Here is a 56,387-nt window from a genome sequence, read left to right on the forward strand (position 1 = left end):
GGCCGCTCTCGATGCGCGCGCGCGCGCCCCGGATGACCAGTTCCCGATCCACCGTCAGCACGATGCGCAGGTCATGGATCGGGGTGCCGGCAGGCACTGTCCTGAAAATCAGGTCGGTGCCGTCGGGGCTGATGTCCTGCAACTGTCCTTCGATATCGAACAGGCCATCGTTGCGCGCAAAGCCGGAGGTCGCGATATGGCGGTGATGCAGCGGCTTTCTCCAGGCTGGAGCCGGAATGGATGGACTCATGGGTATGCCTTGCCCGAAAGAAGTAGGTTCGCGCCGCGCCTTGCCCGTGGCAGAGCCGCAGGGCAAGGGCGACGCGCAGGTTGACGGATCGCGCGCAGGGAATCAGGGCAGCCGGCGCATGATCGATTCCGCCACGCAGACCGGCTTGTCCAGGCCCTGGCATTCGACCGTCATCTCGACCTTCATCTGTGCGCCGCCATGGTCCAGTGCCTCCCACGACAGCAGCCGGAAATGCGCGCGAACCAGGCTGCCGACCCGCACGGGCGCGGGGAAGCGGACCTTGTCGAGCCCGTAGTTGACGCCGGTGCGGGCGTCGAGAATCTTGTAGGCGGTCGCGGTCAGCGCCGGCAACAGGCTTAACGTCAGGAACCCATGTGCGATCGGGCCGCCGAACGGGCCGCTCCTGGCGCGTTCCGGATCGACGTGAATCCATTGGTGATCGCCGGTGACATCCGCGAACAGGTTGACACGCGCCTGGTCGATGGCGAACCAGTCGCTGATCCCGATGCACTCGCCGACATGTCTGGCGAGGTCGGCAATTTTTTCGTAGGTCTTCATGGCAAGTCTTCCCCCGGCGTCAGCGACGCCTGTAGTGTTGCCGCGCAAGCGGCTTCGTGGCGGTCGCTGTTGCCGAACAGGACGTCGGCGACGACAGCGCGCTTCAGGTAGTGGCCCACGGCGTATTCCTCGGTCATGCCGATGCCGCCGTGCAACTGGATCGCCTGGCCGCAGACTTCCTTCGCGGCGCGACCGATCAATGCCTTGGCCTGCGACAGCGTGTGCCCGCGTGCAGCCTCGTCGTCGTTGGCAAGGGAGGCGAGCAAGGCGTACAGCATCGAGCGCGACAGTTCCAGGTCCGCCGCCATGTCGGCCATGCGATGCTGCAAGGCCTGGAAGCTGCCGATCGGCACGCCGAACTGCTTGCGGATCTTCAGGTACTCCGCGGTGAGTTCGATGGCCCGCTCCATTACTCCTACCAGCTCCGCGCACAGGGCCGTGATGGCGTGCTCCAGGCCATGCCGCAGTGCCGCCGCGCCCTGGCCCGGTTCGCCGAGCACGGCGGCAGGTCCGACCTGGACGCCATCGAACACAAGTTCGGCGGCGGCGCTGCCGTCATGCAGGCGCAATGGGTGTACGGTCAGGCCCGGGGTGCCGGCATCCACCAGGAACAGGGTGGTGGAGGACTGCCCGACGGGTTGCGGCACCAGCGTGGCCGACACGATAAAGGTATCGGCCACGGTCCCGCCCAGCACCAGCGTCTTCGTGCCGTGCAGGGCATAGCCGTCGACCGAGGCCTCGGCACGCAGCGCCACGGGCTCGGGGAAGCCGCGCGACTGCGCTTCGCTGTAGGCCAGCGCGAAGCTGCGCGAGCCGTCGGCCAGGTGCGGCACCAGCCGGGCCAGCTGTGCGGGCCTGGCGGCCGCCACCAGCGTCTGGGCGGCCAGCACGGCGCAGCCGAGATAGGGCTCGACCACCAGCCCGCGTCCCAGTTCGTGGCAGATCAGCGCGGTGTCGAGGAGGGTGCCGCCGAGGCCGTCGTGGTCCTCCGGCAGGGCCGCCGCGAGCCAGCCGTTGCTGGCGAAGGTGCGCCAGTGCTCGTTACCGCCGGAGCCGCTCTTGAGCTGGGTGGTACGGCTGTCAAAGCTGTAGCTCCGTTCGACGAAGCGCCGTACGCTGTCCTGCAGGAGCTGCTGCCCGGAATCCAAATTAAAGTTCATGATCGCTCGGCTCTTAGAGTTGGAACAGCGTCTTGGCGATGATTCCGCGCTGGACCTCGCTGGTGCCGCCATAGATGGTCGAGGCACGGCGGAAGAACATCTCGGCGGCGAACCCCCGTCCGGGCCATTCCGTCGGCAACGCCGCACCCGCGGCTTCCTCTTGCTGGCTGGGGTAGGCCACTGCGCCGTAGTCGCCCAGCGACTCCACCACGAAGGCGCTCATCCGCTGTTGCAGCTCGGTGCCCCGCACCTTGAGGATGGAGCCCATGGCATGCGCTGACGGGCTGTGGTCCTGCTCCAGCGTGGCGACGCGCTGGACCATCATGGCAATGGCCGCCGCTTCCGCTTCAAAGCGCGCCAGTCGCAGCGCGAACTCGTGGTGCTCGGCCAGTGTGCGCATGCCGCTGCGCTGGCTGACCGCCAGTTGCCGCAGCTGCGCCAGGTAGCGCCGCAGCGTCGGCAGGTCGGCCGCCGAGGCGTGCTCGTTATTGAGCAAGAACTTGGTGATCTTCCAGCCTTCGCCTTCCTCGCCAATACGATTGGCGACCGGTACGCGCACGCTGTCGAAGAAGGTCTCGTTGAGGTGGTGGCGGTCGTCGATGCTGCGGATCGGGCGCACCGTGATGCCGGGTGTCTTCATGTCCACCAGCAGGAAGGTGATGCCCGCCTGCTTCTTCACCTCGGTATTGGTCCGCACCAGCAGAAAGATCCAGTCGGCGCGATGCGCGTAGCTGGTCCAGATTTTCTGGCCGTTGACGATGTAGTCGTCGCCGTCGCGCTCGGCGCTGGTGCGTAGTGAGGCCAGGTCCGAGCCGGAGCCCGGTTCGGAGAATCCCTGGCACCAGGTGCGGTCGGCATTGAAGATCGGCGGCAGGTGCTCGGCCTTTTGTGCCGGCGTGGCGAATTCGTTCAGCACCGGCCCGATCAGCTTCTGTGCCGCGCCGTCCTGCGACGGGGCCCCGGCGGCCATGCATTCCTCGTCGAACGCCAGCCGCTGCAGCACCGACCAGCCGGTACCGCCGTGCTCCCTGGCCCAGTAGGGTGCGCCCCAGCCACGCTGGTTCAGGATGCGTTGCCAGCGGACCAGGTCCGCGTTGGGTGAGCGGGTGCCGCTGCGCACGGGCGTTACCAGGTCGGCGGGCAGGTGATCGCGCAGGAATTCACGCACCTCCTGCCGGAACGACTCGAGCCCCGGATCGGGTTGAAAGTCCATTTCGCTTCCTTCTCATCTGAAATCCATCGCGACGGCGCATCTCTGCCCGCGCCGTCGCGCGCCGCGCGCCTGCGCGGCTCGTTGCCTGACTCAAACGTGCAGGATGGTGGCGACGGCGGCTGCGCCGTCCACGCCAACCTGGCCGCCGCCGTTCTCGGCGAGCGCGAGCGTGGCGTTCTCGCGCTGGCGCGGGCCGGCCTCGCCACGCAGCTGCTGGGCCAGCTCGACCAGTTGTGCGACCCCGGTGGCGCCGATCGGATGGCCCTTGCTCAGCAGGCCGCCGCTGGGATTGACGGAGATCTTGCCGTTCAGGCCGGTGGCGCCGCTGCGCAACATGCCGAGACCTTCGCCAGGCCGGCACAGGCCGAGGCTTTCGTAGTACATCAGTTCCGACGGCGCGGAAGCGTCGTGCACTTCGGCGACATGGATGTCCAGCGGATCGACGCCGGCCTGTTCGTACACGCCATACGAGGCCCGGATGGCGCAATGCGCGAGGCTGCCGTCGGGCGTGCCCGAAACCAGCACCGAGCCGCCCACCCAGACCGGGCGCGCGGCGGTCATGCGCTTGAGGAATTCCGGCGAGCACAGCACCACGGCGCAGGCACCGTCGCCGATCGACGAGCACATCTGCAGGGTCAGCGGGTCGCTGATCATGCGGCTGGCCAGCACTTCTTCCACCGTGGTTTCGGTCCGGAACTGGGCGTACGGGTTCAGCGAGGCGGCCTTGCGGCTCTTGACCACGATCTGCGCGATGTCCGCCGCCGTGGCGCCGGTTTCGGCCATGTACTTGCGGGTCTTGGCGGCGTAGATGTCCATGAAGATCGAGCCGCTGCCCGAGCCCACGTGGGCCTGCTGCGGTTCCTCGAGATCGACCGCCCTGGCCAGCGCGCCAAAGGAAACGCGCTTGTCCTCATGTGTCATCCGTTCGGCGCCCACCACCAGCGCCACCTGCGCCTGGCCACTGCGCACCGCATTCCAGGCGAGGTGGAAGGCGGTGCTGCCGGTCGCGCAGGCGTTTTCCACGTTGAATACCGGCTTGCCCATCAGGCCGGTGAAACGCAGCGCCGCCTGCCCGCGGATCATTTCCTGGCCGGTGATGAGGCCAGCCACGGCGTTGCCGAAATACACCTGGTCGACGTCCTGCGGCTGCAGGCCGGCATCGTCCAGCGCGGCCTTGACCGCGGTCTCCGCCAGCATCCGTACGGTCTGGTCAGGGAACTTGCCGAAGCGGGTCATGCCGACGCCGACGATTGCACAAGTCTTGTTCAATTTACTTCTCCGCTAATGGATTCGGGTTCGTCAGAAGCTGTGCCGCATGCCCAGGGTCACCGCAAACTGGCTGTTCTTGCCAGCGCCGAGGTAGTAGCCGGTGCCCAGGCCGCCCACCGAGGTGTCGAAGTTCAGGCCGGCGTTCTTCGAGTAAGCGGTGGAGAGATACAGGCTCGTGCGCTTGCTGAAGAAGTACTTGGTCGTGAACATCACCTGCCAGGGGTTCTTGATGTTGCCGAGCAAGGTGCCGTTGACCGGGTTGGCCACCTGCCGCACGTCGTCGTAGTAGTAGGCCAGCGTGGATTCGAGCTGAGGCGTGAAGGAGTAGGTGCCGCCGACCCAGTAGTAGTTGTCGCGCAGGATCTCGACATCCGCCGGGTTCTGGCTGCGGCCCCAGCGGTAGCCGGCCACCAGGCGTAAATCACCGGCGGCATACTTGCCCGCGACGGCGGCACGCCTGGCCTTGCCCGGGGGACCGCCGGCGGTGGTGGGGGCGTCGACCTCGTCGTAGGCCACGCCGATGCCGAAGGGCCCGGACGTGTAGCTGGCCGCGCCGCCGTAGGCAGCGCCCGAGCGGAAGCTGCCCGGCACCTCGCCCGCGGTGGCGGGCGAAGCTGTATCGACCCCGAACGACCAGTGTGCGGCGAGCTCGACCGGGCCAAACTTTGCGCCGTACTTGACCACGTTGTCTTCGCGGTAGTAGCGCCCCAGGTACGCCACCACCGGCTCGTACTGCGGCTGGTAGAAGCCAGCCTGGAAGTTGGCCAGCACATCGAAGATCGAGGTGTACTGGCGTCCGAAGGTCAGCTTGCCGTAGGGGCTGTCAAAGCCAACGAATGCCTGGCGCCCGAACAGCCGGCCGCTGTTGGCCATCTTGCCGTCATCCGAACTGAAGCCGCTTTCCAGCACGAACACGCCCTTGAGCCCGTTGCCCAGGTCCTCAACGCCGCGCAGGCCCCAGCGCGAGCCGCCAATGCCACCCGTCAGCATGGCGAAGCGGTTCTCCGCCGGCCCCGGCGGCACCGTGGGACCGGTGCGCGACTGGTTGTTGACGTACTCGAGGTTGGTGTCGATCAGGCCATACAGCGTCACGGACTGCGCGTTGGCGGTACCTGCCAGCGCGGCGCTGGCAGCGACCAGCGCAAGGCGGGCAGACCGGAATCGTTTGACCAGCTTCATGGATGTCTCCGTTTCTATTTTTTGATGGATCGTGGCGGGCGGACGCTTGCGTGCGGCCCCGGATCGCGGCAAGACTGGAAATTGCCGCAGCGCGGGTTGCCCGTGCTGCGGCGGGCGGCTTAAAGGATCAGACCGGATCCCACGGGAACACGTCGCGCGACAGTTCGAGCGGGTAAAACGAACCCTTCAGCATGGGGATGGCGCGCTCGATGCACGACTGCACGGTCCAGCCTTCGCTGGCATGCGCGGTGCGGATCGGGCGCGGCTGCGAGAACAGGTAGATCTCATTGTTGCGCACGCCGAACACCTGGCCGGTGACCTGGCGGCCCTGGTCGCTCAGCAGCGCCAGCGTGAACGGCGCGATCTTGCCGGCCTCCAGCGTCATGTTGATCTTCATGCGCTCGGCGGCTTCCGGGGTGTTGGTCGGGATGCTGCCGACCATGCGCGTGAAGGCGAACGGCGCGATGCAGTTCGAGCGCACGTTGAACTTCTGCATGTCCACCGCGATGGACTTGGACAGGCCGACGATGCCCAGCTTGGCGGCGGCGTAGTTGGCCTGGCCGAAGTTGCCGATCAGCCCGGAGGTCGAGGTCATGTGCACGAAGGCCCCGCCTTCCTGCGCCTTGAAATGCGGCGCCACGGCACGCGACACGTTCCAGCTGCCCTTCAGGTGCACGCGCACCACCGCGTCGAATTCTTCCTCGCTCATCTTGTGGAAGATGACGTCGCGCAGGTTGCCGGCGTTGTTGACCACGCCGTCGATGCGCCCGTACAGGTCCAGTGCCTGCTGGGCGATCTTCTGCGCCGAACCCCACTCGGCCACGCTGTCGGTATTGGCGCTGGCGTCGCCGCCGGCCGCCTTGATCAGGTCGACGGTTTCCTGGGCGGGGCCGGCGCTGCCGCCGCTTCCGTCCATATTGACGCCGAGATCGTTGACGATCACGCGCGCGCCCTGGCGTGCCGCTTCCAGTGCAATGCCGCGGCCCACGCCGGCACCGGCGCCGGTGACGATGATGACTTTCCCTTCAAGCAGACTCATGGTTGAAACTCTCCTTCGCAACGAATGAAATTGGACTGGCCGGCGTCAGTGGCTCAGGCCCAGGATGCTCACGGCCGCGATGCCCTGGTAGGGCACGCCGCCAAGGTTGTGCGTGAGGCCGATGGTGGGACTGGCAAGCTGGCGCTCGCCGGCACGGCCCTGCAGCTGGTTGTAGATCTCGTAGGCCATGCGCAGGCCGGAAGCCGCGATCGGATGGCCGAAGCACTTCAGGCCGCCATCGACCTGGCATGGCACGCCATGGCCGTCGCGGTCGTAGAAGCCGTCGAGCACGTCGTGCACGGCGCGGCCGGGCTCCGAGATAAACAGGTCTTCCATGGTCACCAGCTCGGTGATCGAGAAGCAGTCGTGCACCTCGATCAGCGACAGCTGCTGGCGCGGGTCGGTGATGCCGGCCTCGGCGTAGGCGCGCTGGGTGGCCATGCGGGTATTGCGCACGTGGCTGCCGTCCCAGGCGTTGGTGGTCGATTCGATGCCCGAGCTGACGCTGAGCTGGATCGCCTTGATCGTGACCATGTCTTTGCGGCCGAGTGCGCGGGCGATCTCCGGCGTGGTGACGATGGCCGCCGCGGCGCCGTCGCTGACGCCGCAGCAGTCGTACAGGCCAAGCGGGTCGGCGATCATCGGCGCGGCCAGGATCTGCTCCATCGACACCGGCTTGCGCAGGTGCGCCTTGGGGCTGAGCGCGCCGTTCTGGTGGCTCTTCCAGGACACTCGCGCCAGCGCGCGCTTGAGGTCTTCCTTCGAGATGCCGTGGCGCGTGCGATAGCCGTCGGCCAGCTGCGCGAAGCCTGCGGGCGCCGATCCCAGCGGCAGCCACAGGTCGTTCATGGTGCCCTTGTACGAAAACGGCAGGCCGCCGTAGCCGGTGTCCTTGAGCTTCTCGGCGCCGATCGCCAGCGCGATATCGACCGCGCCCGACGCCACTGCATAGGCCGCGCCGCGCAGCGCCTCGGTGCCAGTGGCGCACATGTTCTCGGTGCGGCTGACCGGGATGCCGTCGAGCCGCAGCGCCAGTGAAGCGGGGATGGCGGAATTGCCGATGTTGACCGCGTCCAGGCACGAGCCGAACCACGCCGCGCCGATCTCCTTGCGCCCGATGCCGGCATCGACCAGTGCTTCGTCGAATGCCTCGGCCAGCAATTCATGGGTGCCCACGTCCCAGCGCTCGCCAAAGCGCGAGCAGCCCATGCCGATGATGGCGACCTTGTCCTTGATACCGTTTGCCATGACTGTGAGTTCCCTTATGCCGCCACCGGCGTGGCTTTCCAGAAGTAGCGCGGATAGTTGCGCGCGCGGTCGACGTCCTTGATGCGGAACACCATCTGCAGCGGCGTGCCGACCCCCAGGCCCTGCTGGCCGACGTCCACGATCTCCATCAGCACGCGTGCGTCGTTGTCGAACTGCACGAAGCCAACGTAGAGCGGCGGCGACGGGTGGTAGGACAGCCAGTCCGCCGTGCTGGTCAGGACCCTGGCGGGCACGTCGTACAGGTGAGTGCGCCGGAATCCCGACGCCGGCGCGTTGCAGCCCGCCTTGACGCAGTAGGAAAGCTGGGGGAACTGCACGGTGCCGCACTGGCAGCACGTGCCCGCGACGAAGCTGGCCAGCTGGTGCGAAGAGCGGTACTGGTCGGTGAAGGCGGTCTTGAGCGGCTTCTCGGCGCGCATGCCCCATTCGAGCTCGATGGCATTGCCGTACGACAGCATGCGTAGGTAGGCATCGTGGACCTGGCCTTCGGCAACGGCCCTGGCCACGCCGCGGCGCGGCCGGAAGCCGGTGATGGCTTCGGTCGTGCGCAGCACCAGCACGTCGCAGCCCTGGCCGAAGCCGGCGACCACGATCAGCTGGCCGGGCTGCGCGCGCTCCAGCACGTCGGCCAGCATCAGGCAGCCATGCGCCGTGCCGGCATAGCCGCAGTGCTCGTCCAGGTGGGCGGCGACCGCTTCGGGCGAGAAGCCGCAGCCCTTGGCCACCATCGCGGCGGCGCCCTTCAGCGGCGATGCCAGGATGAAATGGCTGACGTCCCTGGGCTCCACGTTCGCCTGTGCCAGCGCCTGCCTGACGGTTTCGGGCACGACCTTGCCGTAGCCCTCGTCGCGGATCCAGCGCTCTTCCCAGTAGTAGTCGTACTTGCCGTCCGCGGCGCGGAAGTGGTCCACGAACAGGTTGGCGCAGCTGGCACTGCCGACCAGGCTGGCGACGATGTCCTCGCTGCCCAGCGTGAACGCGGCCGCGCCGGCGCCATAGGTTAGTTCCTGCGTGCTGGCGGGCTTGCCGGCAGGGTGGTCGCTGGCGATGAACAGTGCCTCGCCGTCCGCGGCGCGCAATTGCGCCAGCAGTCCGGCCACGCCGGCGCGCTGCGACTGGCCGACATCCAGCGTGCGCACATTCGCCGGCAGGTCAAGCGCGCCTGCCACGATGCTGGCGCTCTGCAGGTCGCTGAAAGCCGGCCGCGTGGTGGCCAGCGCGAGCGCGGTGATGTCCTGGCGCGGGCGGCTGTCCAGCGCATCGCGCGCCGCTTCCACGGCCATGGTCACGCTGTCCTCGTCCCAGCTGCAGAAGGCGCGATGGCCTTTTGCCATGGCCATATTGGCCGGCGCCATCCAGCGGTGTGCGGCGGCAATGGCGGCGCGCTGCATACGCAGGCGCGGGACATAGCCCCCGTATCCGGTGATTCCGTACGGTGTCATCGTTTTGCTCATGTTGTCGGTGCCGTCACGACGGCTGATGGTGGTTCGTGGTTGCCTGGGATCAGGGTCGGCTTGCAGCCGGCAGTTCGAGCGTGTCGCCGCGCATGACCGCCTGGTTCAGCAGGGCCATCGGGCTCGCGTCAGCCGGCCAGGGAGCGGCCGGGCCCTCTCTCCCGCGCGCCTGCGACGCATGACTGGTCATGACGGCGAAGGCACGATGACTCAGGGTTGCGACGCGGGGCTGGCCGGGGCCGTCCAGCATGCAGGCCATGACGGCGGGGTCCGGTCCGCATGCCTGCATCGGAACCGGCCCGATGCCCGCTGCCAGCGCATCCGGCAAGCCGTGCATGCCGGCGGGGCGCACGGCGGCCTGGGCTGGCGCGGTGGCATCGGCGGTATCCGGGCAAGCAGCAACCAGGCATCCCCGCAGGCTTGCGTCGGCGAGCAGGGGCGTAATGACCTCCTGCAAGCCGGCCGCGACAATGGCGACCCGAGCGCCGGTGCTGCGCGCACAGCGGGCGAGCGCCGCGCTCGAGGTGTCCGGGTCTACCATCACCACGACGGCGTCGCAACGCAGCACCCCATACCAGGCCATGGCGAACTGCGGGCACGCGGGCATGGCCAGCAGGACCCGGTCGCCGCGCCGCACTTCAAAATGCTGCTGGAGATAGCCCGCGAGGCACAGGGCGGCACGGTGCAGTTCACCATAGCCGACGCGCTGGCCGCGATACACGATCGCGTATTTGTCGTGATCGTGCAGCGCGCGCGCTTCGAGGTGGCTGAACAGGTGGCTGTCCGGCGACCCGGGTGCGGCAGCAGTGCCGGAGGCGTCGTGGGGGCGGCAGAGGGTGGCCATATCGCTTGCCAGTGGGAAGGGTTCGGAGCTGCGCTCACTCCGGCTGGATGCCGGCGATGTTGATGAGCCGCTTCCACATCTTCTGGTCCTCGACGATGATCTTGCTGAGCTCGGGACCGGTGGCGGGGAATGCCAGGCTGCCGCGCTCGGCGTAGTGGGCCCGGGCCTCCGGCGAATTGACGAATTCAAGGCTCAGCCGCGCGAGCTTGTCGATGATTGGCTGCGGCGTGCCAGCCGGGGCGAACAGGCCGGTCCAGCTGGTGACCTGGACCCCGGGCACGCCGGCTTCGGCCAGGGTGGGCACATCGGGCAGCAGGGCCATGCGGCTTGGGCTCATTACCGCGAGGGCACGCAGCTTGCGGCCCTGGACCTGCGGCACCGCTGAGGCGACGTCGGTGAGGCCGTAGTCCATGGTGCCGCCGATCAGGTCGGTGATCATGTTGGCCATGCCCTTGTACGGCACGTTGACGGCCTTGATGCCGGCGGCCTCGTTGAAGGCTGCCACGGCAACCTGGGAGGGCGCGCTGGCGGTGCCGTAGTTCAGCTTGCCGGGCCTGGCGCGCGCGCCGGCCACCAGCTCGGACACGCTGTGGTACGGCGAGGTGGCCGGCACCACGATGGCGACCGGCAGCATCGACAAGCGTGCGATCGGCGTGAAGTCCTTGCGCGGATCGTAGGGCAGGTGCTTGAACAGATTGGGGTTGGCGGCCATCGTGCCGGAGGTCGCCAGCAGCAGCGTGTAGCCATCCGGCGCTGCCTTGGCCACGTACTCGCCGGCCATCATCATGTTGGCGCCGGGCCGGTTGTCCACCACGAAGCTCTGTCCCAGCTTCTCGCCCAGGTACTTCGCCAGCAGGCGCGTGTAGCTGTCGGCACCGGTGCCGGCGCTCGACACTGAAACCATCCGCACCATCCGCTCGGGGTAGTTCTGTGCGGCGGCCGGCCAGGCCATGGCCAGCAGCGTGCCAAATACCGCCATGCGGCGCCTGGCGGGAGCGGTGAAAGTGGTCATGCAGGTCTCCTGTCTTCGTTGCTTGATGGTGATGCGTGGGGCAGCGGTTCGCGCCGCGCCGATGCCGGCTGCGGTTCCTTGCAGGAACGGCGCGTGCACCGGTATCGCCTTGCTTTCGTCTTGCTGAATGATTGACCTGCGAGGGGGGGAGGGCACTCCCCGGCCTGGGGGGGCGGTGCCAGAGGAGCGGCTGGCGGGGTGCTCGGGTGTTTCGCATGAAATGGCACGCTGTGCCGCTTGTGCGCGGCCAGGCGCATGCCACGTGCCATGGCCCGCTTGCCGTGTGCAGCCGGCGCCCGGGCGAGCGGGGGTGAACTGGGGGCGGAAGCCGCCTGTTGACGGTCAGGGGCGCCGGGCGGCCGGCTGTCCGGAGGCGAACTCGCGCAGGCGTGCGGCGGCGCCGCCTCGGCCACTCACGCCGAGCTTGGCGTAGATGTTCTTCAGGTGCCACTTCACCGTTTCCGGCGACAGGTTCAGTACCAAGGCGATTTTCTTGTTCGGCATCGCCTGCGCGGCCAGGTTCAGGACCTCGCGCTCGCGCTCGCTGAGCGCGTCGGCGGAAGCGGCTGGCATACCCTGGCGGGCCTCGCTCTGGTACTGCGTGGCCGTGGCCGCGGCGGCGGACAGCAAGCGCTGCACGTAGAACTTCAGCACGGGATCGAGCGTGTGGGTCTCGAGCAGCGACCCCAGCGCGCGCGGCAAGTCCGCGGACACATCGAGCAGGGTGCGCACCAGACCCAGCCGATGCCCGATCTGCAGCCCCTGACGGAAGTGCTGCAGCGCCGCCTGAGCATTCCCGAGCTGCTGCTGCGCGAGCGCCAGTTGCAGCCACAGCGCGGCCAGCCGGACCTGCTGGCCCCGTTCCTGGCACGCTTCGATATAGCCCGCGATACGGGGCACGGCGCCAGCGAAATCGTGGACGTAGAGACCCATCGCAATGCGGGCGCGCTCCGCGCCATAGGCGATCCTCAGCGCCTTACCGGCCCTGGAGCCGGCATGGGCGCTGGCCAGTGCATCAATACGCTGCAGTACGCTGCCCGCTTGCTCCATCTCGCCCGCGTCGAGGTGGCGCCGCATGCGTAATTCCAGTGCAGTGACCCGAAGCCGGTCCAGCCCGAAGCGGTCGGCGTAGCGGGCGAGCCGGGCGAGGCAGGCGTCTGCCTCGGCGCGCCGGCCAGTCAGCCACTGCGACTCCGACAGCACCAGCAGTGCCCTCAGCACGGTGTCGGGCAGCGAGACCCGTTCCAGAACGTCGATGCGTGGCTCCACCAGCCGGAGCGCGCCCTCCAGGTCGTTTTGCTCGTACAGCGTATCCGCCAGCAGCCCGGTGGCCATGCACGACACGCCGACATAGGCCGGGCCGCACTGGTCGGCTTCGTGCAGTACCTCGCGCACGGTCCTCTCGGCCTGCGCGATGTGGCCCTCCAGGGCCAGGCTCATGGCGCTGATGCAGCGGCCAAGCAGGCGGCTGCGCGGCGCCGCGGGGCGCTCGCCGGTCTCGTCCAGGACCGCTCGCGCGCGGTCGTACTGGCCCCGAGAGACGTAGGCCCACGACAGCACGTTGCTGCGGCCAGTCCAGGCAAAGTCGGTCGCGTCCGGGGGGATGGCGCTGACGGCGTCGAGCAGCGCATAGACCGTATCGGTATCGTCCTGTTGCAACGCCAGGCCGCATCGCAGCAGGGAGATGGCGTAGCGCTGCCCGGCGTCGAGCCGGTCCTGCTGCGAGGCCATCCGGGCCAGGCTTTCCTTGAGCGCGTCGAACTTCCTGGTGTAGAGCTGCAGGTAGGCGGACGCAACCAGCAGGCCGAAGCGCGACTGGACCTGTTCAGCCGGCAGCCGGCGCAGCAGGCTGGCCAGTTGGCCGAGTTCCCCGCCCGACAACAGCTCGTAGGCGCAGTGTTCCACCATGCCGGCTGCCGCCCCGGCGTCGCCGGCCAGCACCGCGTGGTGCACGGCATCGTCGATATGGCCGCGCTCGCCGAACCAGTTCCAGGCATCGGCATGGAGTGCGCGCTGCGCGGCTTCCGGCCAGCCTGCCACGCGGGCCAGCAATACCTCGCGCAGCAGCGGGTGCAGGCGATACCAGGTCTCGCGGTCATGGCTGCCGATCTGCGTGAGGAAGAGATTGTCGTGCTCCAGCTGCGCCAGGCGGGCTGCCATCTGCGGCGCGTCTTGCGGCCTGCCCAGCACGCTCGCGCACAGCGAGGCGCAGATGCGGTTGCAGGCGGCCATGCGGGTCAGCATGTCCAGGTCGTCAGGTTCCAGCCGCACCAGCACTTCCTGTTCGAAATAGCTGGCGAAAGTGCGCGCATCGCGCACCTGCACCAGCGGGTAGGTGCCGCCCTCCCGCGTCCGCATGTCGACCGCGAACAATTGCAGCCCGGCTACCCAGCCGTCGGTCAGTGCATGCAGGGCGGCGGCGTCGCGCTTGTCGATGACGCCCAGGCGGTCGCACAGGAACCGCTCCGATTCGTCGGCGGTGAAGCGCAGGTCGCGCATGTCGATCTCGGTCAGCCTCCCTTGCGAGCGCAGCCGTTCCAGCGATAGCGGCAGCGCGCTGCGCGAGCTGAGCGCCAGGTGCACATGCCCGGGAGCGTAGTCCAGCAGCCACTGCAGCGCCTGGTAGATGCGGGGGTCGTCAATGTGATGCAGGTCGTCGAGCATCACCACGATCTCGCGCCGGCGTGCGGCCAGCCCCTGCACCAGGCTGATCACCCAGTGCTCGATGGCGGCATCGTCGCTGTCGCGGCCGATCAGCAGGGCAGCTTCTCGCACGATGGCGGGATCGACCTCGCCGATGCTTGCCAACAGGCAGTCAAAGAAGCGGGTGGGCTCGTTGTCTTCCGGCGCGAGCGTGAGCCAGGTGACGTCATAGTCGAGTGACAGCAGCGACCTGCGCCAGGCCAGCAGGGTGCTGGTCTTGCCGCTGCCGGCCTGCCCCTGCACCACCATGCAGCGCTGGCGCCGCGCATCCTGCAGGCGTGCCATCAGCGCTTCGCGCGGAATCAGGTTGCGCGCGGTGCGCGGGGGCATGACCTTGGTGCTGGCCACCGACTCCACCGCGCTGCCCGCCGGCAAGTCGGCGGCGGCCAGCGGCGGCGGCGCGACGGTGCTTCCCTCTGTTCTGGAGTCGGGTACTTGTGTTGCATCGTCGATGGAACTTAACACTTGCGTGGTCCCGTGCGCGGGCTTGCGTTCCAAGGTGGCCACCCAGGTGAAAGGCTTGCCGTCGGCGCGCGGCGGGTGGGCGTCGATCGCAGCGAGCATGGCCGGGACGCCGGGTCGATGCGGCCCCGCTGCGGTGGCGCGGAAAAAGCGCTGCAGCATGCGCAGCCATGCGGCCGGACTCGGCGCGAAGTGCGCACGGATGCGTGGATGCCGTGCCAGCCATTTCTGCACGGCGGCCTGGTGATGGGTCGGATAGTTGTCCGCGACCAGGTGGAGGGTCCGGCCCGGCGGTGCGCTGCGCTCGATCCTGCGCAGAAACGCAAGCCATTCGGTGCCGCGCTGCTGCGCGTCCGGCAGGGCCTGTACGCTCCCCTGCATTTCCCGGAGTGTAGCCAGCAGCCGCGTGACGCCGGGCTGCCTGCCGTCTTGCGCCGCCACGCTATGGTCTGCCGCGCCGGAAACGGGCGCGGCCCCGGCATCGACACTTAGCACCAGCGCATGTTCTGCGGGGGACATATACAGGCCCATGATCTCCGGCTGCTGACCGCCCAAACCGAGATCGGCCGCTGCGCCGTGCGCTTGCGCGGCAGGCAGCGTGACGCCGGCCGCGCGCAGGTGCCGGGAGATGCTGGCCGCGCTCACCCCAAGCTGCTCGGCCAGTTTGCGCGTGCTCCACGGGGCGGGCGAATCCGGCCGGCTTTGCGCGGTCAATGCCGCCAGCCGCTCGATATCCACTTTCACCGGGGGCGCACCGCGCGGCAGGGTGGCCTCGATGCCGGCAAGCCGCAGTTGCGCATACCGCTCGCGCCAGCGCGACACCTGCACACGGCCTACGCCGAGTTGCTCGGCGATGTCCTTGTTCTGCAAGCCGTCGGCGGCGAGCAGCACCATGCGCGCACGCTGCGCAAGCCGTTCGCCGTGGCCGGCTTGCAGCAGTTGCTCCAGCTCGGCCCGCTCCGCGGCCGTGAGCACAATGTCAGGGGCAATTCGCATTTGTGCACTCCACTTGGCTTGCCGCAGGTCCCGGATTTCGGGGGCAGTAGAACATAAATTCCGTTTTGCGTGCAACTCTCCGTGACCAGCATGCGTGTGGAATTGCCGGGAAAACCTGGGTTTCGCGCCGCGCGGCCACTTCGCCCACCCCGAAATGAGTAGTGCCGGGAGCGTGACGGGCGAATAGATTGATCCTGCCAAGACATCAGGACGGATGTCCGTTCCAATCTATTACCTGGAGAGACAGATGAGTGTTTCGCAAGCCCTGGTCGGCTCGGTCGGCTGGCTGACCCTGAATCGCCCCGACAAGCTCAACAGCCTGACCCGCGCCATGGTCGAGGGCATGACCATCGAGCTGAAGGCGTGGCGCGACGATGCCGCCGTGCGCGTGGTGGTGGTGACCGGCACCGGGCGCGCCTTCTGCGCCGGCGCGGACCTGAAGCAGGGCGCCGCAGCGCCGCTCCCCGGTGAAAGGGACTCGCTCGACATCATCGTCGAGTTCTTCGACACGCTGCGTTCGTTCCCCAAGCCCGTGATCGCCGCGGTCAATGGCCTGGCACTGGCCGGCGGCCTGGAAGTGGTGCTGGCCTGCGATATCGTGCTGGCCGCCGAAAGCGCCCGCCTGGGCGACGCGCACTCGAACTACGGCGTCTTCCCTGGCGGTGGCGGCGCCGCCATCCTGCCGCGCAAGGTGCCCGACAACGTGGCCCGCTACCTGCTGTTCACCGGCGACTCACTGAGCGCGGCGGAGATGAAGGGCTATGGGCTGGTCAATGAAGTCATCGCCGATGCGGAATTGAGCGATCGCGCCCAGGCCCTGGGCGACAAGCTCGCCGGCAAGAGCCCGCTGGTGCTGGCGCGCATGAAGCGCGTGGTGTCTCAGGCAACCGACAAGACCACCGCCGACGCGCTGCGCCATGAGGTGCTGGAACTGCGCGACCACAAACGCTCGTACGACATCCAGGAAGGCCTGCGTGCCTTCGCTGAGAAGCGCGAGCCCCAGTTCAAGGGCTATTGAGCCCGTCCCCGACATCCGCAACGAGCACCGATATGACCTACCAACTTCCCACCGAAGACCAGACCCTGGCGGTCGAGAGCTTCCGCAAGTTCCTGCAGGCCGAGATCCGGCCCGTGGTCAAGGAGTACCGCGACCGCTTCATCCCCAAGGAGATCATGCGCGAACTGACGCAGAAGATCGCGCAGTTCGGCTTGCCCGGCTGCACGCTTCCCGTCGAGCATGGCGGCATGGGCTTGTCGTTCACCACCCACTGCATGCTGTTCGAGGAGCTGGTGGCCTGCTCCTGCGATATCGCGCTGACGGTGATGATCAACAACGGCATCGCGCGCCGCCTGCTGTCGGCGAAGCCCGAGATCCGCGACCGCTACCTGCCAGGCATCCTGGCCGGCAAGCTGTTCGGCTGCGCGGGCATCAGCGAGCCGGACGTCGGCTCCAACGTGGCCGAGATCAAGACCCGCGCGGTGCGCGACGGCGACCATTTCATCATCAACGGCGAGAAGACCTGGATCACCAACGGTTTTTACTCTGACTTCCTGATCTGCACCGTGCGCGGCGAGAACGGCCTGTCGCACATCCTGATCGATCGCGAAGCGCACGGCTACGAGGCCCGCAATATCCAGAAGATCGGGCTGAACTCGCAATCGACCGCGCAGATCTTCATCACCGATGCGCGCGTGCCGGCCAGCAACCTGATCGATGACGAAGGCGCGGGCCTGAAGAACACCATGAAGATGTTCGAGCACGCCCGCGGCCACGTCGGCATGCTGTCGGTCGGCATCATGCGGGCAGCGCTGGAAGAGTCGATTGCCTATGCCAAGGAGCGCAAGCAGTTCGGCAAGGTCATCGCCAGCCACCAGCTGATTGCGGCCAAGATCGCCGACATGGCGATGATGCTCGACGCGGCTCGCCTGATGTGCATGCGGGTCTTCGGCATGATGGACGCCGGCGTGCGTTGCGACCTCGAAGCATCCATGGCCAAGGCCTTCGCCACCGAAGCCGCGGTCCAGGTGTGCCGGGATGCGGTCCAGCTGCATGGCGGCAACGGCATCACCAAGGAGTTCAACGTCGAGCGCTATCTGCGTGAAGCCATCATCATCCCGATTCCCGACGGCACCACGGAAATCCAGCGGCTGTTCATCTCGCGCAGGCTGACAGGGATTTCGGCGTTTGTCTGATGGGGTAGTGCGTGAAGAAGGTCGGCGTCGGGGGGGCGCCGGCTTTTTCTTTGGTTCAACGCGATTCCGCTACACCACCAGCCCTCAGCACACCGACGCGCGCTCGGGCGCGCCGCCAGCCGTTTCGTCTTCCTTGCAGAAGGCGACCAGCGCCTCGCGGAACTCCAGGCACAGCGGGGAGAGATAGCCATCCGCCCGCCAGAACACGGCCACTTCGAGCTGGCGCAAGACATCCTCGCCGCCGATCACGCACAGCCCGCGGCCTTCAGGCTGCGTCAGGGTGCGCTGCGGCACGAGGCCGAGCAGATCGGTATTTCGCAGCAGTTCGGCGATGGCAATCCCCGACCCGGTCCATTCCACGGCGATGCGCGGCGGCGGCAGACCGCGCTCGGCAAACTGGTCGGCCAGCACCTGGTACAGGCTGGACGAGGCTTGCGGCAGCGCCCAGCGCTCCAGCGCCAGGTCTGCCGGTGTCTTGAGCGCGCTGAGCCGAGGATGGTCAGCCCGCGCAACGATCTTGAGACTGAGTGGCCGTAGCCGGGTATGGGCGATATCGTGCGGCACATCGGCGGTCATTCCGCCGCATGCCAGGTCTGCTTCCCCTGACTGCAGCGCCACGATCGAACCTGCAGTCAGGCGTGTTTCCACCGAGAACGTTGCCAGCGGGCGCGTGTCGAGAAAGCGGGCAACCACCGGGGTCAGCAGCGTGGACAGCAGATAGGGCGTTGCAGCCAGCCTGAGCTTTCCGGACCGTGCCGTGCGCTGGGCTTCGATTGCGCCTTCGAGCTCGTTGGTCGCCAATACCACGCTGCGCGCGTGCTCGAGCAGAAGCTGTCCGGTCGGGGTCAGCGTCACGCCGCGCGAGCTGCGGTCGAACAGGCGCATGCCGGCGTCGGCCTCCAGCCGCGCCAGCGCCTTTGACATCGCCGGCTGCGTCAGGCCTAGGTGCCGCGTGGCGCGGTGCAGGCTTCCGTGTTGGGCCACAAGCAGGAACACCCGCAGGTCGTCGATTCGCATGGTGTTTTGGGCTGGTAGCTGGAACGTCCGGAGCAGTATGCCCGAATGGAATCACCAGGCACAGGCGGGGAATCACCGAGGCGTCCCATACTGGCTAGAGTTGTCCTCCAGTCCGCATGGATACGCGCGGCGGCGAATGGCGCCGCTGGCTACGACAATCAGGAGACAACCATGAACACGAACACCGGATCCCTCGACCCCGCCCTCATCCATGCACTTGGCAAGGACGTGCAGTGCCATGAGCTTGCGCCCGGGCGGCCGCCGCTCTTCATCGAGCCCAAAGGCGCTGAGCTGCTGGACCGCGCGCGCTTCCGCGCCTGGACGCGGCGCGTCAAGCCGGTGCTGGAGCAGCTCATCACCCGGCACGGCGGCATCGTGTTGCGAGGCTTCCCGACGCCCGAGACCGCGGATTTCGCGGACATCATTGAGCAGTATCCACAGTTCGACGACGGCTACGTGGGCGGACGCGCCCCGCGCACGAAGATCAGCGGCCACGTGATGGAGGCGACCCGGCTGGAAGCCAGCGCCGGGCTGGGGGTGCATTCGGAAATGGCGTACCGGCGCCACTATCCGAAGCGCATCGCGTTTTTCTCGCGGCTGACAGCGCCCGTGGGCGGAGAGACCACCATCGCCGACGCGCGCAGGCTGGCCGACGACATGGCGCCCGCGCTCGCGGCCAAGATCGCCGCGCTTGGCATCCGCGCGGCGATGAACTACGGGCCGAAGTCGGAGGCGGTCGATGCGTCGTATGCCGACATGGACCGGCACGGCTGGAACCATGCCTTCCATACCGACGATCCGGCAGAGGTGGAGACGCTGTGCGCGGCGCGCGGCCTCGAGCCGCTGTGGCATGACGACGGCTCGCTGACGGTGTTCACCACGCTTGAGCCGTTCGTGCACCATCCGGTGACGGGCAAGAAGCTGTACCGCTCGGGACTGCACCGGGCGCATACGGCCACGCTGGTGCTGAGCACAGAGATCCGCAAGAACCACAAGTATCCGACCGGGATGTTCCTCGGCAACGCACAGCGCCTGGACCCCGCGGAAGTCGAGCACATCAACACGCTGTGCGACAAGGTGACCTACAGCTGGCCCTGGCGTAATGGTGACGTGATGATCCTGGACAACCTGCAGGTATGGCATGGCCGCAATCCCTACGAGGGTCCGCGCGACGTGCAGGTTGCGCTGCTTGACTGAAAGCCGCAGGCGAAAGCAGGGCCCGTGCGCGGGCTCGCGCCGCCCCGGGCGGGATTGCAGACCAGAAGACCTATTACAGCAGGGAGACAAGCAATGAACGCACTCAACCAATTCAGGCGCCGGCGCAGGTGCCTGGCCGCCATGGCCATTGCCGCGTGCGGCATCCATGTGGCGCACGCCGCGGAGCCGGCCTATCCGGCACGGCCGGTCAAGGTAGTGGTACCTTCCGTACCAGGCGGGCCGATCGATGCCGTGTCGCGGCTGGTCAGCACCAGGCTGGCCAGCCGGCTTGGCGCGAGTTTCTATATCGAGAACAAGCCCGGCAGCAATGTGCAGATCGGCACCAGCTACGTCGCCAGGTCCGAACCGGACGGTTACACGCTGCTCACCACGGCGCCGGCGCACATCGCCAATCCGCTGCTCTACAGCAAGCTGCCCTATGACCCCCTCAAGGACCTGACCGGGGTGGCGATGATGGCCCAGGTGCCGCTACTGCTGGTGGTGAACGCCGATCTGCCGATCCACTCGGTTGCCGACCTCATCGCCTGGGGCAAGGCCCATCCGGACCGCCTGCGCTATGGCAGTTCGGGCGTGGGCTCGGGCGCGAACCTGGTGGGGGAACTGTTCTCCATGCATGCCGGCATCCAGCTGGACCACGTCCCGTACAAGGGCGCCGCAGCCGTTATGCCAGACCTGCTGGGCGGCCGGCTCGAGATCATGATCGACACGCTCCAGTTGTTTGCCCCCTATATCAAGGCAGGCAAGCTGCGCGCCATCGCGTTCACGGGCGCCAGGCGCATGCCCGCCATGCCGAACGTGCCCACGCTTGCCGAGTCGGGCTACCCGGACGTGGTCGCCAACTCCTGGCTCGCCATCGTCACGCCCGCCAGGACGCCACAGGGCGTGATCGACAAACTGGCACATGCAGTCGGCGAAGTGTTGATGGAGCCGCAGGTGCGCAAGCAGATCGCCGACTACGGCATGGAGCCGGAAATCATGACCCCGGCGCAGCTCAACCGGTATTTCGATACAGAAACCGCGCGCTGGAGCAAGGTCGTCAAGGCGCGCAATATCCGCGTGGAGTAAGACGTGCACATGACCAACGAGATTTCCGTGCCGCGCGAAGCGGTGCGGGCCCACGTCGGCGAGGCCGAGTGGGCCGCGCGCGTGCGGCTGGCCGCCTGCTACCGGCTCATGGACCGGTACGGCATGACCGACCTGATCTACAACCACGTCACGCTGCGCATCCCCGGCACGGAACACCTGCTGATCAATGCGTATGGCTACCTGTACTCGGAGATCTGCGCGTCGAACCTGGTCAAGATCGACCTCGACGGCAACGTGCTGCTGGATCCGCACAACGAGCACGGCTACGAGGTGAACCGCGCGGGCATGGTGATCCACACCGCGATCCACAGGGCCAGGCCAGACGTGGGCTGCGTGATCCACACGCATACCCGCGCCGGGATGGCGCTGTCGGCCATGCAGGCTGGACTGTTGCCGATCACCCAGACCGCGCTGCGGTTCTACGGGAAAACCGGCTACCACGACTTCGACAGTCCGGTGGTGGATCTGGACCAGCAGTCCGGGCTGGTCCGCTCGCTTGGCAGCCACGACGTGGTGGTATTGCGCAACCATGGGCTGCTGGCAGTAGGGCCGGGCGTGGCGGAGGCGTTCAACCGCATCTACTGGCTGGAGATGGCCTGCCGCGCGCAGATGGATGCGATGGCTTCCGGCACGGAACTGGTCTTGCCGCCGCAGCACGTCATCGACGACACCCGGGCCGTGATGGACGTTCGCGCCCACACCTTCGGCAATCGCGAATGGCCCGCCTTGGTGCGGCTGGTGGAGCGGATCGATCCCGGCTACAAGGACTGACCGGCGCGAGTTCCCCGCAAAAAGAAGAGGCGGATCCCGACGAGCGCCGGGATCCGCCTCTGCGGGTTACTGCGCGTATCAGGCCACCCGGCGGGCGTGTCCCTTCCAGTACTTCTCCCGCACCTGCCGGCGCTGCACCTTGCCCACCACGCTGACGGGCAGCTCCGCGACGAACGTGATCGCCTTGGGCGCCTTGAACCGGCCGATGCTGCGCTTGACGTACTCGATCAGCTCTTCCTGGCTGACGTGGCCGCCTGGCTTGAGCACGACTTCGGCGTGCACCGCTTCGCCCCATTGTTCGTGTGGCACACCGACCACGGCCGAGATGGCAACGTCGGGGTGCGAGTTCAGCGCGGCCTCGACCTCGATGGCGTAGACGTTGAAGCCGCCGGTGATGATCATGTCCTTCTTGCGGTCCACGATGAACAGGAAGCCGTCTTCATCCAGGTAGCCCAGGTCGCCCGACTTCCAGAAGCCGTTCTCGAACTCGGCGGCGGTGCCCTCCGGGTTGTTGAAGTAGCCCGGAATGATGCCGCGGCCGCGCAGCCAGATTTCTCCGGTCTGGCCTGGCGGGAGCTCCTTGCCGGCCTCGTCGACGACCAGCAGTTCGGTCCCGGCAATCACCCGGCCGGCCGAGCCCAGCCGTTCGTCGGAGGCAGTGAAGTGATCGGCCTTGGTCAGCGCGCTCACACGCTGGATGCACTCGGTCGACCCGTACACCTGCACGAAGATATTGCCGAAGCGCTGTTGCAGCTGCCGCAGCTTGACCGGGCTCATCGGCGCCGCGCCGTAGAAGAGGGTGGTCAGGCTGGAGAGGTCGTATGCCGTGGCCTCGGCCATGTCCAGCAGGCGGTAGAGCAGCGTGGGCACCATCATGCCAATGGTGATCTTCTCGGTCTGCACGTTGCGGCACCAGTCGGCCAGGTCGGGCACGTTCTGCGTGACGGTGCAGCCGCCGCGGAAGAGCGTGGGCAGCATGCCCATGCCCGAGCCGTGGCTGATCGGCGCCATGTGCATGTAGCGCGTGCCGGTGTCGAGCCAGTGCTCGTCGACGGCGTAGAACGAATCGCGGTTGGACAGCCAGTTGTCCATGGTGTACTGGGCACACTTGCTCTTGCCGGTGGTGCCGCCGGTGAAGCGGTACACCAGGATATCGCTGGTGGTGTCGCTTTCAATACCGGGGTCGGTGTCGGCCACGCCTTCGATCAGGTCGGTGAAGCAGGAGAGGCCCTCGCGGGGCGTGCCTGGCGGGTCCATGCAGACCACGTGGATGCCGCGCTCGTGCAGCATGTCGAAGTAGCGGTCGAGCAGGGCGTTTTCAAGGAACACCACCTTGGGCCGGATGAACTCCACCTGCCAGCGGTGCTCGTCGATGGCATCGCGGTAGTTGGTCCAGGCCACGGCGGCCTCGCCCTTGAGGGCGGTCCAGGCGTGCAGCAACGACAGGTTGTCGTTTTCAAGGATGCACAGGTATACGTCGCCACGGCGCAGCGACAGCCGCTCGCGCATCATGTTGACAACCCGGTTGGTGAAGCGATGCAGTTCGGCATAGGTGAAACGCCGCTTGCGCTCGATGTTGACCAGCGCCTCCCGGTCGCGATGGAGCATCGCCAGTTGCCCGGTCAAGCGGGCGAAGTTCATCTTCATTGTTGTCTCCGTCTTGCAAAGGTGGCGCATGCCTGGCGGAACATGCGCCGGTTCTGTTGTCGGCGGCGCCGCGTATGCGCCGCGCCAGTGTGGTCAGCGTGCCAGCCAGTCGGCCAGCACCGCCTCCGTGTGTTCGCCCCGGCGCGGGATCGGCCCAGGCCTGCCGGCCGGCGTGTGCGAGAAGCGCGGCGCGGGATTGGCCTCCAGCACGCCGCGCGCACGCGTGTAGATGCCGCGCGCCTGCATATGCGGATGCTCCGCCGCCTCTTCCGGGCTGAGCACCGGCGCGAAGCAGGTGTCGCTGCCTTCCAGCAGGGCGCACCAGGCGGCACGGTCGCGGCTGGCAAAGAGCCCGGCAAGGCGCTCGCGCAGTTGCGGCCAGGCCGCCCGCTCGTATTGACTATCGTAGGCCGGATCGGCATCGAGGCCGAGCTTCTGCCGCAATTCCCGATAGAACCGGGGTTCCACCGGACCGATCGAGATATGGCGGCCGTCGGCGCAACGGTAGGTGTTATACCAGTGCGGGCCGTCCAGGTCGCCGGTGCCACGCGCGGCTGCCATCCTGCCGGAGGCCAGCAAGCCGTGCAGCAGCGTCATCATATGGGCGCTGCCATCGACGATGGCCGCATCGACCACCTGTCCCTTGCCGGTCGCGCGCGCATGCATGATGCCCGCCAGCAACCCGACGGCGAGATACATGGCGCCGCCGCCGACATCGCCCACCAGGCTGGGCGGGGCCACGGGCGCCGTGCCGGGCTGGCCCGCATACCAGAGCGCGCCGGACAGCGCGATGTAGTTGATATCGTGCCCGGCGGCACGGGCAAGCGGGCCGTCCTGGCCCCAGCCCGTCATGCGCCCGAAGACCAGGCGCGGATTGCGTTGCAGGCAGACCTGCGGGCCCAGCCCCAGGCGTTCCATCACGCCGGGCCGCATGCCTTCGATCAGTGCATCGCAGTGTCCGGCCAGGTCGAGCACCGTCGCCACGCCGGCTTGCGTCTTCAAATCGATGGTCACGGCGCGCTTGCCGCGCCGTGACAGCGCATGCCCGCTGAGGTCGGTTTCCGGCGCGTCGGGCTGTACACGGTCGATCACGACCACGTCGGCGCCCAGGTCAGCCAGCAGCATGCCGCAGAAGGGCCCGGGGCCGATCCCCGACATCTCCAGGACCCGGATGCCGGCCAGCGGGCCCTGCCTGTTTGCTTCCATATCTTGACTCCACATATCGGACCCCGGACGCGGGGCGCGCCAGCGCCTACCAGGGATAAGAGGGCGCCGGCATCTGGCCCGGCATGCGCACCCGCCGGGCGCCGAGCATCCGGCGGTGCGCCGCCCAGAACAGCACGCGCAGCGCAAAGCCCCTGCCGCCTGACATGGCCTGCCTGCACTCGTCGGCTTGCAGGTCGACCGGAATGCCGAGTTCCGCCGCCGCGGCATAGCAGAGGATCTTCAGGCGCGGATCGGCGCTGCGCATGCAACGGTCGATCAGCTGCCGCAACCTCGTGTCGTAGGCGTGGCGGTCGCTGTCGCTGTCATTGTCGCTGCCGGGCGTCGAACTTGCCGCACGCTGCAGCAGGTCCCGGCTGAACTGCCGGACCTCCTGCCGCAGGTCGATCAGCCCTTCCATACGGGTCTGGGATAGCCGTGGCATCGCGTCAGGCCGGTATGGAACACGTGCCGCCGGCGGCCGGGTGGAAGGGCAGGGCGGTCATGGCAGTTCGTTGCGCGGGTCGTCCTTGAGGACGAGCTGCCAGGCTTCACGGGCCATGGGCGCGCTCTTCTCCTCCATCACGTGCGCCAGCAGCCCGGCGGAACGGCCGACCAGCGACAGTCCGCGCGCGATCAGCGGGTCCAGGCCCATGGCCGCAACCATCGCCGCGATGGCGCCCACCGCATTGAGCGGCAGGTTCTTGCCTTGCTCCTTGGTCAGCACGTGGCCAATGGCGTCCATCAGGCGCCAGTGCACACCGTAGTAGCCGTTGGCGCGCGAGAGCTCGCGCAGTGTTGGCACGCGCGGGTCGCCGTCGACGTGGATCGGGTGGCCGACTCCGTAGATGGCGCGGCGCTGCTCCTTGTGCAGGCGGATCACGGCCCGCGCGGCGTCCAGGACCTGCTCGTCGGTGGCGACGTTGCTCAGCTCGCGTGCGCCTTCGTTCAGCATCTCGGCGGCGTTCTGCATGGTGCCGAGGAAGACGCTGCCGGCGCCCAGCAGGCCCGCCGCGACCGCGCCCTGCAGCGCTTCGGGCGCGCCGATGTAGGTCAGGCGGGCGGCCAGCGAGCTGGGCGTGATGCCGTGGTCAGCCGTGGTCACCAGCAGGGCGTTGACCATGGTCTTCTCCTGCGGGCTGGGCAGGCGTGCCAGGGTGGTGTGGAAGATCATGTCGACAAAGTCGAACTTGCCGATGATCTCGGTGGCGAGGTTCAGGCCACGAACCATGATGGTGTCGGTGGTCGTGTAGCCGATTTCAGTCTTTACCATGTCAAAGGCTCCGTGCCTTGATATGAGAGGACGGCGTCAAGCGCAGTCACTCCCTGTCCTTGCGGCCTGACCGCAAGCGGGTTGATTTCCAGCTCGTCGATGCGGTCGGCGTGGCTGACGACGAAGTCAGACAGCCGCACCAGCGTATCGGCGAGCGCGTCGATGTCATAGGCTGCCTGGCCGCGATGGCCCTTGAGAAGTTCGTAGCAGCGGGTCTCGGTGATCATCTGCCGGGCCGACTCGGGCGTGAGCGGCAGCAGGCGCCGGCTCACGTCCTTGAACAGCTCGATGCTGACGCCGCCCAGCCCGAAGGTGCAGACATGGCCGAACACCGGGTCGCGGTGAATGCCCACGACGGCCTCGACAAACGGGCCGGGCAGCATCGGCTCGACCAGCACGCCTTCGATCTGGGCCGCATCGCAGGCCCTGGTGCCGTTGGCATGAATCTGCGCGAAGGCGGCCTTCGCCTCGGGTTCGGAGGCAATCCCCAGGCACACACCACCAATGTCGGTCTTGTGCGTGATGCTGGCGCTGACGATCTTCATGACCGCGCGGCCATTCGCCACGTCGCTGAAGGCCCGCGCGGCTTCGTCGGCCGAGCGGGCCACCACGCCACGCGGGGCCGGTATGCCGGCCAGCTCCAGCAGCGCCTTGGTGCGGGCCTCCGACAGGTTGGTGGTGCCGTCCGAGGCCGCCACGTTGCCCAGCGGCCGCCATGCGCCGTCGAATCCGGCGCGCCAGCGGCCGTACTCGATAAAGCGCTTGACGGCCAGCACGGCGTTGCCGACCGCGCGCATCGGCATCAGGCCGCCGTCGATCATGCGGCGCTGGCCTTCGCCGGTGCGGTCGCTCATCCAGACCGGCACGATCGGCGTGTCGACTTCGTTCTGCACCCGGACCATGCTGTCGGCCAGCAGCACCGTGGTCTGGCCGTACTCGACCGGGATCGGCACCAGCACCAGGTCGGTATTCGGGTCACTGGCGGTGGCCTTCAGCGTGGCATAGCTGACCTCGGCGTTGACCAGCACTTCGGCGGTGACGTCGACCGGGTTGTTGATGGCGGCAAAGCCCGGCAACGCATTCGCCAGTGCGTCGATCGTCGCCGGCTGGAACTCGGCCAGCTTCAGGCCGGCGGTGCCGACCATGTCGGAGGCCAGCGCGGCGGTGCCGCCGGAGAAGCTGTATACCGCAAGCTGTTCGCGGCCGGTGGGCTTGCGGCGCGCCAGCAGCGAGGCCACGTCGATCAGTTCGTCGATGTCATCGACCTCGATGATGCCCAGCTGGCGGAACACCGCACTGTTGATCTCGGCCGAGCCGGCAATGGCCGCGGTGTGCGATTGCGCGGCTTTGGCCCCATACTCCGACTTGCCGACCTTGATGGCCACGATGGGCTTGCCGCGCTGTGCGGCGTGCAGGGCGGCCGCCATGAAGCGCGGGCCGTTGCGCACGCCTTCCAGCGTGGTCACGATGACCTCGATGTCGGGCGCATCCGCCATGTAGTGGATGTAGTCGCTGACCTCGAGATCCGCTTCGTTGCCGCCGGAGCACCACAGGCCGATGCCAACGCCGCGGTCCATCGCCTGGATGAACGAACGCCCGAGCCCGCCGCCCTGCGTGGCGACGCCGATCGGGCCGGGGCGCCGGTCGATGCGCCACGCCGGCGAAAAGGTCAGGCCGAGCGGCGCGTTCATATTGTTCAGGCCGGGGCAGTTCGGGCCGTAGATGCGCATGCCGGTGCGGGCCACGATCTCGCGCATCTGCGCTTCGACCGCGCGTCCGGCCTCGCCGGTCTCGCCGAAGCCGGAGGTGAAGACGATGGCGAACTTGACGCCGAGCTCGCCGCAGTCGCGCAAGGTGTCGAGCACAGCATCCGCACGCACGGCCAGAATTGCCAGGTCAGGCGCTGCCTCCAAGTCCTTGACCGAGGCTACGCAGGGCCTGCCGTGGATTTCGGCGCGGCCCGGGTTGACCAGGTAGAGGTCGCCGCGAAAGTCAGAGTACTTGGTCAGGTTTTCCAGTGTGCGGCCGCCGATGCTGTCGGGCTTCTCGGAGGCGCCGACCAGCACGATCGAGTGCGGCAGGACCAGCCGGGAGAGGTCGCTGAACCACAGCGACGGCTTCGCGTCAGCTGCGTTCGCGGTGCTCATTGCGCTTCCCCGGGATGGCGGCGCTTGAACAGGCAGGTGGCGGCCATTTCGGCCACGACTTCGCCGCGCTGGTTGACGCCGCGGCGCATGAAGCCGACGATGCCGCGCTCCGGGCGGCTGGTGGGGCGCTGCTCCGTCACTTCGATCTCCACGCGCAGGGTGTCGCCGATGAAGGTGGGCTTGGGGAACTTGAGGCGGTTCTCCAGCACGCTGAAGAGGGCGCCTTCCATCAGCTGGTTGGGAATCGAGCGCGAGGTCAGGCCGGCCATGAAGGAGGCCACCAGCATGCCGTGCGCGATGCGCTGGCCGAAGATGGTGCCCTTGGCATACTCGGCATCGACGTGGACCTTGTTGAAGTCGCCGGTCAGCGCGGCAAAGGCGGCGACGTCCGCTTCCGTGATGGTGCGCGACGAGGTGGTGTAGCGGGTGCCGACGGTCAGGTCTTCCCAAAAAATCGCGGTCTGGGCGATTTCGTCGATGATGGCGGATTGGGTCATGTTCTTGTGTCTCCTCAATGTCCTCAGGTCAGCGCCGAGATGCCGAGAATCTCGCGGCCGATGATTAGTGTCTGGATTTCCGTCGTCCCCTCGGGGATCATGCCGCCGCGGGTATCGCGGAAGATGCGCTCGATGGGGTATTCGGTGGCGTAGCCCATGCCGCCGTGCACCTGCAGCGCCAGGTTGGCGACCTCGAAGGCGGCCTCGGTGGCATACAGCTTGGCGATCGAGCATTCCGTGCGCGAGGTGCCAATCTGCATGGAGCGCGCGGCGCGGTAGCCGAGCGAGCGCGCTGCCTGCGTCTTCATGGTCATGTCGACGATATGCTTCTGCACCAGCTGGAACGCGCCGATCGGGCGGCCGAACTGCTTGCGCTGCAGCGCATAGTCGATCGACAGGTCCAGCGCGGACTGGGCGGCACCGACGGCGCCCATCGCCACGTTCAGCCGGCCGAAGTTCAGGCCGATCAGGATCTGCTTCAGGCCCTGGCCTTCCTTTCCGAGCAGGTTGGCCGCCGGCACTTCGGCGTTCTCAAAGGTGAAGGCCGCGGTGCCGGTACTGCGCGCGAACATTGTCTCGACGCGGTTGATCTCATATTTGGTCTCGTCGCGCTCGACCAGGAACAGCGACAGTTCGCCGTTGCAGGTGTCGCTGAAGGTGCGCGCGACCACGATGCCGAAATCCGCGAACATGCCGTTGGTGATCCACAGCTTGCTGCCGTTGAGCACGTAGCGGTCGCCGCGCTTGTCGGCGCGGGTCTTGATCTCGGCCACGTTGGAGCCCACGTCCGGCTCCGAGATCGACACGAAGGTCTTGCGCTCGTTGCGCAGCAGCGGGCGCATGTAGCGCTCCTTCTGGTCTTCGGTGCCGTACGCGTTGATGATCCCGGAAACGATGTTCAGGCCATTGAGCAGGATGCGCAGCGATAGCCAGCAATAGCCTGCTTCTTCCATCATCACCGCCCAGGTCAGGTAGTCCAGGCCCAGCCCGCCGTCGGCTTCGGGCAGGTAGCCACCGAAGTAGCCGAAGTCGCCCAGACCGGTCAGCAACTCGTGCGGGAAGCGCTTGTCCGCTTCGGCCTGCTGGATGCGCGGCGCGAAATGCTCCTTGAGGTAGCGGCGGATGTTGTCGCGCAGCAATTGCTGGCCGGCATCCAGGCCGTCCACGTCCACCATTGGCTCAGCCATAGCGGCCTCCGGTCACGAAGAGGGTGGTGCCGGTGATGTAGCGCGCGTGCTCCGACGCCATGAAGGCCACCGCGCCGGCGATGTCGCTGGTCTGGCCGGGGAAGGTCACCGCGTTCTTCGCCATCACGTTCTCGAGGATGGTGTCGTAGTTCGGCAGGCTCTTGATGTATTCGGTCTCGATATAGCCCGGAGCGATCGCGTTGACGGTCACGCCTTTGCGCGCCTGCTCCAGCGACAGCGCGCGCGTGAAGCCGACCAGTCCTGCCTTGGCGGTGGAATAGTTGGCCTGGCCCGGGTTGCCGAACAGTGCACGCGAGCTGATGTTGATGATGCGGCCCCAGCCCTTCTCATGCATGAACGGCAGCGCGGCACGGCAGCAATGGAACGCGCCCTTGAGCGTCACGCCGAGCACCAGGTCCCAGTCGGCTTCGTCCATCTTGAGGATGGTGCGGTCCTTGACGAGGCCGGCGTTGTTGACCAGTACGTCGATGCCACCGAATGCTTCATTGCCCGCCGCCATCATCTTGCGTACCTGGTCTTCATCGCGCACATCGCACTGCACCGCGATGGCCTTGCCGCCAGCGGCCTCGATGCCGCGCGCGGTCGCGACGGCCGCATCGAGGTCAAGGTCGCTGACGACAACCGCCATGCCTTCCTGCGCCAGCATGCGTGCGGTCTCAGCGCCTATGCCTCGCGCCGAGCCGGTGATAACCGCGACGCGATCTTTCAGTCCTAAGTCCATTTCTTTGTCTCCACTCTGTATATGGGTTGGCTCAACTGTCGGCCAGCAGCGAATTCCGGACTTCGCGCAGTGCCGCCAGGTAGTTTTCTCGGTTCTTAGCGATACGTTCGGCCGGGCCCGCCAGCGAGATCCCGACCGGCTGGTCTCCTAGCCATCCCGCGACTGCCAGCGCGGTCACGCCTTCGGTGCCTTCGTCGCGCGCCTCGTACCAGCCGAGTTCGCGCCCTTGCGCCAGTTGTGCCATCAGCGGCTCGATCTCGACCACGGTATGCGGGGTGACGGCGCGTCGCTCGATGCTTTCCAGCCTGGCGCGCGCGGCCTCGGGCGGGAGCAGGCCGAGCATGGCCTTGCCCAGCCCGGAGGCGTGCAGGGCGACGCGTTCGCCCACGTCAAGGATGTAGCGCAGCGGCAGCCGGCTGGGCTGTGCTGCGGCTACCTTGACGGCCGTGGGCTCGAGTACGCCGAAGAAGGCGCTCTCATTGGTCTTTTCCGTCAGTTGCTCCACGGCTTCCTGGGCCAGCGTGGTCAGCGGGTCGTTCTCCCGGATCTGGCGCGCGGTCTCGAACAGGCGGCCGGTGGGGTAGAAGCGGCGCGTGCGCGACGTCCGCATCAGGTAGCCAAGTGAATGCAGGGTGTGCAGCAGGTCGGAGGAACTGCTCTCGGCGACCGACAGCAGGCGCGCCATGTCCGAGTTGGAGAGTTCACGCTTTTCGCGGGCAAACACCTCAAAAACGGCCATGGTTCGGCTGGCGGCTGGGATCAGGGTGGGCATGCTCGGGGTTCCTGGGGTTTGCAATTTACTACGAGGGATGGGACAACTATACGGTATTTCGTAGTATGGTCAAGAAATTTTGCTGTTGCCCGGCAACCGTCAGATGACTTGCTAATCCGACATATCGAAGTACTATACGACTTGTCGTCGTAAATTGGCGACGCATTTGAGCAGAAAGCGCCGTTACGCGCACTCATGGTGGCGTATACGGCACACGAAGGAGACTGAAGAATGTTTCGCCATTTCCACCAGAGCTCGCTCCGCGCGGGCCGCAAATGGGCCATCGCCCTGACCATGCTCACAATGAGCTTGTGTGGCATCGCGTCGCCGGCGTCAGCGCAGGCGGCCTATCCGTTCAAGCCGGTGACGCTAGTGGTACCCGGGCCGCCCGGCGGCATCACTGACCAGCTGGGCAGGCTGGTGGCCGCCAGGCTGACGAGCCATTTCGGCATCAAAGTCATCGTGGATAACCGCCCGGGCGCCGGCGGCAACGTGGCAAGCGAGATCGTTGCGCGGGCCGAGCCCGACGGCTATACGATCCTGCTGGGCACCCAGGGCACCATGGCGACAAACCAGTATCTGTACAAAGCGCTGCGCTTCGACCCGGCGAAGGATTTCGTCGCGGTACATGGACTGATGTCGGTGCCGAACATCCTGGTGGTCAACAGCCACTTGCCTTATCAATCCGTCAAGGAGCTGGTGACGTTTGCCAAAGCGCATCCCGGCAAGCTGACGGTGTCATCCGCGGGCAACGGCACGGGCACGCACCTGGCAGCCGAACTATTTCAGGCCCAGGCCGGCGTGAAGTTCGTGCACATTCCGTACAAGGGCAGTGCACCCTCGATCAACGACCTGCTCGGCGGACAGGTTGATATGACGTTCGACTACCCCGCGTCGACGCTGGCGCAAGTCCAGGCCGGCAAGCTCCGCGCGCTAGCCGTGACAGGGCCCACGCGTTTGCCGCTGTTGCCGCAGGTGCCAACCATCGCGGAGGGCGGCTATCCTGATGCGCAGTCCACCTCCTGGATCGGGCTGTTTTTCCCAGCCCGCACGTCGACGCCGATCATCAAGACATGGCAGGATCAGGTGGGGCGTGTGCTGCAAGATGGCGCGGCGATTGAGGCGATCAGCAAGATGGGGGGCATGCCGCTGCCACTAAGCGGCGAGCGGTTTGCCAGCTTTGTGCAGGCGGAGCGCATCAAATGGAAGGCCACGATCGAGCGTTCCGGAGCGACCATCGATTGAAGGGAGCGACCATCGATTTAAGGCGAGAGCTAAGCTTGAATCCTAGTTCTGCATAAAGGTTGGAGGGGCAGCGGTCCAACATCAATTGTCTAGGCTAAGTTCAAATGTCCGGCGCTCAGCTAAGCTAAATGTCCGATCTAGAAGGTGTGGTGTTGAGGTTCGGTGTTTGGCTTTCTATGGTTTCCCGTAAGGCAGTGGTGCATTGAAAGTCTTTTCGATGGCAGCCTGCAAGTCTGCGGCGCTGAGCTGTCTCTGAGGTTTTTTGCCCGGGGCGGCTTTGCGAGGCCGCGGTGGCGTGCCTGTGGTGGTTCGGGCGGGTGCGCTGGCGCTGCGCCGGCTATCGCGCTTGGCCTGCATCTCCTGCGCCACGCGCAGGACGTGACCGAGCCGCTTGTGCTCGACGATCGCGCCCTGGTCGATCTCGGCCAACCGGTCATAGGTGGTGTAGGGCAGGGTGGCGCCATCGGCCCACAGCTCGATCCGGCCGTCCGGATATTCGGCCACCTCGAGGTAGCGGTGAATCAGAGCGCGATGCGCGGGCTGGTCTGCCAGCAGGTACAGCGTCTTGTCGTACTGCAGCGTGAGGCTTTGCGACACCTTGCGCCATTCACGCCAGGTGAAGATCCGCGCCAGGTCCTCATCGCGCGCACTGGGCGATGCGCATTAAAGTCGCTCCTGGGCGGTTTGGCAAAGCGGGCGTTGAAGTCGGCCACAAAGACCGCCACGAAGGCGTTGGCGTCGGCCTGAGACGAGATCCGGCGCAGCCGCAGCTCCTTGACCAGGCGGTCCTGCAGCGTGCCGTTCATCCGTTCGACACGGCCCTTGGCCTGGCTGCTGTTGGCGCACAAGCTATCGATATTGAGCTCGTACAGCGCGCGCCCGAATTGGGTGTAGCCGTCGCCGCCGGTGGCATTGGGCCGGTTGACCCGGAACACACTGGCCTTGTCGCTATAGAACGCGATCGGCTTGCCGTGGCACTCAAGGTAAGCCCGTGTCGCCTCGAAATACGCAAAAGCGGATTCCGTCGGCGCGAAGCGCAACGCCATCAGCCGGCTGGTAGCGTCATCGACGTACACCAGCAACGTGCAGGCTGGTGCACGGTCCTCGAACCAGGCGTGGCGACATTAGAAAAAACGGCCAACAACAACTGTGCGCATAATCTATCTTATGTAAAATCGCATGCTTGTACACTTGCCGCCCTCAGCTTGCGGCAGGGACAGAGCGCGAGCAAATCTCGTCAAAAATTTGTCATTCGCCAGTGGCAAATGGCCCGCGCCCTCTAATCCAGACTAGGACGGAAGTGTCAATTCTTGATGACGAACGCGATCTTCGCCTTCAATCGCGGTTAGCACAGGGCAGCTGCGCACCAAGAGCAGTTTCATCTTATCAAGCGATTTTCCTCCTTCCATGGCCCCTCCTCCGCTACCCGACTCATTCGGTCAAGATCCTGTACGCAGGATGCCGGTCATTCCTGAGGAATCCCGGCAGGCACCAGAGCACGCATAACGGCTCGATCGCACGCGCAGATATGATGCGCCTATCCGAACTGACGGCGCGGGCTACCTTGCAACAGCGGCGAAAGCTAAGCCGAGCAAGGCAACAGCCAGCGCGGACACAAACGATCCCGCTGGCTGATGATTGAACTGCCGTGAAGCTGATTACGCTACCAGCCAGCGAGTGAGTTCGCGCAGTGGTTTAATAAGTCTTCGCGTTGTCCGGCCAGCGCATGCGGGGCATCGGTATTGTCGACTCGCCAGCCGAATGGCGATTGCTCTGTGGCGCTAAAGAAACGGGTCGAAACATGACTTTACTGGTATTGGGATTGTTCATTTTTCTGGGTGCGCACTCAGTGCGCATGGTTGCTGACCCATGGCGTACCGCGCAGATTGCAAGGCTCGGCCCGGGTGGCTGGAAAGGCTTGTACACCCTGGTTTCCATCGCTGGCCTGGCGCTGGTTGTCTGGGGCTACGGCCTGGCCAGCGCGCATCCTCTGCTGGTCTGGACGCCGCCGGCGTGGGGGCGGCACGTTGCAGCATTGCTCACGATCCCGGCCTTCGTGCTGATTGCGGCGGCATATGTGCCTGGCAACCGCATCAAGGCTGCGCTTGGTCATCCGATGCTGGCAGGCGTGCAGGCCTGGGCCCTGGCGCACCTGCTTGCCAGCGGAACACTCGCCGCAGTGGTGCTGTTTGGCGCGTTCCTGGCTTGGGCGGTGGCGGACTTCGTGTCATCGCGCCGGCGGGACCGGGAAGCAGGAACCAGCTACCCGACCGGGACACCTGCGCGCGATGCGATGGTGGCGGTCATCGGGCTCGCAGGCTGGGCGCTGTTCGGCTTCGTGCTTCATGGATGGATGACCGGCGTGCGGCCGTACGGGTGAACGCAAGATCTAGCTGAAGCACGGTACCAGCCCGGGCTCGGCAGCCGGTACCTGGCGGTGGAAGCGCGCCAGCCGCTGATTGCCGAACAGATTGCGCTGCTGAGCGTCGACGGCCAAAAGATCAGCCAGGAAATCGCGGTGGCCAAGGCGCATGGGAGTGGCTATCGCGCCGATCCACCGGTTGAGCTGTAGCCGCGCTGAGCGGGCGAGGCGATGAAATGGTGGACCTCGCCAGAACCAACCTGCCCTAGGCCCAGGTGCCATGCGCCGTATGCGAGCGTGGCTGCAATTTGACTCTCTTGAGCCCGGCGACCAAACTGTAAGCGGCACTTTGCACAGGAAGGCGGCCGTACCGCAGGGAGGCCAGCATGCCAAAGGGAAAGAAAAAGACCAGGCTCGACCCATCCGGATCAGGCGACCATGGGACGTCCATGTCCTTCAAGGAATACAGGAACATGCTGCTCCCCTTGCATGCAAAGCTGGTCAAGTTGCAGGAGTGAGTGGTGCAAACTGGCGCCAGGATCTGATCATGCAACGCGGATGGCCACGCCAGCCCGGCCGCCCTCGCTCTCCCGCCGGCGCACGCCGCATGGCATCAGGTTCCGTCAGCCTGCCCATGCCCCGGTGGCTGCATCACTACCGGAAGGAATGGGCGGCACCGGACATGGTGGCCGGACTGACGGTTGCTGCGGTGGTCATTCCCAAGGCACTTGCCTATGCAACCATTGCCGGTCTGCCCGTCCAGGTGGGCCTGTATACCGCTTTTGCCCCAATGCTGATTTACGCCCTGCTCGGCTGTTCGCGTACGCTCAGCGTGAGTACAACGACGACGCTTGCGATCCTGGTTGCAGCGGCATTTTCCAGCCTGGGCCCGCACCCCGGTTCATCGACACTGATTGCCGCGTCGGCCACGCTGGGGTTCCTGGTAGGCGTCATGCTCCTCGCAGCACGACTGCTGCGCCTTGGCTTTGTCGCCGACTTTATCTCCGAGCCCGTGCTGGTCGGCTTCAAGGCGGGGATCGGGGTGGTCATCGTGGTGGACCAGATCCCGAAGCTGCTTGGCATTCATATTCAAAAGGGTTCTTTCTTCCATAACCTGCTGGCCATTGCGCAGGGCATTCCGCAAACATCATTGGCGACCGCGGCCGTGGGTATCGCGATGGTCGGGATCCTGTTGACGATGGAGCACTGGCTGCCGCGGGCTCCTGCGCCCCTGATTGCTGTGGCTGCCGGCATTGCCGGCGTTTCGCTGCTGAACCTCCCGGCCTATGGCGTGGCCATCGTCGGCAAGGTGCCGACCGGCCTGCCGCCGCTGACACTCCCCAATGTGGAATTGATGCAGCAGCTATGGCCTGGGGCACTTGGCGTCGCGCTGATGAGCTTTACGGAAAGTATTGCTGCCGGACGGGCATTCGCGCAGAGCGGGGAGCCGCCGCCGGAGGCGAACCGGGAACTGATGGCCACGGGATTCGCGAACCTGGGAGGCGCGTTCCTTGGCGCCATGGCTGCCGGCGGAGGGACCACGCAGACCGCCGTCAATCAGATGGCCGGCGCGCGTTCGCAATTAGCCGGCCTGGTTACCGCCCTGGCATCCTTGGGCACGATGCTGGTCCTCGCACCATTGGTGGGGTTGATGCCGGAAGCCACCCTCGCAGCCGTGGTCATCGTCTACTCGGTAACGCTGATCAAGCCCGCCGATTTTCGCCTGATCCTCGCTGTCCGACGGACGGAATTCAGCTGGGCGGTAATTGCCATGGTGGGCGTGGTCGCCCTGGGCACCTTGCAGGGCATCGTGATTGCCATCATCGTGTCGCTGCTGGCGCTGGCTTACCAGACGTCCGACCCGCCCGTCTATGTCCTGGTCCGCAAACCGAACACCAACGTATTCCGACCGCGATCGGATGCGCATCCTGGAGACGAAGCCATCCCCGGCTTGCTGATGCTGAGGCCGGAAGGAAGAGTCTATTTTGCCAATGCGCGGCGCATCGGGCACAAGCTCAGGCCGATGGTTGCCGAAGCCAGGCCAAAGGTAGTGGTGGTGGACCTGGCCGGCGTTTCAGACCTGGAGTACACCGCACTTCATATGCTGACCGATACGGAGAAGAAGCTGCGCGAGCAGGATGGGGTCATGCTGTGGCTCGTCGGCATGAATCCCGATGTGCTCGCGATGGTCCGGCGCTCTCAGCTGGGCGAAACGCTGACGCGTGACCGGATGTTCGTTACCCTTGACCTGGCAGTTGCCAGGTATCAAGCCAGCCAGGCCAATACCCCTGGGGGGCAATGACTTCCGCGGCGGGGGGGCTCTTGTCGAAAGCGGCCGGCATGCCATACGCTACCGGGATGACTGCAGTGAGGTAGGCCAATGGCTGCGTCTGTGTCGATGGAACGTGCCCCGGCCGGACAACCGCACTGGCGTCTCGAGAACAGCACCGCCGTTCGATGGGCTGTGGACGTTTTCCGCGCTGCAGGGCCAGATCGCTGCCACCGAAAAGGCCCTTCACGCCCTGACCGCATCGCGCTGGGACATCAGCGGCGTGGAGCGCTTCGACACCGTCGGCCTGCGTCTGCTGGGCTCAGGCCCCCTCCCATGGCGTGAACTGTCGGTGGAAAGCTATCGGGCAGGTGTCACTGCGCTGGGTATCACCGCACTGGTCGGCTACCTAATCGGCATGGTGCTGAGCTACCTGTCTGCACAGCCGTTACTGCAGTACGGTGCGAACATCTTCATCGTCGACTTCCTCGGTATCGCCGTCCTGCGCGAGCTTGGCCCCCTGCTGTGCGCCATCCTGATCGCAGGCAGGTCGGGTCCGGTGCTGATCGCGCGGATCGGCGCCATGAAGCTGAGCCAGTAGCTCGATGCCATGAGCGTGCACGGGATCTCCCATACGCTGCGCCTCTACTGGCCGATGATTTCCTCTCTGGCCCTTGCCGTGCCGCTGCTGACCCTCTGGACCACGCTGTTCGCGCTGGCGGGCGGCGCGGTGGCCGCCAGGGCGCAACTGGATATCCCGTTCTCGCTGTTTATCGACCGCTTCCGTGATGTCGTGCCGGTACGGCAGCTCTATATTGGACTGGCCAAAGGCGTCATGTTCGGCTTCGCCATCGGCATGGTCGGTTGCCACTTTGGCGAACGCGTGAAGCCGGACAGCACCAGTGTCGGCACCTCCACCACGGCCTCCGTGGTGGCATCGATCACCCTGGTGATCGTGCTGGACTAAATCGTCTGCAATTGCGCTGTCACTGGCGGGCAAATAAGCATGCCTGAGCCCGCGCAACCAGCCCTGCCCGTGCGCATGACCGGAATCTGGACGACATTCGGCAGCAAGGTCATCCACAGGGACCTCAGCCTGGAAGTCAGGGCTGATCAATCCCGAAAATCAGAAACAGGTGAAGATCACAGCTGGTCATCCTCGTCCGAATAGGGAAACCAGGGTGTGGCGTAGAAGCTGCCGAGATCGGACCCGAGGTCATACCCCCAAAGGAGGCGTAAGATGCTTCAGTTTTCTCAGTTCCTGGCCACCTGGTGCTGCTGTGTGTTCACGGGAGCAGCCATCTATATCAATTTCGTCGAGCATCCTGCGCGCATGGGATGCGACACAAAAACGGCTGCCACCGTTTGGGCACCAAGCTATAAGCGGGCTACTGCGATGCAGGCGCCACTGGCTGTTCTCAGCTGCCTTGCCGGGATACTGGCCTGGCTCCTGGGCGGAAGTGTCATATGGCTGGCAGGCGCCTGCATGATCGGGCTGGTTTTGCCAGTCACGTTCCTTGTCATCATGCCCACCAACAAACGTCTACTTGCTGAGGGACGCGACCTGGCATCTGCGGAAACTCGCGCACTTCTGCACACTTGGGGCAGGCTACACGCCATCCGGAGTGTGCTGAGTCTTCTCTCCTCGGTGATCTATGTGGGTTCCTTGGTCAGGGCATGACCAGCAGCGAATGCGGCGAATTCCCGCATCAATTACTGGTCGTCGACAACTCCCCGTGGCTAGCCAGTCAAAGTTTCCGGCGCGGCATCTCCACACATTGCACTGGCGTCGGCCAAGGCATTGCAATAGCCGCCGAAACTTCGATCGAGTAACGAGACCGGCGCATCGCAGGGTTTACTTCGCACGCGAAATATATATACTTCGTATGCGAAATAACCCCTGTGCTGAACTACCGTACCAAGGAGACATAGGCATGCACACTGAAGTGAAACTCGATCGGACCGCCGGTGTACTGACAATCACGCTTTCCCGTCCGGACAAGAAGAACGCCCTGACCGATGCGATGTACGGTGTCCTGGCGGACGCGATCGACAGTGCGTCATCCGATCAGGAAGTGCGGGTCATCCTGATCCAGGGCGAGGGTGACGCGTTCACGGCAGGAAACGACCTCGGTGAATTCGCCGCTCAGGCCGCAGGGTCCGGACCGGCCGAACCCAATGTCGCCCGGTTCCTCCACAACATTGCCAGCACCAGTGTCCCGGTGATCGCCGCGGTACAGGGCAAGGCGGTGGGGGTGGGCACGACCATGCTGCTGCATTGCGACTATGTGATCCTGTCGGAGGATGCCCAGCTGATCACGCCCTTTATCAACCTGGCATTGGTGCCGGAAGCCGCCTCGAGCTACCTTCTCCCCTTGCGCATCGGCCACGCCCGCGCCTTCGAGATGTTCGCGTTTGGAGAGCCCCTGCCTGCGGCCACGGCACTGGCGTGCGGGATTGCGAACAAGGTCGTGCCGAATGCCGACCTGCGAAGCGAGGCAAGGCGGGTGGCGGAACGGATCGCGGCGAAGCCATACGGATCCATGACCGCAATGAAGCAACTCATGCGCGACGTGGAGAAACTCGCGTCGCAGATGGGCGCTGAGCGCGCTGTGTTCACGAAGCGGCTGCAAAGCGAGGAAGCGCGGGAAGCGTTCAGGGCCTTTAGCGAAAAACGCCGGCCCGATTTCTCACGGATCAATGGCCGCTAGAAGGCTCCGCCGGAAGCCAGGCGGCAACTGCCGCGAGTTGCCCTGCCCTATTCCAGGCCCGGGTCGCCTTCCGCGGATGGGAACTTGTCCTGCAGACTGCCCAGCCAGCGGGCAACCACGTCGATTTCCGCCTTGGAGAAGCCTTCGGTCAAGCGGGCGTTCAGATCGACCAGCCCATCCCGGGAGCGCCTGACGGCTGCCCGCCCCTTCGCGGTCAGCCACAGGCGCCATACGCGCCGGTCGGCTTCATCCACCTGGCGAGTGACCAGTCCCGCGTGTTCCATGCGGTCGGCCAGGCCACTCAGGCCCGAAGCGCTGAGATCGAGCCCGGCCGCCACTTCGCTCATCAACGCCCCATCCTTCTTCTCAAGGTAAAACAGCAGGCCGGCCTGCGCCGCTGTGACGCCGCCAACGCTGGTCCGCGACTGGGTCCAGCGCTGGAGTCTGCGATGCCCGACGTTGAGTAGATAGACCAGGCGGTGATCGGTTGCCATATACGTAGCTACACAAGCCACTTGCCCCGGCCACGCAGGCCGAGGAACTGGCGGCAAAATAAAGTGGCCACGAATATAGCACGCCCATAGGCGGCTGGAATCTTGCATACCAGCCCGGCCGGTCACTGGGATTTCGCCCTGCCCTTTACCGTCGCCCTCGCCAATTGCCGCCTCCCAGCACCGTCGCCAGCGTGACGGCCGCTCAGGTCATCCAGTTCGATGCCGGCCTGCGCGACTTCACGCACCGCATTCAGTACCGCTTCGTTGTACTGGGCGATCAGCAGATTGCTCTGCAGCCCAGGACGTTCTGGCGCCCCAGACCAGGATCATGGCCGTGACCCGGGGTCAGTCCGTGGAAAGAACTTCGAAGAGAAGGTCACCGTCGCCGCATGGAAGACCAGGCCATCCTGGTACGTGCTCAGCGAGTAGGATCACATGATCCAGCCTGCGCTGCAGGAGGCGATGGCAAAGAAGATTTCCGCCCACGTCGTGAAACTGCCGACGAGCCACGTGCCGCAGTTGTCGAGGCCGAGGCAGGTTGCAGGCGCCATCTTTGCGGCAGCGGTGCATCAGTCGAAGTAACTGCGCTGTGCGGCAGGTTCAAGTGCATCCACAGGCCAGGGCGACGGCGCGCGGCTGAAGCCACCGAGCTGCTTCGCGATGCAATCGCCTGCCAATCCGGCTCCGCGCGCTGCCTGGCGGCGCGCGATACAACGGATTCAGCGATACGGCGGGGATTACCACGGCGATTGCCCTATGAGGCATTTACCGGTGTCCACCCGCCGCCGAGCGCCTTGAACGCTGCTACGGCGGCGCGGGCGGATTCGGTCTGTGCCTGTGCCCTTGCATCGGACGTCCGCAGAAGGCGCTCGTCGGCATGCAGGACCTCGATCAGGCGGACAACGCCTTTCTGGTAAGCGGCAAATGAGGCGTTTCTCGCTTGGGTCAGCGATGTTTCGCCTTGTGCCAACGTGCCGGCCTGGTCTTCACGCTTGATCAGCGCGGAGAAGGCATTCTCGACATCCTCGGTCGCGCGCAGCACAGCCTGACGGTATGCCGCCAGGGTTTCTGCTTCCTGGCCTCGAGCCAGGTCGATCTGTGCATCGATGCGGCCGAAATCGAACAGGCGCCAGCGCAATCCCAGCACACCGGCCGCCTGGCTCGCACCGGCAGAAAAGAGGTTCCCGCTTGCGACGGATGTGGCGCTGCCCAGCAAGGCACTGAGCGAGAATTTGGGGTAGTACTCCGCGATGGCTACGCCGATGCGTGCGTTGGCTGCCGCCAGGCGGCGCTCCGCGACGATGAGATCGGGTCTGCGCCGCAGCAGATCCGCGGGCGAGCCCGTGCCGGTGAGCTGTGGTGCGACGGGAATCGCCCTGGTGTCGGCCAGTTCGGTGCGATAGGTGCCGGGCGGAACACCCAGCATTACGTCCAGCGCATTCAGCGCGGCATCGAGTCCCGCCTCAAGCACCGGGATGGTAGCGCGAACCTCGGCGAGCGCGCCTTCGGCCTGTCGTACTTCCAGTTCAGCCGCAAGTCCTTTGCTGTAGAGAAGGTTGACCGTCGAAACCAGTCTCTGTTGCGTTTGGACTTGCTGCCTGGCGATGGCAAGGCGAGACTGCAGGCCGCGCACGCTGATATAGAGGTCTGCGGTTTGCGCGGCCACAGCCAGACGAGTCGCCGTCGCGCCGGCTTCCGACGCCTGGTACTCAGCCAGCGCGGCCTCCCGCCCGCGGCGCAGGCCCCCGAATACGTCCAGTTCCCAGGTGGCACCGAGGTTTGCCTCATAGCTGTTGCCATACCGGTCAAAGCCAGGCGTTGCATTGAGCAACTGCCCGAGAGGGGTCTCGATCGACTGGTACGTTCTTGCGGCCTGCGCGCTGGCGCTGGCCGAAGGCAGCAAGGCCGCGTTGGCCAGGCCGAGCCCGGCGCGCGCCTGGGTGACGCGCGCTGACGCCTGCGCCAGATCCAGGCTCTGATCCAATGCCAACGACACCAGGCGGGTCAGCAGCGGATCGCCGAATCCCTCCCACCACCTGGCGAGATCTGCCGGGGATGACGCCTGCCTTTGTTCAAGCCCGGACTGGCCAAGGTAGCGCGCAGGGAGAGGGGCGTCCGGCTTTCTGTAGTCCGGGCCGACTGCACAGCCTGCTGATACGCCGACACTCAGCACAAGGGGAAGGAAGCGATGGGAGAGCATGGGCGTCATGGAAATCTGAAAGCAAAAGGAGCTGTGACTATATTATAAAATGGTCACTGGTTGTCAATAGACGTTCGACGCAGTAATCTGACCGCATGACCGAAACCACACCCCTTGCCCCGTCCTCGCGGGGGCCCGCCGACCACAATGTCCGCTCCCAGATCGTGGAGGCGGCTACCGAGCACTTCAGCCTTTACGGTTATGAGAAGACCACGGTGTCCGACCTGGCCAAGGCGATCGGATTTTCCAAGGCGTACATCTACAAGTTCTTCGATTCCAAGCAGGCCATCGGCGAAGTGATCTGCGCTAACTGCCTGAGCGCCATCACGGACGAGGTCGATGCGGCCATTACGGAACTCCCGACAGCTTCCGAGCGGTTGCGCCGCCTGTTCAAGGTACTGGTGGAGGCAGGCACCCGCCTGTTTTTCCAGGACCGCAAGCTCTACGCCATTGCTTCGGCGGCGGCCCAGGAGCGCTGGCAGCCTGTTCGCGCCTATGAGGACCACATCAGACAAATCGTGGTGCAGATTGTCCTGGCGGGGCGCAAGTCCGGCGAGTTCGAGCGCAAGACACCGCTGGACGAGACGGCCAACGGCATCTACCTGGTTATGCGTCCTTACATCGATCCCCTGCTGCTACAGCACAACCTCGATCTTGCAGCGGAAGCCCATGTGCAGCTTTCCAGTCTGATACTGCGCAGTCTCGCGCCTTAAGAAGCCCTCGGTTTTGTGACCATTGACTAAATTGGTCACAGGTACAATACTACAGGTCCTGTCTTGCATGAGAGGACCGTATGCTTCCGCGCCGAATTGCCTTATCCGCCACCGCCTGCCTGGTGCCCTTTGTACTCGCCGCGTGCGGCGAGAAAGCGCAGCCCGATCCGCGCACGCAGGCTCCGCTGGTCAGAGTTGGAGTTGTTCAAAGCCCATCCGCCGCGTCGCGGGCCTTCACGGGAACCGTTGCCGCCCGGATACAGGGTGATCTGGGCTTTCGTGTCTCGGGAAAAGTGCTGGAGCGTCTGGTCGATGCGGGCCAGACCGTCAAGCGCGGTCAGCCGCTCATGCGCATCGACCCGAACGACCTGAAGCTGGCGGCGCACGCGCAGCAGGAGGCGGTCGTGGCCGCCAGGGCACGGGCCAGGCAAACTGCGGAGGATGAGGCCAGGTATCGCGATCTGGTGCCGTCCGGCGCCGTATCGGCCTCGGCCTATGACCAGATCAAGGCGGCGGCGGAATCGGCCAGGGCGCAGCTCAACGCAGCAGAAGCCCAGGCTGATGTGGCAAGGAATGCGACCGGCTACGCGGTCTTGCTCGCTGACGCCGACGGCGTTGTCGTGGAGACGCTGGCCGATGCCGGACAAGTGGTCAATGCCGGCCAGGTCGTGGTACGCGTAGCGCATGCCGGCCGCCGCGAAGCCATCGTTCACCTGCCGGAAACCTTGCGCCCTGCCGTGGGTTCGGTCGGACAGGCCACGCTTTACGGCAAGGACACGATGACCGTAGCGGCCAGACTCAGGCAGCTTTCGGATTCGGCGGACCGGCTCACCCGCACGTACGAAGCGAGGTACGTACTGGAGGGCGCGCTGGCCGACGCCCCGCTCGGCGCGACCGTCACCATCCAGATCCCGGAAGGCCGCGCATCGGCGCAAGCCGATCTGCAGGTGCCGATCGGCGCGCTCTTCGATCCGGGCAAAGGCCCGGGCGTGTGGGTGCTTGAGGGCAAGCTCAATCGCGTCACCTGGCGCCCGGTGAAGATTCACAGCCTGGATGACGATGCCGCGCGGGTCGCGGGTGAGCTCAGGATCGGGGACCGGATCGTTGCCCTCGGCGCCCATCTCATGCGCGAAGGCGAGCAGGTACGGATCGCGGCAAACAAAAGCGGAAGCGGAAGCGGATCGGGTCCGGTTTCTGGTCAGGGAGTGCAGCAATGAGTGGCTTCAACCTTTCTGCACTCGCTGTCCGTGAACGATCGGTCACGCTGTTCCTGATCATCCTGGTGTCGCTGGCGGGCGTTATCGCCTTCTTCCAGCTGGGCCGGGCGGAAGATCCCGCCTTTACGGTGAAGACCATGACCGTCATCACCGCCTGGCCGGGAGCCACGGCGCAGGAGATGCAGGACCAGGTGGCGGAACGGCTGGAAAAGCGCATGCAGGAGCTGCGCTGGTACGACCGCACGGAAACCTACACCCGGCCCGGTCTGGCTTTCACCACAGTGACCCTGCTCGACAGCACACCGCCTTCCGAGGTCCAGGAAGAGTTCTACCAGGCCCGCAAGAAAATCAGGGACGAGGCGGGCAATCTGCCTGCCGGTGTCATCGGCCCCATCGTGAACGACGAGTATTCGGACGTGACCTTCGCCCTGTTCGCGTTGAAGGCCAAAGGCGAGCCACAGCGGCTGCTGGTCCGCGACGCCGAAACACAGCGTCAGCGCCTGCTGCACGTGCCGGGCGTGAAGAAGGTGAACATCATCGGGGAACAGTCCGAACGCATCTTCGTGGCCTTTTCCCATGACCGCCTGGCCACGCTGGGTGTCTCCCCGCAGGACATCTTCGCGGCCCTCAACGGCCAGAACGCCCTCACGCCCGCCGGGTCGATCGACACCGCGGGTCCCCAGGTGTTCATTCGCCTCGACGGCGCCTTCGACAAGCTCCAGAAAATCCGTGACACGCCGGTGGTGGCGCAGGGACGGACCCTGAAGCTGTCGGATGTCGCCACGGTTGAGCGAGGGTACGAGGACCCCGCGACATTCCAGATCCGCAATAACCGCGAACCCGTGCTGCTGCTGGGCATCGTGATGCGCGACGGCTGGAACGGCCTGGATCTGGGCAAGGCGCTGGATACGGAAGTCGCGGCCATCAATGCCGAACTGCCACTGGGCATGAGCCTGACCAAGGTGACCGATCAGTCCGTCAACATCAGTTCCTCGGTCGATGAGTTCATGGTCAAGTTCTTCGTCGCCCTCCTCGTGGTCCTGGTGGTGAGTTTCCTGAGCATGGGCTGGCGCGTGGGCATCGTCGTCGCGGCGGCCGTGCCGCTGACGCTGGCCGCCGTGTTCGTCGTCATGGCCGCCACCGGCAAGAACTTCGACCGCATCACGCTGGGAGCGCTGATCCTGGCGCTGGGCCTGCTGGTGGACGACGCCATCATCGCCATCGAAATGATGGTGGTGAAGATGGAGGAAGGCTACAGCCGCATTGACGCATCCGCCTATGCCTGGAGCCACACCGCCGCGCCGATGCTGTCCGGCACCCTGGTGACCGCGATCGGCTTCATGCCCAATGGCTTTGCCCGTTCCACCGCCGGCGAATACACCAGCAACATGTTCTGGATCGTGGGCATCGCACTGATCGCATCCTGGCTCGTCGCCGTCGCCTTCACGCCTTACCTGGGTGTCAAGCTGCTACCGGAGATCAGCAAGGCCGAAGGCGGCCATGATGCCATCTATGGCAGCCCGAACTACAACCGCTTCCGCCGCCTGCTGGGGCGCGTGATCCAGCGCAAGTGGATCGTCGCCGGCGTCGTGGTGGGCGGCTTCGCGGTGGCCGTGCTTGGCATGGGCATGGTGAAGAAGCAATTCTTCCCGACTTCCGACCGCCCCGAGGTGCTGGTCGAAGTCCAGATGCCTTATGGCGCTTCCATCGGCCAGACCAGCGCCGCCGCGGCCAAGGTCGAGGCCTGGCTTGCCAGGCAGGCGGAGGCGAAGATCGTGACGGCCTACATCGGCCAGGGCGCGCCGCGCTTCTACCTTGCCATGTCGCCCGAGCTGCCGGACCCTTCCTTTGCGAAGATTGTCGTGCGGACAGAGAACCAGGACGAACGCGAGGCCCTGAAGTTCAGGCTGCGCAAGGCCATCGCCGACGGACTGGCACCGGAGGCCCGCGTGCGTGTCAGCCAGCTGGTGTTCGGCCCGTACTCGCCGTTCCCGGTGGCATTCCGTGTCGCGGGGCCGGACCCGGACAGGCTGCGTGCGATTGCGGCGGACGTGCGGCGGGTGATGGACACCAGCCCGCTGATGCGAACCGTCAATACCGATTGGGGACAGCGCACACCCGCCCTGCACTTTACGCTGCAGCAGGATCGGCTGCAGGCGGTCGGCCTGACTTCCAGCGGGGTCGCGCAGCAACTCCAGTTCCTGCTCAGCGGCTTGCCCGTCACCGAAGTCCGTGAAGACATTCGCTCGGTGCAGGTCCTCGCGCGAGCCGCAGGCGACATACGCCTGGACCCGGAGAAGATCGCCGGCTTCACGTTGATCGGCGCTGCGGGACAGCGTGTCCCGCTCTCTCAGGTAGGCACTGTCGATGTGCGCATGGAAGATCCGATCCTGCGCCGGCGTGACCGCACGCCGACCATCACGGTGCGCGGCGACATCGCCGAGGGGCTGCAGCCGCCCGATGTGTCCACGGCCATCCTGACGCAACTGGAGCCAATCATCGCCAAACTGCCGGCCGGCTACCGGATCGAGCAGGCCGGCGCCATCGAGGAAGCGGACAAGGCCACCCAGGCACTGCTGCCGTTGTTCCCGATCATGCTTGCCTTGACCCTGTTGATCATCATCCTGCAGGTGCGCTCGATCTCGGCCATGGTCATGGTGTTTGCCACCAGCCCGCTGGGACTGATCGGGGTGGTGCCAACCTTGCTGCTGTTCCAGCAGCCGTTCGGCATCAATGCCCTGGTCGGCCTGATCGCGTTGTCTGGCATCCTGATGCGCAATACGCTGATCCTGATCATGCAGATCCAGCAAAACAAGAGCGATGGACTGGCGCCGTTCGACGCTGTCGTCGAAGCGACGGTGCAACGTGCCCGGCCAGTGATCCTGACCGCGCTGGCGGCGATCTTTGCCTTCATCCCGCTGACGCATTCGGTGTTCTGGGGAACGTTGGCCTACACGCTGATCGGCGGCACCTTCGCTGGCACGGTCCTGACGCTGGTGTTCCTGCCAGCGATGTACGCCATCTGGTTCCGGATCAGGGTTCCTGCGGATGCGGACGACAGGAATCCGGAAGCTTCCACGGTCGTTTCGTATTCCGCGGAGTGAGCGACGGGGGCCCGGACACTCCCGCTGCCACCACTTGACTCGGCAGGCTGGCGTTCTTCCTTTCTCTGGACTCAGCCTGGCGCTGACCTCAGCCACATACGAGGTCGCCAGGCTGAGGCAGATCTCCTGGTATAGCCAACGCTGACTTTGCCCCTTCCACCTTCAGGACATCTGGCAAGGAGACGTGGTTCCTAGCGGCCACCACCTCGGCCAGAATCGAGATTGCGATCTCCGGCGGGGTACGGCTGCCGATATAGATGCCCGCCGGCCCACGTAGCCGCGCCAGCTGCTGGCCGGTCAGGTCGAATTCCGTCAGGCGCTCGCGCCGTGCCTGGTTGTTGCGGCGCGAACCCAGCGCGCCAACGTAGAAGGCCGGGGTGCGCAGCGCCTCCATCAGTGCCAGGTCGTCCAGCTTGGGATCGTGGGTCAGCGCGATGACCGCGCAGCGTTCGTCCAGCGCCATCGCCACCACGGTGTCGTCCGGCATGGTGCGCACCATGGTGACGCCAGGGACGGTCCAGGTCTCGGTATATTCCTCGCGAGGGTCGCACACCGTCACATCGAAGCCGAGTCCGACGGCGATCTCGCAGAGGTATTTCGAGAGCTGCCCGGCGCCGATCACCAGCATGCGATAGCGCGGGCCGTGGATTGTCAACAAGGACTTGCCGTCGAACAACAGGCCGTCGGTGGCCGTGGCAGGTCCAAGCGTCGCGGTACCGGTGGCCATGTCGAGCGTGCGCGTCACCAGCCGGCCGGCTTCCACCGCGCCTAGCAGTTCGCGCAATCCACTTGCGGAGGACACCGGCTCGGCCACAAGTTCGACGGTGCCGCCGCAGGGAAGACCGAAACGGTGGGCTTCCTCGGCGCTGATGCCGTATTTGATCGCCTCAGGGCCGCGGTTGTGAATGCCTTCGCGGCGCGTCCGGTCAATGATGTCGTCCTCGATGCAGCCGCCCGAAACCGAACCGACTACCAGACCGTCGTCACGCACCGCCAGCATCGCGCCCGCCGGTCGCGGCGACGAGCCCCAGGTACGGACCACCGTCACCAGAAGGCATCGATGTCCCTGCTCCTGCCAGCGGACACAGCTTCTCAAGACTTCGAGATCCACGCTTTCCATGATCCTTCCACACCTGCCGTCCAGCCTGCGTACGCTGCCCCGGGAGCGTCGCAAGCTGATGTGTTATTGACGCCCGGGGCCGCAAGAAGCTCACGCTTCGCTGGCAACGCCCGTCTGCTGCGCCGGCTCCGCCGCGCCCGCCCACCCCTTATAGGCGACGGCCACGGCTGCAAATAGCGCCGGCACCGCAAGGATGCTGAGAATCGCACTCATACCGAGGCCAAGTTGCAGCAGCGTGCCGCCGGCAACGGCGCCCAGGATGCCGCCGAAGCGCCCGATTCCCAGCATCCATCCCACCCCGCAGGCACGGCCGTGGGTGGGATAGAACGAAGCGGCCAGCGCGGGCATCGAGACCAGGCCAGCGCCCATGAACAGCCCGGCAATCGGGGTCAGCATCGTCAGGTATGCCCCGCTGGTCGCCTGGCCCATCGCCAGGGTAAATACGGCGGTGAAGAAATAGGCCACGCCGATCACGCGATGTGGATCGATGCGATCCATCAGCCAGCCGCAGGCAATGGCGCCCAGCGTGCCGCCCAGCGGGAACAGCGCCGCAATCAGCGAGGCCTCGGCCACGGTGGCGCCGGCCTCCTTGACGAGCGTCGGCATCCAGCTAGTCACCAGGTAGAAAACCAGTACGCCGAGGAAGTAGGTGGTCCAGAGCATGAGTGTTCCCGTCCGATATCTCTGCGACAGGATCAGCCCGAGGGGCGACCGCAGCTTGTCAGCCTGGTCATCCGGCAAGGTGAATCGGGACGCCTGGATTTCCGCCGAGCCTGCGATGCGCCGCAGCACCGCACGGATCTTGTCGGCGGGCCAGTCGCGCAGCACCATGAAGCGGATCGATTCGGGCAGGGCAAGTACCAGCAGGGCGAGGACCAGCGGCGCCGCACCGCCCACGATAAAGACGCTGCGCCAGCCCCATGCGGGAATGATGAGCGCGGCCAGGAAGCCTCCGCCCGCCGCCCCGAGCGTAAAGCCGCAGAACATGCTGTTCACGAGGAATGCGCGGCGCCTGGCCGGCGCATATTCGGCCAGCAGCGTGGTCGCGTTCGGAATCGCCGCACCAAGCCCGAGGCCAGTCAGGAAGCGCCAGCCGGACAGCTCTGCGGCGGATTGCGCGGAGGCAGTGGCCAGGCTGAAAAGCCCGAAGACTGCCACGGATACAAGTAGCACAGCCTTGCGCCCGAATCTGTCGGCGCAGGGTCCCGCGATCAGCGCGCCCAGTGCAAGGCCGACCAGCGAAGCGCTGAGCACATTGCCCAGGACAAGCTTCGACACGCCCCACTCCCTGGTCACCGATGGCGCCACATAGCCGATCGCGGCAGTGTCGAAGCCATCGGCCACCACCACCAGGAAGCAGACGATAAGCACCATCCATTGGTAGGGGGAGAATCTCTGGTTGTCGATAAACGCCTGGACGTCTATCGTCCCCGGCAGGGTGGACTGCTGTGGTTTCATGCGACTGTCTCCGTATGTATTTTGCGTGTTTGCCCGTCGTGCCCGGTGGCACGCTCGGGTTCCCTGTTGCCAGGCTTACCGCTGGGCGGCCAGCTGTGTGGCCCGCTGGATCACGTTCTCCAGCTTTCGGTCGAGTGCGAGGCCGATCGCTGTAACAGCCTGGTTGCCAAACTGGCCGAACAGCGTGGAAGGCTGGTCGAAGTCGACCTTCACCACGCCAGGTTCCGCCTCATAGACCAGCACGGACAGCGGTGCATAGAGGCCGGCGCGGATATCGAGGCTGGTCATTTGCAGCGCGATCCTCGGGTTGCCCACGTGATAGCGCCTGGCCTTCCTGTGCGAGCCGGTCATGGCGAACAGCGCACCATGGTCCTGCGCCGCGAAGATCATCAGTCCTTGTTCGCCCTCCATGCGCGCCATCTTTGCGTCTGCCCCAGCGGGGTCGTTGGCAAGGGAAGCCATCACCGCCCGGTCGAATTTGCCCAGGATGGACTCGAAGCTGCGCGTGAATGCTTCATAGTCGACGCGTAGCTCAAGCGTCCTGTGAACGATGCTGACAGACTGCGAACCGGCCTGGACCCGGGTAAGTTCCGCCTGTCCTGTGGCCTGTTCGCCGCCATGTGCCGCGGCATACGGCAGTACCAGCGTGGCGGACAAAGCGAACGCGAATGCGCGTTTTAGTTCTTGTCTCATTCCTCCTCCTACGTCACTCAATAGAATGATGATCGTCATACGTCACGGCAAGGGAACTGCGACATTGCTATAAATCGCTCTCGTTTCTATACCGCGGCTCTCTGTCAACCTTTCTGATCAAGCCCACCGATGTATCCGGCGTCTACATGCTAGTCAGGGGAACCGGCACGGTCAAGGAAGATCACGCCACCCTTCCCTTGGTGCTATCCCTAAGGGCAAGGCCAGACAGTGCGACTACACGTCACTACGCCCTGACATCCAAGGCCGAATCGGATGCAATGACAATCGTAATGCTATATATTGGACAGACACATAAGCCATCAATTTGCACACCCTGACCATGCGTTACCCACTCGACCAGAAAGCCGAAACCCACAAGCACATCGTCAAGGCCGCTTCGACACAATTCCGCAAGCACGGTGTCAATGGCATCGGCGTGGCGCAATTGATGAAGAGCGCCGGCATGACGCATGGGGGTTTCTACGCACACTTCGACTCCAAAGACGCCTTGATTGCCGAGGCAATCGATGCAGCCTTCGACCAGACCATGCAGTTTCTCGAGCAGGCAGCGCAAGCCGCGCCGCCCAGGCAGCGCAAGAGCGCCATCGTTGGCGCCTATGTGAGCAAGAAGCACCGCGACAATCCCGGATCGGGTTGCGCGATCGCGGCGCTCGGCACGGATGTTTCGCGCCTTGACGCCAAGACGCGGCGGCGCTTCGAGGCGCGGGTCGCGTCGCTGATCGAACTGGTCGCGGGGAGTGATGATGAGGCTTCCCGCAAGGACGCGATCGTGACGCTCGCTGCCATGGTCGGCGGCCTCGTGATGGCTCGCGCCGTCCGCTCGGAAGCACTGTCCACGGAAATCGTGGATGCCATCCAGTCGTCGGTATAGCGCGACGGTGCGCCCAAGACAAGGCGAGATGAGTCGCACCCGATTCCTTGACATGCCATGCTCCGTTGCCCGCGCCGCGGCGGTGCTGGGCGAGCGCTGGGTCATCCTGATCCTGCGCGAAGCGTATTACGGCGCGACACGCTTCGAGGAATTCGAGCGGCGGCTCGGCATTGCCTCGAATATCCTGAGCGCCAGGCTCCAGGCGATGACCGATCATGGCCTGCTGGTACGCCGGCCCATAGAAGGCAGCACACGCTGCGCCTACTTCCTGAGCGAAAGCGCGCGCGATTTCCTGCCTACCTACCTGAGCCTCAAGGCGTGGGCGGAGCGATGGGCGGAACCGAGACGGCGCGCCACGGTTTTCGTCGACAAGCAGACCGGCGAAGAAGTCATGGCGCCGCCGCTTACGCGCGCCGATGGTTCGCTGATTCGCTTCGACGACGTCCAGGTGATCAGCAGCCGGACGCCTTAATCGACGGCGAGGCTGGGGAGCGGGTCGGGTTAGCGCTAATATTGAGGCCTGACGACACCGCGAACCGCACTCATGACCACCTCAACGACCCGCCCGGCCCGCCAAAGCTATCACCATGGCAACCTGCGGGAAGAAATGATCCGCTGTGGCAGGGAGATCCTGGCCGACAAGGGCGTCCACGGACTGACGCTGCGCTCCGCAGCCAAGCTCGCGGGGGTGTCCCACGGCGCGCCGCGCAACCAGTTTGCCGACAAGGAAGGCCTGCTTGCCGCGATCGCCGCCGAAGGATTCCGTGAACTGGTCGCCGTGCGCCGGGCCCGGCTCTCGCCTGAGATGCCTGCCGAGGCGCGGCTGCTCACCGTCATGGATGGCTATATCGAGTTCGCCGTCAGGCATCCGGCCCTCTTCTACCTGATGTTCGGGCCGCAGATCGAGGACAAGGAAAAATACCCCGAGCTGCTCGAAGCAGGCAACGCGTCCTACCAGCTGTTGTCCGGCGCGGTCCAGGACTACTTCCGGGAAAACCACCTGGCTGATCAGTTCGATGACATGATGGTGCGCTGCGCGTGGTCGGCCATGCACGGCGTCAGCATGTTCTTCAGTGCCAAGCCGACCGGACCGAGCCCGCGCCCGAAAGTCGCGCTCGCGCAATGGCGGCAGAGCGTACAGCAGTTCGTGCTGACCGGCCTGCTGGCGGCAGGAAAGAAAAAGGCGGCGGCATCCGCTTCGGATGCCGCCGCAAGCAAGCCGAGGGCAAGGCCACGCAGCGCCGCGCAGTCGTAGCCCTCCCCGGCAGCAGTGATTCAGCCTCGTGGCTCGAGGGCTTCGAGGAGCGCCCGCTTCAGCATGATCCTGCCCAGCTGCAGCCGGTATGCGCCATCCGCGAAGTTGTCTTCCAGCGGGGCCACGTCGGCGAATGCAGCATCGACGATGGCGCCGACCTTGTCCGTGATGTCCGTAAAGTTGCCTTCCAGCAAAGCCTCGGCCGCCGTTGCGCGAAATGCAGTATCGGCGACACCGGTGATGCCGATCCGCCCCCATGCGTAGCCATCGTTGACCACCTCGATCGCGACCGCTGCAGCGGCCACCGCGTACCCTGACGAAGGATGCCTGAACTTGCGGTATGCGACCCGCGTTGCGGCCGGCAATGGCACATGGATACGCATAAGGACTTCGTCCGGCTGCACCGCCGAAGACATGAAGCCGACAAAGAACTCATGCGCGGGGATGCGCCTTGTGCCTTGTGCGCCCACTATCTCCATCTCGGCTCCGGCCGCAAGCGCTACAGCCGGCCAGTCGGCCGAAGGGTCGGCGTGTACGAGCGCTCCGCCGATCGTTCCGCGGTTCCGGACCGTCGGATCGGCAATCACGCTCGCGGCGAGCGGGAACAGCGGAGCCAGCTGCTTCAGCTCCGCGCTCGCTTCCAGTTCGGCGTGGGTCGTCGCGCTGCCGATCGAGATGGCATCCTGATGGACCACGATGCCACGGAGTTCAGGCAGCCGGCCGATATCGACCAGTAGAGCCGGCCTGGCCAGCCTCAGTTTCATCATCGGCAGCAGCGTATGGCCGCCGGCCAGGATCTTGGCGTCGGGGTTCTGCGCCAGCACGGAGAGCGCCTGTTGCACACTGCCCGCTTTGAGGTACTCGACTTCATAGGGAATCATGTCGCGCTCCGGCTCGTCTCGTGAATCGCACGCCAGACCTTGGGCGGCGTCAGGGGCATATCGAGATGGGATATGCCGAATGGCTTCAGGGCATCGCATACCGCGGCGACGATCGCGGGCGGCGCACCGACGCAGCCGGCCTCACCGATGCCCTTGACGCCCAGCGGGTTCGACGGCGCCGGGGAGACATGGAAACCGGTGCGCATGCGAGGTATCTGCTCGATGCGCGGAAAGCCATAGTCGAGCAGCGAACCCGAAAGCAGTTGCCCGGCCTCGTCATATTTGGCCTCTTCGAACAAGGCCTGGCCGATGCCCTGCGCGATCCCGCCGTGCATCTGGCCGTGGCAGAGCATGGGATTGATCATGACGCCAACGTCATCCACCGCTACATAGTCAAGAATCGTCACTGTGCCGGTCTCCGCGTCGACCTCCACCACCACTGCATGACAACCGTTCGGCGCTCCCAAGGTGACTGGCTCATAGAAGACGCGTTCATCCAGGCCGGCTTCAAAATCCCTGGGCAGTTTGTGCGCAAGATATGCCATTCTTGCGACCCGCGCGAAGGGAATAACGGTGGGGTTGGCTGCGCTTGTGAACTGGCCATCTGCATAGTGAACTTCCTCTTCAGGAACCTCCAGCATGATGCCGGCGATCCGGCGTGCTTTTGCCAGGATCTTGCTCGCTGCCATATAGGCAGCGCTGCCCCCTACGGGCATGGACCGTGAATTGAAGGTGCCATGGCCAGCCAGCACGCGGTCGGTGTCGCCCTGGACGACATCGATATCGTCCATCGGCAGTTGCAGGACTTCTGCGACGATCTGCGCAAAGCTGGTGGCGTGGCCATGGCCTTGCGGCATCGATCCGCTGAACAGCGTGACCTTGCCATCGGAATGCACGCGCACATGCGCGCTCTCCCAGCCGCCCCGGTCGAAACCGACCTTCTCCAGCATCGGCGAAATGCCCATGCCCACCAGCTCGAGATAGCAGATCACCCCGATGCCGATGTACTTGCCCTGCTGTCGCAACGCTGCTTGTTCCTCGCGCCAGCGCCGGTAGCCGATCAGCTCGGTCGCCTTGGTCAGGCAGGCCTCGTAGTCGCCGGAATCCCATTTGCCGCGCGCGCCGTCGTGCGGCAGGAAAGGAAACTGATCCGCCCGCACCAGGTTGCGGCGTCGCAGTTCGACCGGGTCGATGTCGAGTTCCCCCGCCACCGCGTCCATCAGCCGCTCGATGATATAGGCGGCTTCCGGCCGTCCGGCGCCCCGATAGGCGTCGACCGGCGTGGTGTTGGTCGTGACCAGATTGACCTCCGCGTCGACCGACGTTATCTGGTAATTCCCCGTGATGTAGTTGACCGTGTTGACGGTAGGGATGCCCGTCGCCATATTGGAGAGATAGGCGCCGAGATTGGCGAACGATCGCAACCTGATCCCCAGCACCTTGCCGTCCTTGGTGACGGGTGCGTCAACGTATTCCGTATGCGCGCGGCCGTGCGTGGTCGCCACATGGTTCTCGCTGCGCGTCTCGGTCCAGCTGACCGGAAGGCCGAAGTGCCGGGATGCGAACGCCACCAGCACCTCTTCCGCATAGAAATGCATTTTTGCGCCGAAGCCGCCGCCGATATCCGGCGCCACCAGCCGGATCCGGTGCTCGGGCCACCTGAGCGTTTCCGCCAGCCAACGCCGCGACATATGCGGAACCTGCGTGGGGACGATAAACGTCAGGCGCTCTTCCATGGGATCGAAATTCGCGCAAAGCGCCCGCGGCTCGAGCGGGCTCGGGATTAGCCGCTGGTTGACCAGCCGGATCGAGACGACCCGGTCGGCTTGCTTCACCGCATCCTCGTAGTTGCCGCCCTTTAGCCGGAAGACGCCAATGCGGTTGCCGGGGACGTTGTCGTGGAGTAGGGGCGCTGACTCTGCCAGTGCAGCTTCCGCGTCGACGACGGTGGGAAGCTCCTCGTAGTCGACCGTGACGAGCTCGGCGGCGTCCGCCGCGATCTCGCGCGTTTGTGCCACCACCATCGCCACGGCCTCGCCGGCGTATCGCACGCGGTCGGCAGCAAGCGGAGGATGGGGTGGCACCTTCGAGTTGCCCACGACCCAGTTAGGCCGGATGTCGCCGACCTTGCCCTGGATGTCCGCATACGTCAATACGCCGATCACGCCAGGCAGTGCCCGCGCTTCCGTCGTATCGATGCCGCGTACGTTGGCGTGGGCAAAAGGCGACCTGACGAAGGCCGCGAAGACCATGCCCGGGAACTGATGGTCATCGGTGAATTTGCCCCGGCCGCTCATCAGGCGCTTGTCTTCGCGGCGCCTGACCGACTTGCCGATGTACTTCGTTGCACTACCGTTCTGTGCTTCGCTCATCTCAAGACTCCCCACAGGTGGCGGACGGCGCCTGCTGCAGCCTGGTCGCGGCAAGCAGCACTGCATCGACGATGTTCTGGTACCCGGTGCAGCGGCACAGGTTGCCGTGCAGCGCTTCCCTGACTTCGTGTTCCGAAGGCGCGGCCTGATGGGCAAGTAGCGCCCGTGCCGCAAGCAGCATTCCCGGGGTACAGAATCCACACTGCAGGCCATGAAGCTCGTTGAAGGCTTCCTTCAGGA

At 65.5% G+C, this 56,387-nt stretch carries 49 protein-coding genes and 2 pseudogenes (2 of these 51 cut by a window edge); 19 read left to right on the plus strand and 32 right to left on the minus strand.

Translation table 11 applies throughout. The features are described 5' to 3' along the window. From K307_RS12170 to K307_RS12225, 12 genes are all read right to left on the minus strand, one after another. Positions 1-250 carry the start of a DUF2889 domain-containing protein gene (locus tag K307_RS12170; RefSeq protein WP_042878504.1) on the minus strand. The gene continues 326 nt to the left of window position 1, outside the view, so the window shows 250 of its 576 coding nt (coding positions 1-250); its start codon is at positions 248-250; the stop codon falls past the left edge of the window. A 102-nt stretch (positions 251-352) separates the two neighbouring features. Next, positions 353-808: a MaoC family dehydratase gene (locus tag K307_RS12175; RefSeq protein ID WP_042878505.1), complete on the minus strand. Its 456-nt coding sequence runs from the start codon at positions 806-808 to the stop codon at positions 353-355. Then, positions 805-1,968: an acyl-CoA dehydrogenase family protein gene (locus tag K307_RS12180; RefSeq protein WP_042878506.1), complete on the minus strand. Its 1,164-nt coding sequence runs from the start codon at positions 1,966-1,968 to the stop codon at positions 805-807. Before K307_RS12180 ends, K307_RS12175 begins: the two co-directional genes overlap by 4 nt. A gap of 13 nt (positions 1,969-1,981) precedes the next feature. Beyond that, positions 1,982-3,181 (minus strand): acyl-CoA dehydrogenase family protein, encoded by a 1,200-nt coding sequence (locus K307_RS12185; RefSeq protein ID WP_042878508.1) that lies wholly within the window; start codon positions 3,179-3,181, stop codon positions 1,982-1,984. A 90-nt stretch (positions 3,182-3,271) separates the two neighbouring features. After that, positions 3,272-4,450 (minus strand): thiolase family protein, encoded by a 1,179-nt coding sequence (locus K307_RS12190; RefSeq protein ID WP_080744996.1) that lies wholly within the window; start codon positions 4,448-4,450, stop codon positions 3,272-3,274. A gap of 30 nt (positions 4,451-4,480) precedes the next feature. Further along, on the minus strand, positions 4,481-5,629 hold the full coding sequence (locus K307_RS12195) for a porin (RefSeq protein ID WP_042878510.1): 1,149 nt from the start codon (positions 5,627-5,629) through the stop codon (positions 4,481-4,483). A 127-nt stretch (positions 5,630-5,756) separates the two neighbouring features. Continuing rightward, positions 5,757-6,668: an SDR family NAD(P)-dependent oxidoreductase gene (locus tag K307_RS12200; protein ID WP_042878511.1), complete on the minus strand. Its 912-nt coding sequence runs from the start codon at positions 6,666-6,668 to the stop codon at positions 5,757-5,759. A 45-nt stretch (positions 6,669-6,713) separates the two neighbouring features. Beyond that, entirely contained in the window at positions 6,714-7,916 is a 1,203-nt protein-coding gene (locus K307_RS12205) for an acetyl-CoA acetyltransferase (protein WP_042878512.1), read from the minus strand. 14 nt (positions 7,917-7,930) lie between these two features. Further along, positions 7,931-9,379, minus strand: coding sequence for a 3-oxoacyl-[acyl-carrier-protein] synthase III C-terminal domain-containing protein (locus tag K307_RS12210; protein ID WP_042878513.1), 1,449 nt, complete (start codon positions 9,377-9,379; stop codon positions 7,931-7,933). Between the two features lie 61 nt (positions 9,380-9,440). Next, complete coding sequence (locus K307_RS12215; RefSeq protein WP_042878514.1) at positions 9,441-10,235, minus strand: AMP-binding protein; 795 nt, start codon at positions 10,233-10,235, stop codon at positions 9,441-9,443. A 34-nt stretch (positions 10,236-10,269) separates the two neighbouring features. Then, positions 10,270-11,247 carry a Bug family tripartite tricarboxylate transporter substrate binding protein gene (locus tag K307_RS12220; RefSeq protein ID WP_042878515.1) on the minus strand — a complete coding sequence of 326 codons (978 nt, stop codon included), beginning with the start codon at positions 11,245-11,247 and terminating at the stop codon, positions 10,270-10,272. A 342-nt stretch (positions 11,248-11,589) separates the two neighbouring features. Next, entirely contained in the window at positions 11,590-15,408 is a 3,819-nt protein-coding gene (locus tag K307_RS12225; protein WP_080744998.1) for an IS630 family transposase, read from the minus strand. 247 nt (positions 15,409-15,655) lie between these two features. On the opposite strand from K307_RS12225, the gene K307_RS12230 reads away from it, so the two are divergent. Both K307_RS12230 and K307_RS12235 read left to right on the plus strand, forming a co-directional pair. After that, entirely contained in the window at positions 15,656-16,426 is a 771-nt protein-coding gene (locus tag K307_RS12230; RefSeq protein ID WP_042878516.1) for an enoyl-CoA hydratase/isomerase family protein, read from the plus strand. A gap of 32 nt (positions 16,427-16,458) precedes the next feature. Continuing rightward, on the plus strand, positions 16,459-17,601 hold the full coding sequence (locus K307_RS12235; RefSeq protein ID WP_042878517.1) for an acyl-CoA dehydrogenase family protein: 1,143 nt from the start codon (positions 16,459-16,461) through the stop codon (positions 17,599-17,601). 84 nt (positions 17,602-17,685) lie between these two features. Here K307_RS12235 and K307_RS12240 read toward each other — a convergent pair whose 3' ends face one another. Next, positions 17,686-18,618 carry a LysR family transcriptional regulator gene (locus K307_RS12240; RefSeq protein ID WP_051974828.1) on the minus strand — a complete coding sequence of 311 codons (933 nt, stop codon included), beginning with the start codon at positions 18,616-18,618 and terminating at the stop codon, positions 17,686-17,688. Between the two features lie 171 nt (positions 18,619-18,789). On the opposite strand from K307_RS12240, the gene K307_RS12245 reads away from it, so the two are divergent. The 3 genes from K307_RS12245 to K307_RS12255 all read left to right on the plus strand — a co-directional run bounded on the left by K307_RS12245 (position 18,790) and on the right by K307_RS12255 (position 21,693). Next, a complete protein-coding gene (locus K307_RS12245; protein ID WP_042878519.1) occupies positions 18,790-19,815 on the plus strand; it encodes a TauD/TfdA family dioxygenase in 1,026 nt (341 codons plus the stop codon). Between the two features lie 93 nt (positions 19,816-19,908). Beyond that, positions 19,909-20,901, plus strand: a complete 993-nt coding sequence (locus K307_RS12250) for a Bug family tripartite tricarboxylate transporter substrate binding protein (RefSeq protein ID WP_042878520.1) — start codon at positions 19,909-19,911, stop codon at positions 20,899-20,901. A 9-nt stretch (positions 20,902-20,910) separates the two neighbouring features. Beyond that, the gene (locus K307_RS12255; protein WP_042878522.1) at positions 20,911-21,693 is read left to right on the plus strand and encodes a class II aldolase/adducin family protein; all 783 of its coding nucleotides are present in this window, start codon (positions 20,911-20,913) and stop codon (positions 21,691-21,693) included. 78 nt (positions 21,694-21,771) lie between these two features. Here the strand turns inward: K307_RS12255 and K307_RS12260 are convergent, their stop codons facing one another. The 9 genes from K307_RS12260 to K307_RS12300 form a co-directional block, all read right to left on the minus strand. Further along, positions 21,772-23,340, minus strand: coding sequence for a class I adenylate-forming enzyme family protein (locus tag K307_RS12260; RefSeq protein WP_042878524.1), 1,569 nt, complete (start codon positions 23,338-23,340; stop codon positions 21,772-21,774). A 93-nt stretch (positions 23,341-23,433) separates the two neighbouring features. Further along, positions 23,434-24,546 carry a CaiB/BaiF CoA transferase family protein gene (locus tag K307_RS12265; RefSeq protein ID WP_042878526.1) on the minus strand — a complete coding sequence of 371 codons (1,113 nt, stop codon included), beginning with the start codon at positions 24,544-24,546 and terminating at the stop codon, positions 23,434-23,436. A gap of 46 nt (positions 24,547-24,592) precedes the next feature. Then, positions 24,593-24,964, minus strand: coding sequence for a hypothetical protein (locus K307_RS12270; RefSeq protein ID WP_051974829.1), 372 nt, complete (start codon positions 24,962-24,964; stop codon positions 24,593-24,595). 81 nt (positions 24,965-25,045) lie between these two features. Next, positions 25,046-25,816, minus strand: a complete 771-nt coding sequence (locus K307_RS12275) for a citryl-CoA lyase (RefSeq protein WP_042878528.1) — start codon at positions 25,814-25,816, stop codon at positions 25,046-25,048. Next, entirely contained in the window at positions 25,810-27,963 is a 2,154-nt protein-coding gene (locus K307_RS12280) for an acetate--CoA ligase family protein (protein WP_051974830.1), read from the minus strand. The genes K307_RS12275 and K307_RS12280 overlap by 7 nt, the downstream gene beginning before the upstream one ends. Beyond that, positions 27,960-28,460 (minus strand): MaoC family dehydratase, encoded by a 501-nt coding sequence (locus K307_RS12285; RefSeq protein WP_042878529.1) that lies wholly within the window; start codon positions 28,458-28,460, stop codon positions 27,960-27,962. The genes K307_RS12280 and K307_RS12285 overlap by 4 nt, the downstream gene beginning before the upstream one ends. Before the next feature lie 23 nt (positions 28,461-28,483). Then, positions 28,484-29,647, minus strand: a complete 1,164-nt coding sequence (locus tag K307_RS12290) for an acyl-CoA dehydrogenase family protein (RefSeq protein ID WP_051974831.1) — start codon at positions 29,645-29,647, stop codon at positions 28,484-28,486. After that, positions 29,640-30,389 (minus strand): SDR family NAD(P)-dependent oxidoreductase, encoded by a 750-nt coding sequence (locus tag K307_RS12295; protein ID WP_042878531.1) that lies wholly within the window; start codon positions 30,387-30,389, stop codon positions 29,640-29,642. Before K307_RS12295 ends, K307_RS12290 begins: the two co-directional genes overlap by 8 nt. Positions 30,390-30,420: 31 nt before the next feature. Further along, the gene (locus K307_RS12300; protein ID WP_042878532.1) at positions 30,421-31,161 is read right to left on the minus strand and encodes an IclR family transcriptional regulator; all 741 of its coding nucleotides are present in this window, start codon (positions 31,159-31,161) and stop codon (positions 30,421-30,423) included. A gap of 231 nt (positions 31,162-31,392) precedes the next feature. On the opposite strand from K307_RS12300, the gene K307_RS12305 reads away from it, so the two are divergent. Beyond that, on the plus strand, positions 31,393-32,406 hold the full coding sequence (locus K307_RS12305; RefSeq protein ID WP_080745001.1) for a Bug family tripartite tricarboxylate transporter substrate binding protein: 1,014 nt from the start codon (positions 31,393-31,395) through the stop codon (positions 32,404-32,406). Positions 32,407-32,580: 174 nt separating this feature from the next. Here the strand turns inward: K307_RS12305 and K307_RS12310 are convergent. Next, a pseudogene (locus K307_RS12310) lies at positions 32,581-33,524 on the minus strand (ISNCY family transposase); the annotation flags it as partial. Between the two features lie 683 nt (positions 33,525-34,207). Here K307_RS12310 and K307_RS12315 point away from each other — a divergent pair. Further along, positions 34,208-34,786: an NnrU family protein gene (locus K307_RS12315; RefSeq protein WP_042878533.1), complete on the plus strand. Its 579-nt coding sequence runs from the start codon at positions 34,208-34,210 to the stop codon at positions 34,784-34,786. Between the two features lie 57 nt (positions 34,787-34,843). Beyond that, positions 34,844-34,978 carry a hypothetical protein gene (locus K307_RS50345; RefSeq protein ID WP_268989193.1) on the plus strand — a complete coding sequence of 45 codons (135 nt, stop codon included), beginning with the start codon at positions 34,844-34,846 and terminating at the stop codon, positions 34,976-34,978. 55 nt (positions 34,979-35,033) lie between these two features. On the opposite strand, the gene K307_RS12320 is transcribed toward K307_RS50345, so the two are convergent. Then, a complete protein-coding gene (locus K307_RS12320; RefSeq protein ID WP_042878535.1) occupies positions 35,034-35,243 on the minus strand; it encodes a hypothetical protein in 210 nt (69 codons plus the stop codon). Positions 35,244-35,375: 132 nt separating this feature from the next. On the opposite strand from K307_RS12320, the gene K307_RS12325 reads away from it, so the two are divergent. The 4 genes and pseudogenes from K307_RS12325 (at position 35,376) to K307_RS12340 (ending at position 39,748) form a co-directional block, all read left to right on the plus strand. Further along, positions 35,376-37,070 (plus strand): SulP family inorganic anion transporter, encoded by a 1,695-nt coding sequence (locus K307_RS12325; protein WP_042878537.1) that lies wholly within the window; start codon positions 35,376-35,378, stop codon positions 37,068-37,070. A gap of 319 nt (positions 37,071-37,389) precedes the next feature. Next, positions 37,390-38,004 (plus strand): annotated as a pseudogene (locus K307_RS44400) (MlaE family ABC transporter permease). Between the two features lie 273 nt (positions 38,005-38,277). Beyond that, positions 38,278-38,718 carry a DUF1772 domain-containing protein gene (locus tag K307_RS12335; RefSeq protein WP_051974834.1) on the plus strand — a complete coding sequence of 147 codons (441 nt, stop codon included), beginning with the start codon at positions 38,278-38,280 and terminating at the stop codon, positions 38,716-38,718. Positions 38,719-38,971: 253 nt separating this feature from the next. Next, complete coding sequence (locus K307_RS12340) at positions 38,972-39,748, plus strand: enoyl-CoA hydratase (RefSeq protein ID WP_042878539.1); 777 nt, start codon at positions 38,972-38,974, stop codon at positions 39,746-39,748. 47 nt (positions 39,749-39,795) lie between these two features. Here the strand turns inward: K307_RS12340 and K307_RS12345 are convergent, their stop codons facing one another. Further along, positions 39,796-40,242 (minus strand): MarR family winged helix-turn-helix transcriptional regulator, encoded by a 447-nt coding sequence (locus K307_RS12345; RefSeq protein ID WP_042878541.1) that lies wholly within the window; start codon positions 40,240-40,242, stop codon positions 39,796-39,798. A 435-nt stretch (positions 40,243-40,677) separates the two neighbouring features. Here K307_RS12345 and K307_RS48535 point away from each other — a divergent pair, with 435 nt between their 5' ends. After that, on the plus strand, positions 40,678-40,824 hold the full coding sequence (locus K307_RS48535; RefSeq protein WP_196251547.1) for a hypothetical protein: 147 nt from the start codon (positions 40,678-40,680) through the stop codon (positions 40,822-40,824). 172 nt (positions 40,825-40,996) lie between these two features. Here K307_RS48535 and K307_RS12355 read toward each other — a convergent pair whose 3' ends face one another. Beyond that, on the minus strand, positions 40,997-42,442 hold the full coding sequence (locus K307_RS12355) for an efflux transporter outer membrane subunit (protein ID WP_230625906.1): 1,446 nt from the start codon (positions 42,440-42,442) through the stop codon (positions 40,997-40,999). Between the two features lie 95 nt (positions 42,443-42,537). Between K307_RS12355 and K307_RS12360 the strand changes: the two genes are divergently transcribed. The 3 genes from K307_RS12360 (at position 42,538) to K307_RS12370 (ending at position 47,476) form a co-directional block, all read left to right on the plus strand. After that, positions 42,538-43,155 carry a TetR/AcrR family transcriptional regulator gene (locus K307_RS12360; RefSeq protein ID WP_042878546.1) on the plus strand — a complete coding sequence of 206 codons (618 nt, stop codon included), beginning with the start codon at positions 42,538-42,540 and terminating at the stop codon, positions 43,153-43,155. Positions 43,156-43,235: 80 nt separating this feature from the next. Beyond that, a complete protein-coding gene (locus tag K307_RS12365; protein WP_042878549.1) occupies positions 43,236-44,372 on the plus strand; it encodes an efflux RND transporter periplasmic adaptor subunit in 1,137 nt (378 codons plus the stop codon). After that, positions 44,369-47,476 carry an efflux RND transporter permease subunit gene (locus K307_RS12370; RefSeq protein WP_042878551.1) on the plus strand — a complete coding sequence of 1,036 codons (3,108 nt, stop codon included), beginning with the start codon at positions 44,369-44,371 and terminating at the stop codon, positions 47,474-47,476. Before K307_RS12365 ends, K307_RS12370 begins: the two co-directional genes overlap by 4 nt. An 88-nt stretch (positions 47,477-47,564) precedes the next feature. Here the strand turns inward: K307_RS12370 and K307_RS12375 are convergent, their stop codons facing one another. The 3 genes from K307_RS12375 to K307_RS12385 all read right to left on the minus strand — a co-directional run bounded on the left by K307_RS12375 (position 47,565) and on the right by K307_RS12385 (position 50,747). Beyond that, entirely contained in the window at positions 47,565-48,596 is a 1,032-nt protein-coding gene (locus tag K307_RS12375) for an XdhC family protein (protein ID WP_051974835.1), read from the minus strand. 90 nt (positions 48,597-48,686) lie between these two features. Next, positions 48,687-50,054, minus strand: a complete 1,368-nt coding sequence (locus K307_RS12380; protein WP_042878553.1) for an MFS transporter — start codon at positions 50,052-50,054, stop codon at positions 48,687-48,689. Between the two features lie 75 nt (positions 50,055-50,129). Continuing rightward, complete coding sequence (locus tag K307_RS12385) at positions 50,130-50,747, minus strand: DUF302 domain-containing protein (RefSeq protein WP_196251548.1); 618 nt, start codon at positions 50,745-50,747, stop codon at positions 50,130-50,132. A 325-nt stretch (positions 50,748-51,072) separates the two neighbouring features. Here K307_RS12385 and K307_RS12390 point away from each other — a divergent pair, with 325 nt between their 5' ends. From K307_RS12390 to K307_RS12400, 3 genes are all read left to right on the plus strand, one after another. Then, on the plus strand, positions 51,073-51,639 hold the full coding sequence (locus K307_RS12390) for a TetR/AcrR family transcriptional regulator (RefSeq protein WP_230625641.1): 567 nt from the start codon (positions 51,073-51,075) through the stop codon (positions 51,637-51,639). Between the two features lie 28 nt (positions 51,640-51,667). Continuing rightward, positions 51,668-52,111: a winged helix-turn-helix transcriptional regulator gene (locus tag K307_RS12395; RefSeq protein ID WP_080745004.1), complete on the plus strand. Its 444-nt coding sequence runs from the start codon at positions 51,668-51,670 to the stop codon at positions 52,109-52,111. Between the two features lie 72 nt (positions 52,112-52,183). After that, positions 52,184-52,894, plus strand: coding sequence for a TetR/AcrR family transcriptional regulator (locus K307_RS12400; RefSeq protein WP_042878555.1), 711 nt, complete (start codon positions 52,184-52,186; stop codon positions 52,892-52,894). 20 nt (positions 52,895-52,914) lie between these two features. On the opposite strand, the gene K307_RS12405 is transcribed toward K307_RS12400, so the two are convergent. The 3 genes in view from K307_RS12405 to K307_RS12415 are tightly spaced (at most 1 nt apart) and all read right to left on the minus strand, a layout consistent with a single transcriptional unit that may run on beyond the window. Continuing rightward, the gene (locus K307_RS12405) at positions 52,915-53,775 is read right to left on the minus strand and encodes an FAD binding domain-containing protein (RefSeq protein ID WP_042878557.1); all 861 of its coding nucleotides are present in this window, start codon (positions 53,773-53,775) and stop codon (positions 52,915-52,917) included. Beyond that, positions 53,772-56,147: a xanthine dehydrogenase family protein molybdopterin-binding subunit gene (locus K307_RS12410; protein ID WP_042878558.1), complete on the minus strand. Its 2,376-nt coding sequence runs from the start codon at positions 56,145-56,147 to the stop codon at positions 53,772-53,774. Before K307_RS12410 ends, K307_RS12405 begins: the two co-directional genes overlap by 4 nt. Position 56,148: 1 nt before the next feature. Continuing rightward, a protein-coding gene (locus tag K307_RS12415) for a (2Fe-2S)-binding protein (protein ID WP_042878559.1) crosses the window boundary here: on the minus strand, positions 56,149-56,387 show its 3' portion. It continues 253 nt past the right edge of the window; 239 of the gene's 492 nt are visible here — the last part of the coding sequence; the start codon falls outside the window, past its right edge — the gene reads right to left on this strand; the stop codon is at positions 56,149-56,151.

The organism is Cupriavidus necator A5-1, from assembly GCF_000744095.1.
Lineage (GTDB): Bacteria > Pseudomonadota > Gammaproteobacteria > Burkholderiales > Burkholderiaceae > Cupriavidus > Cupriavidus necator_A.

Excerpts from the sequence above, each read along its gene's own strand:
- K307_RS12200 (WP_042878511.1), bottom strand. The coding sequence starts at position 6,668 with ATGAGTCTGCTTGAAGGGAAAGTCATCATCGTCACCGGCGCCGGTGCC.
- K307_RS12235 (WP_042878517.1), top strand. The coding sequence starts at position 16,459 with ATGACCTACCAACTTCCCACCGAAGACCAGACCCTGGCGGTCGAGAGC.
- K307_RS12265 (WP_042878526.1), bottom strand. The coding sequence starts at position 24,546 with ATGGAAGCAAACAGGCAGGGCCCGCTGGCCGGCATCCGGGTCCTGGAG.
- K307_RS12370 (WP_042878551.1), top strand. The coding sequence starts at position 44,369 with ATGAGTGGCTTCAACCTTTCTGCACTCGCTGTCCGTGAACGATCGGTC.
- K307_RS12270 (WP_051974829.1), bottom strand. The coding sequence starts at position 24,964 with ATGGAAGGGCTGATCGACCTGCGGCAGGAGGTCCGGCAGTTCAGCCGG.
- K307_RS12335 (WP_051974834.1), top strand. The coding sequence starts at position 38,278 with ATGCTTCAGTTTTCTCAGTTCCTGGCCACCTGGTGCTGCTGTGTGTTC.
- K307_RS12380 (WP_042878553.1), bottom strand. The coding sequence starts at position 50,054 with ATGAAACCACAGCAGTCCACCCTGCCGGGGACGATAGACGTCCAGGCG.
- K307_RS12410 (WP_042878558.1), bottom strand. The coding sequence starts at position 56,147 with ATGAGCGAAGCACAGAACGGTAGTGCAACGAAGTACATCGGCAAGTCG.
- K307_RS12245 (WP_042878519.1), top strand. The coding sequence starts at position 18,790 with ATGAACACGAACACCGGATCCCTCGACCCCGCCCTCATCCATGCACTT.
- K307_RS12255 (WP_042878522.1), top strand. The coding sequence starts at position 20,911 with ATGACCAACGAGATTTCCGTGCCGCGCGAAGCGGTGCGGGCCCACGTC.
- K307_RS12260 (WP_042878524.1), bottom strand. The coding sequence starts at position 23,340 with ATGAAGATGAACTTCGCCCGCTTGACCGGGCAACTGGCGATGCTCCAT.
- K307_RS12365 (WP_042878549.1), top strand. The coding sequence starts at position 43,236 with ATGCTTCCGCGCCGAATTGCCTTATCCGCCACCGCCTGCCTGGTGCCC.
- K307_RS12320 (WP_042878535.1), bottom strand. The coding sequence starts at position 35,243 with ATGTTCCTGTATTCCTTGAAGGACATGGACGTCCCATGGTCGCCTGAT.
- K307_RS12215 (WP_042878514.1), bottom strand. The coding sequence starts at position 10,235 with ATGGCCACCCTCTGCCGCCCCCACGACGCCTCCGGCACTGCTGCCGCA.
- K307_RS12305 (WP_080745001.1), top strand. The coding sequence starts at position 31,393 with ATGTTTCGCCATTTCCACCAGAGCTCGCTCCGCGCGGGCCGCAAATGG.
- K307_RS12185 (WP_042878508.1), bottom strand. The coding sequence starts at position 3,181 with ATGGACTTTCAACCCGATCCGGGGCTCGAGTCGTTCCGGCAGGAGGTG.
- K307_RS12180 (WP_042878506.1), bottom strand. The coding sequence starts at position 1,968 with ATGAACTTTAATTTGGATTCCGGGCAGCAGCTCCTGCAGGACAGCGTA.
- K307_RS12230 (WP_042878516.1), top strand. The coding sequence starts at position 15,656 with ATGAGTGTTTCGCAAGCCCTGGTCGGCTCGGTCGGCTGGCTGACCCTG.
- K307_RS12240 (WP_051974828.1), bottom strand. The coding sequence starts at position 18,618 with ATGCGAATCGACGACCTGCGGGTGTTCCTGCTTGTGGCCCAACACGGA.
- K307_RS12385 (WP_196251548.1), bottom strand. The coding sequence starts at position 50,747 with ATGAGACAAGAACTAAAACGCGCATTCGCGTTCGCTTTGTCCGCCACG.
- K307_RS12355 (WP_230625906.1), bottom strand. The coding sequence starts at position 42,442 with ATGCTCTCCCATCGCTTCCTTCCCCTTGTGCTGAGTGTCGGCGTATCA.
- K307_RS12340 (WP_042878539.1), top strand. The coding sequence starts at position 38,972 with ATGCACACTGAAGTGAAACTCGATCGGACCGCCGGTGTACTGACAATC.
- K307_RS12375 (WP_051974835.1), bottom strand. The coding sequence starts at position 48,596 with ATGGAAAGCGTGGATCTCGAAGTCTTGAGAAGCTGTGTCCGCTGGCAG.
- K307_RS12395 (WP_080745004.1), top strand. The coding sequence starts at position 51,668 with ATGAGTCGCACCCGATTCCTTGACATGCCATGCTCCGTTGCCCGCGCC.
- K307_RS12315 (WP_042878533.1), top strand. The coding sequence starts at position 34,208 with ATGACTTTACTGGTATTGGGATTGTTCATTTTTCTGGGTGCGCACTCA.
- K307_RS12325 (WP_042878537.1), top strand. The coding sequence starts at position 35,376 with ATGGCATCAGGTTCCGTCAGCCTGCCCATGCCCCGGTGGCTGCATCAC.
- K307_RS12210 (WP_042878513.1), bottom strand. The coding sequence starts at position 9,379 with ATGACACCGTACGGAATCACCGGATACGGGGGCTATGTCCCGCGCCTG.
- K307_RS48535 (WP_196251547.1), top strand. The coding sequence starts at position 40,678 with ATGATCCAGCCTGCGCTGCAGGAGGCGATGGCAAAGAAGATTTCCGCC.
- K307_RS12405 (WP_042878557.1), bottom strand. The coding sequence starts at position 53,775 with ATGATTCCCTATGAAGTCGAGTACCTCAAAGCGGGCAGTGTGCAACAG.
- K307_RS12280 (WP_051974830.1), bottom strand. The coding sequence starts at position 27,963 with ATGAGCACCGCGAACGCAGCTGACGCGAAGCCGTCGCTGTGGTTCAGC.
- K307_RS12250 (WP_042878520.1), top strand. The coding sequence starts at position 19,909 with ATGAACGCACTCAACCAATTCAGGCGCCGGCGCAGGTGCCTGGCCGCC.
- K307_RS12225 (WP_080744998.1), bottom strand. The coding sequence starts at position 15,408 with ATGCGAATTGCCCCTGACATTGTGCTCACGGCCGCGGAGCGGGCCGAG.
- K307_RS12220 (WP_042878515.1), bottom strand. The coding sequence starts at position 11,247 with ATGACCACTTTCACCGCTCCCGCCAGGCGCCGCATGGCGGTATTTGGC.
- K307_RS12205 (WP_042878512.1), bottom strand. The coding sequence starts at position 7,916 with ATGGCAAACGGTATCAAGGACAAGGTCGCCATCATCGGCATGGGCTGC.
- K307_RS12295 (WP_042878531.1), bottom strand. The coding sequence starts at position 30,389 with ATGGACTTAGGACTGAAAGATCGCGTCGCGGTTATCACCGGCTCGGCG.
- K307_RS12400 (WP_042878555.1), top strand. The coding sequence starts at position 52,184 with ATGACCACCTCAACGACCCGCCCGGCCCGCCAAAGCTATCACCATGGC.
- K307_RS12345 (WP_042878541.1), bottom strand. The coding sequence starts at position 40,242 with ATGGCAACCGATCACCGCCTGGTCTATCTACTCAACGTCGGGCATCGC.
- K307_RS12195 (WP_042878510.1), bottom strand. The coding sequence starts at position 5,629 with ATGAAGCTGGTCAAACGATTCCGGTCTGCCCGCCTTGCGCTGGTCGCT.
- K307_RS12290 (WP_051974831.1), bottom strand. The coding sequence starts at position 29,647 with ATGGCTGAGCCAATGGTGGACGTGGACGGCCTGGATGCCGGCCAGCAA.
- K307_RS12300 (WP_042878532.1), bottom strand. The coding sequence starts at position 31,161 with ATGCCCACCCTGATCCCAGCCGCCAGCCGAACCATGGCCGTTTTTGAG.
- K307_RS12360 (WP_042878546.1), top strand. The coding sequence starts at position 42,538 with ATGACCGAAACCACACCCCTTGCCCCGTCCTCGCGGGGGCCCGCCGAC.
- K307_RS12275 (WP_042878528.1), bottom strand. The coding sequence starts at position 25,816 with ATGGTAAAGACTGAAATCGGCTACACGACCACCGACACCATCATGGTT.
- K307_RS12175 (WP_042878505.1), bottom strand. The coding sequence starts at position 808 with ATGAAGACCTACGAAAAAATTGCCGACCTCGCCAGACATGTCGGCGAG.
- K307_RS12285 (WP_042878529.1), bottom strand. The coding sequence starts at position 28,460 with ATGACCCAATCCGCCATCATCGACGAAATCGCCCAGACCGCGATTTTT.